Annotated in this window: 45 protein-coding genes and 4 tRNA genes (2 of these 49 cut by a window edge); 32 read left to right on the top strand and 17 right to left on the bottom strand. The window is 65.3% G+C overall.

Features of this window, described 5'->3' with window-relative positions:
• From NFJ07_RS10500 to NFJ07_RS10515, 4 genes are all read left to right on the top strand, one after another.
• On the top strand, positions 1-5 hold the 3' end of the coding sequence (locus tag NFJ07_RS10500; RefSeq protein ID WP_269994168.1) for an IclR family transcriptional regulator. 799 nt of this gene lie to the left of the window's left edge; only the last 5 of its 804 coding nucleotides appear in the window; the start codon falls outside the window, past its left edge; the stop codon is at positions 3-5.
• Positions 6-193: 188 nt separating this feature from the next.
• The gene (locus tag NFJ07_RS10505) at positions 194-1,924 is read left to right on the top strand and encodes a urocanate hydratase (protein ID WP_269994169.1); all 1,731 of its coding nucleotides are present in this window, start codon (positions 194-196) and stop codon (positions 1,922-1,924) included.
• Between the two features lie 93 nt (positions 1,925-2,017).
• Complete coding sequence (hutH, locus tag NFJ07_RS10510; RefSeq protein ID WP_269994170.1) at positions 2,018-3,610, top strand: histidine ammonia-lyase; 1,593 nt, start codon at positions 2,018-2,020, stop codon at positions 3,608-3,610.
• 193 nt (positions 3,611-3,803) lie between these two features.
• The gene (locus tag NFJ07_RS10515) at positions 3,804-4,052 is read left to right on the top strand and encodes a hypothetical protein (protein WP_059388455.1); all 249 of its coding nucleotides are present in this window, start codon (positions 3,804-3,806) and stop codon (positions 4,050-4,052) included.
• Positions 4,053-4,169: 117 nt separating this feature from the next.
• Here NFJ07_RS10515 and NFJ07_RS10520 read toward each other — a convergent pair whose 3' ends face one another.
• From NFJ07_RS10520 to NFJ07_RS10555, 8 genes are all read right to left on the bottom strand, one after another.
• On the bottom strand, positions 4,170-4,391 hold the full coding sequence (locus NFJ07_RS10520) for a hypothetical protein (RefSeq protein WP_269994171.1): 222 nt from the start codon (positions 4,389-4,391) through the stop codon (positions 4,170-4,172).
• 99 nt (positions 4,392-4,490) lie between these two features.
• Complete coding sequence (locus NFJ07_RS10525) at positions 4,491-9,464, bottom strand: NAD-glutamate dehydrogenase (RefSeq protein WP_269994173.1); 4,974 nt, start codon at positions 9,462-9,464, stop codon at positions 4,491-4,493.
• Positions 9,465-9,656: 192 nt separating this feature from the next.
• Complete coding sequence (locus tag NFJ07_RS10530; protein ID WP_269994175.1) at positions 9,657-10,517, bottom strand: phosphogluconate dehydrogenase C-terminal domain-containing protein; 861 nt, start codon at positions 10,515-10,517, stop codon at positions 9,657-9,659.
• Position 10,518: 1 nt separating this feature from the next.
• Entirely contained in the window at positions 10,519-11,319 is an 801-nt protein-coding gene (locus NFJ07_RS10535) for a sugar phosphate isomerase/epimerase family protein (protein ID WP_269994177.1), read from the bottom strand.
• Entirely contained in the window at positions 11,316-12,155 is an 840-nt protein-coding gene (locus tag NFJ07_RS10540) for a triose-phosphate isomerase family protein (RefSeq protein WP_269994179.1), read from the bottom strand. Before NFJ07_RS10540 ends, NFJ07_RS10535 begins: the two co-directional genes overlap by 4 nt.
• Positions 12,139-12,609: a ribose-5-phosphate isomerase gene (locus NFJ07_RS10545; RefSeq protein WP_269994180.1), complete on the bottom strand. Its 471-nt coding sequence runs from the start codon at positions 12,607-12,609 to the stop codon at positions 12,139-12,141. Before NFJ07_RS10545 ends, NFJ07_RS10540 begins: the two co-directional genes overlap by 17 nt.
• Complete coding sequence (locus tag NFJ07_RS10550; protein ID WP_269994181.1) at positions 12,606-14,348, bottom strand: dihydroxyacetone kinase family protein; 1,743 nt, start codon at positions 14,346-14,348, stop codon at positions 12,606-12,608. The genes NFJ07_RS10545 and NFJ07_RS10550 overlap by 4 nt, the downstream gene beginning before the upstream one ends.
• A gap of 128 nt (positions 14,349-14,476) precedes the next feature.
• Entirely contained in the window at positions 14,477-15,844 is a 1,368-nt protein-coding gene (locus NFJ07_RS10555) for an MFS transporter (RefSeq protein WP_269994182.1), read from the bottom strand.
• Positions 15,845-16,092: 248 nt separating this feature from the next.
• Between NFJ07_RS10555 and NFJ07_RS10560 the strand changes: the two genes are divergently transcribed.
• Positions 16,093-16,836, top strand: a complete 744-nt coding sequence (locus NFJ07_RS10560; protein ID WP_269994184.1) for a FadR/GntR family transcriptional regulator — start codon at positions 16,093-16,095, stop codon at positions 16,834-16,836.
• Between the two features lie 38 nt (positions 16,837-16,874).
• Here the strand turns inward: NFJ07_RS10560 and NFJ07_RS10565 are convergent.
• Positions 16,875-16,945, bottom strand: a tRNA-Cys gene (locus NFJ07_RS10565).
• A gap of 212 nt (positions 16,946-17,157) precedes the next feature.
• On the opposite strand from NFJ07_RS10565, the gene NFJ07_RS10570 reads away from it, so the two are divergent.
• Positions 17,158-18,891, top strand: coding sequence for a hypothetical protein (locus NFJ07_RS10570; protein WP_269994186.1), 1,734 nt, complete (start codon positions 17,158-17,160; stop codon positions 18,889-18,891).
• 18 nt (positions 18,892-18,909) lie between these two features.
• Positions 18,910-19,665 (top strand): SDR family NAD(P)-dependent oxidoreductase, encoded by a 756-nt coding sequence (locus NFJ07_RS10575; RefSeq protein WP_269994187.1) that lies wholly within the window; start codon positions 18,910-18,912, stop codon positions 19,663-19,665.
• 89 nt (positions 19,666-19,754) lie between these two features.
• On the opposite strand, the gene NFJ07_RS10580 is transcribed toward NFJ07_RS10575, so the two are convergent.
• Positions 19,755-20,390: a TetR/AcrR family transcriptional regulator gene (locus tag NFJ07_RS10580; protein WP_269994188.1), complete on the bottom strand. Its 636-nt coding sequence runs from the start codon at positions 20,388-20,390 to the stop codon at positions 19,755-19,757.
• 185 nt (positions 20,391-20,575) lie between these two features.
• Between NFJ07_RS10580 and NFJ07_RS10585 the strand changes: the two genes are divergently transcribed.
• From NFJ07_RS10585 to NFJ07_RS10625, 9 genes are all read left to right on the top strand, one after another.
• Complete coding sequence (locus NFJ07_RS10585) at positions 20,576-22,099, top strand: ABC transporter substrate-binding protein (protein WP_269994189.1); 1,524 nt, start codon at positions 20,576-20,578, stop codon at positions 22,097-22,099.
• An 86-nt stretch (positions 22,100-22,185) separates the two neighbouring features.
• The gene (locus tag NFJ07_RS10590; RefSeq protein WP_269994190.1) at positions 22,186-23,127 is read left to right on the top strand and encodes an ABC transporter permease; all 942 of its coding nucleotides are present in this window, start codon (positions 22,186-22,188) and stop codon (positions 23,125-23,127) included.
• Positions 23,124-24,974, top strand: a complete 1,851-nt coding sequence (locus NFJ07_RS10595; protein ID WP_269994192.1) for a dipeptide/oligopeptide/nickel ABC transporter permease/ATP-binding protein — start codon at positions 23,124-23,126, stop codon at positions 24,972-24,974. Before NFJ07_RS10590 ends, NFJ07_RS10595 begins: the two co-directional genes overlap by 4 nt.
• Positions 24,971-25,831, top strand: coding sequence for an ATP-binding cassette domain-containing protein (locus NFJ07_RS10600; RefSeq protein ID WP_269994194.1), 861 nt, complete (start codon positions 24,971-24,973; stop codon positions 25,829-25,831). Before NFJ07_RS10595 ends, NFJ07_RS10600 begins: the two co-directional genes overlap by 4 nt.
• Before the next feature lie 52 nt (positions 25,832-25,883).
• Positions 25,884-27,314, top strand: coding sequence for a GH1 family beta-glucosidase (locus tag NFJ07_RS10605; protein ID WP_269994196.1), 1,431 nt, complete (start codon positions 25,884-25,886; stop codon positions 27,312-27,314).
• A 41-nt stretch (positions 27,315-27,355) separates the two neighbouring features.
• Positions 27,356-29,872 (top strand): beta-glucosidase family protein, encoded by a 2,517-nt coding sequence (locus tag NFJ07_RS10610; protein WP_269994198.1) that lies wholly within the window; start codon positions 27,356-27,358, stop codon positions 29,870-29,872.
• Positions 29,869-31,398 carry a glycoside hydrolase family 43 protein gene (locus NFJ07_RS10615; protein WP_269994200.1) on the top strand — a complete coding sequence of 510 codons (1,530 nt, stop codon included), beginning with the start codon at positions 29,869-29,871 and terminating at the stop codon, positions 31,396-31,398. The genes NFJ07_RS10610 and NFJ07_RS10615 overlap by 4 nt, the downstream gene beginning before the upstream one ends.
• Before the next feature lie 46 nt (positions 31,399-31,444).
• Complete coding sequence (locus NFJ07_RS10620) at positions 31,445-34,390, top strand: alpha-L-rhamnosidase (RefSeq protein WP_269994202.1); 2,946 nt, start codon at positions 31,445-31,447, stop codon at positions 34,388-34,390.
• Between the two features lie 15 nt (positions 34,391-34,405).
• Positions 34,406-36,178, top strand: a complete 1,773-nt coding sequence (locus tag NFJ07_RS10625; protein ID WP_269994203.1) for a DUF5605 domain-containing protein — start codon at positions 34,406-34,408, stop codon at positions 36,176-36,178.
• A 106-nt stretch (positions 36,179-36,284) separates the two neighbouring features.
• On the opposite strand, the gene hutG is transcribed toward NFJ07_RS10625, so the two are convergent.
• Together hutG and NFJ07_RS10635 are read right to left on the bottom strand one after the other, a co-directional pair.
• On the bottom strand, positions 36,285-37,253 hold the full coding sequence (gene hutG, locus NFJ07_RS10630; RefSeq protein ID WP_269994204.1) for a formimidoylglutamase: 969 nt from the start codon (positions 37,251-37,253) through the stop codon (positions 36,285-36,287).
• 74 nt (positions 37,254-37,327) lie between these two features.
• Positions 37,328-38,770 carry an NCS2 family permease gene (locus tag NFJ07_RS10635; protein WP_269994206.1) on the bottom strand — a complete coding sequence of 481 codons (1,443 nt, stop codon included), beginning with the start codon at positions 38,768-38,770 and terminating at the stop codon, positions 37,328-37,330.
• A gap of 113 nt (positions 38,771-38,883) precedes the next feature.
• On the opposite strand from NFJ07_RS10635, the gene NFJ07_RS10640 reads away from it, so the two are divergent.
• On the top strand, positions 38,884-39,576 hold the full coding sequence (locus NFJ07_RS10640) for a copper resistance CopC family protein (protein ID WP_269994207.1): 693 nt from the start codon (positions 38,884-38,886) through the stop codon (positions 39,574-39,576).
• A gap of 119 nt (positions 39,577-39,695) precedes the next feature.
• Here the strand turns inward: NFJ07_RS10640 and NFJ07_RS10645 are convergent, their stop codons facing one another.
• A complete protein-coding gene (locus tag NFJ07_RS10645; protein WP_442865334.1) occupies positions 39,696-40,463 on the bottom strand; it encodes an FAD-dependent monooxygenase in 768 nt (255 codons plus the stop codon).
• Between the two features lie 390 nt (positions 40,464-40,853).
• Between NFJ07_RS10645 and NFJ07_RS10650 the strand changes: the two genes are divergently transcribed.
• Together NFJ07_RS10650 and NFJ07_RS10655 are read left to right on the top strand one after the other, a co-directional pair.
• Positions 40,854-41,906: a universal stress protein gene (locus NFJ07_RS10650; protein WP_269994208.1), complete on the top strand. Its 1,053-nt coding sequence runs from the start codon at positions 40,854-40,856 to the stop codon at positions 41,904-41,906.
• A 39-nt stretch (positions 41,907-41,945) separates the two neighbouring features.
• On the top strand, positions 41,946-44,717 hold the full coding sequence (locus tag NFJ07_RS10655) for a PEP/pyruvate-binding domain-containing protein (RefSeq protein ID WP_269994210.1): 2,772 nt from the start codon (positions 41,946-41,948) through the stop codon (positions 44,715-44,717).
• A gap of 95 nt (positions 44,718-44,812) precedes the next feature.
• Here the strand turns inward: NFJ07_RS10655 and NFJ07_RS10660 are convergent, their stop codons facing one another.
• Positions 44,813-45,733, bottom strand: a complete 921-nt coding sequence (locus tag NFJ07_RS10660) for a cation diffusion facilitator family transporter (protein ID WP_269994212.1) — start codon at positions 45,731-45,733, stop codon at positions 44,813-44,815.
• 10 nt (positions 45,734-45,743) lie between these two features.
• Positions 45,744-46,238: a metallopeptidase family protein gene (locus NFJ07_RS10665; RefSeq protein ID WP_269994214.1), complete on the bottom strand. Its 495-nt coding sequence runs from the start codon at positions 46,236-46,238 to the stop codon at positions 45,744-45,746.
• A gap of 160 nt (positions 46,239-46,398) precedes the next feature.
• Here NFJ07_RS10665 and NFJ07_RS10670 point away from each other — a divergent pair, with 160 nt between their 5' ends.
• Both NFJ07_RS10670 and NFJ07_RS10675 read left to right on the top strand, forming a co-directional pair.
• Positions 46,399-47,451 (top strand): LacI family DNA-binding transcriptional regulator, encoded by a 1,053-nt coding sequence (locus NFJ07_RS10670; RefSeq protein ID WP_269994216.1) that lies wholly within the window; start codon positions 46,399-46,401, stop codon positions 47,449-47,451.
• 28 nt (positions 47,452-47,479) lie between these two features.
• The gene (locus NFJ07_RS10675; RefSeq protein ID WP_269994218.1) at positions 47,480-48,400 is read left to right on the top strand and encodes a carbohydrate kinase family protein; all 921 of its coding nucleotides are present in this window, start codon (positions 47,480-47,482) and stop codon (positions 48,398-48,400) included.
• A gap of 38 nt (positions 48,401-48,438) precedes the next feature.
• On the opposite strand, the gene NFJ07_RS10680 is transcribed toward NFJ07_RS10675, so the two are convergent.
• Complete coding sequence (locus NFJ07_RS10680; protein ID WP_269994220.1) at positions 48,439-49,347, bottom strand: DMT family transporter; 909 nt, start codon at positions 49,345-49,347, stop codon at positions 48,439-48,441.
• 226 nt (positions 49,348-49,573) lie between these two features.
• Here NFJ07_RS10680 and NFJ07_RS10685 point away from each other — a divergent pair.
• The 10 genes from NFJ07_RS10685 (at position 49,574) to NFJ07_RS10730 (ending at position 54,636) form a co-directional block, all read left to right on the top strand.
• Positions 49,574-49,646: transfer RNA gene (locus NFJ07_RS10685), tRNA-Glu, on the top strand.
• Positions 49,647-49,730: 84 nt separating this feature from the next.
• Positions 49,731-49,804 (top strand) — tRNA-Asp (locus NFJ07_RS10690).
• 50 nt (positions 49,805-49,854) lie between these two features.
• Positions 49,855-49,930 (top strand) — tRNA-Phe (locus NFJ07_RS10695).
• 601 nt (positions 49,931-50,531) lie between these two features.
• Positions 50,532-51,410: a hypothetical protein gene (locus NFJ07_RS10700; protein ID WP_269994221.1), complete on the top strand. Its 879-nt coding sequence runs from the start codon at positions 50,532-50,534 to the stop codon at positions 51,408-51,410.
• Positions 51,411-51,758: 348 nt separating this feature from the next.
• Positions 51,759-52,232 carry an Asp23/Gls24 family envelope stress response protein gene (locus NFJ07_RS10705; protein WP_269994222.1) on the top strand — a complete coding sequence of 158 codons (474 nt, stop codon included), beginning with the start codon at positions 51,759-51,761 and terminating at the stop codon, positions 52,230-52,232.
• Positions 52,229-52,420 carry a DUF2273 domain-containing protein gene (locus NFJ07_RS10710; protein WP_059388473.1) on the top strand — a complete coding sequence of 64 codons (192 nt, stop codon included), beginning with the start codon at positions 52,229-52,231 and terminating at the stop codon, positions 52,418-52,420. Before NFJ07_RS10705 ends, NFJ07_RS10710 begins: the two co-directional genes overlap by 4 nt.
• Complete coding sequence (locus tag NFJ07_RS10715) at positions 52,417-52,800, top strand: hypothetical protein (protein WP_269994224.1); 384 nt, start codon at positions 52,417-52,419, stop codon at positions 52,798-52,800. Before NFJ07_RS10710 ends, NFJ07_RS10715 begins: the two co-directional genes overlap by 4 nt.
• A 101-nt stretch (positions 52,801-52,901) precedes the next feature.
• Positions 52,902-53,522, top strand: a complete 621-nt coding sequence (locus NFJ07_RS10720; RefSeq protein WP_269994252.1) for a DUF6286 domain-containing protein — start codon at positions 52,902-52,904, stop codon at positions 53,520-53,522.
• Positions 53,519-54,130 (top strand): hypothetical protein, encoded by a 612-nt coding sequence (locus tag NFJ07_RS10725; protein WP_269994226.1) that lies wholly within the window; start codon positions 53,519-53,521, stop codon positions 54,128-54,130. Before NFJ07_RS10720 ends, NFJ07_RS10725 begins: the two co-directional genes overlap by 4 nt.
• Positions 54,131-54,240: 110 nt before the next feature.
• The gene (locus NFJ07_RS10730) at positions 54,241-54,636 is read left to right on the top strand and encodes a hypothetical protein (RefSeq protein ID WP_269994228.1); all 396 of its coding nucleotides are present in this window, start codon (positions 54,241-54,243) and stop codon (positions 54,634-54,636) included.
• Positions 54,637-54,752: 116 nt separating this feature from the next.
• Here the strand turns inward: NFJ07_RS10730 and NFJ07_RS10735 are convergent, their stop codons facing one another.
• A complete protein-coding gene (locus NFJ07_RS10735; protein WP_269994253.1) occupies positions 54,753-56,501 on the bottom strand; it encodes a glycoside hydrolase family 13 protein in 1,749 nt (582 codons plus the stop codon).
• A 241-nt stretch (positions 56,502-56,742) separates the two neighbouring features.
• Here NFJ07_RS10735 and NFJ07_RS10740 point away from each other — a divergent pair, with 241 nt between their 5' ends.
• On the top strand, positions 56,743-57,671 hold the 5' portion of the coding sequence (locus tag NFJ07_RS10740) for an ABC transporter substrate-binding protein (RefSeq protein ID WP_269994230.1). Its footprint extends 352 nt past the window's final position; 929 of the gene's 1,281 nt are visible here — the first part of the coding sequence; its start codon is at positions 56,743-56,745; its stop codon lies beyond the right edge, outside the window.

Raw genomic sequence — 57,671 nt, forward strand, 5'->3', positions numbered from 1 at the left:
CCTAGCGCGGCTATCCCAACTAGCTCGCAGTAGGTGTCGTTATGGGCGCTCGTAACGACATCTACTGCTAGCTAGTTGAGTCTGGTATTCCGGACAGCACCCTCCATAAAGCCATTCCAAGACGGTTGCGGAGGGGCTCTACTGGATACAGAAGGACTTCCACCTAGCAACCTCCAGAGACGAAGGAGTCATCATGGCACCCGCCGATTTCACCACCGGAGCTCGTCCGGTCAAGGCCGCCCGCGGCACCGAGCTCACCGCCAAGAGCTGGCAGACCGAAGCGCCGCTGCGCATGTTGATGAACAACCTGGACCCGGAGGTCGCCGAACGCCCGGATGACCTGGTCGTGTACGGCGGCACGGGCCGCGCGGTCCGCTCCTGGGCCGCGTTCGACGCGATCACCCGCACCCTGGAAACCATGGAAAAGGACGAAACTCTCCTGGTCCAGTCCGGCAAGCCCGTCGGCGTCTTCCGCACCCACGAATGGGCACCCCGCGTTTTGCTGGCCAACTCCAACCTCGTGGGCGACTGGGCAACGTGGCCCGAGTTCCGCCGCCTCGAGGCCGAGGGCCTGATGATGTACGGGCAGATGACCGCCGGTTCCTGGATCTACATCGGCACCCAGGGCATCCTGCAGGGCACGTACGAGACCTTTGCCGCCGTCGGGAACAAGCTTGCTGCCGAGGGACGCCACCCGTCCCCCGCCGCGGAAGGCTCCACTGAGGGACCGCTCGCCGGGACCTTGACCCTGACCGGTGGTTGCGGTGGCATGGGCGGGGCCCAGCCGTTGGCCGTGACCCTGAACGACGGCGCCTGCCTGATCGTGGACGTCGACGAGACCCGCCTGCGCCGCCGCGCTGGCAAGCGCTACCTGGACGAGGTCGAAACCGACCTGGACGCCGCGATCGCCAAGGTGGTCAAGGCCAAGGAAGAGCGCCGCGGCTGGTCCGTGGGCTACGTCGGCAACGCCGCCGAGGTCTTCCCGGAACTGCTGGCCCGCCACAAGGCAGGCGAGCTGACCATCGACGTCGTCACCGACCAGACGTCCGCCCACGACCCGCTGTCCTACCTGCCCGAAGGCATTTCCGTGGCCGAATGGCACACCGAGGCCGAGGCCGACCCGGAAGGGTTCACCAAGAAGGCCCAGGCCTCCATGGCCAAGCATGTCCAGGCCATGGTGGAATTCCAGGACGCCGGTGCCGAGGTCTTCGACTACGGCAACTCGATCCGCGACGAGGCCCGCAAGGGCGGCTACGACCGGGCGTTCGAGTTCCCCGGCTTCGTGCCGGCTTACATCCGTCCGCTGTTCTGCGAGGGCCTGGGCCCGTTCCGCTGGGTCGCGCTCTCCGGTGACCCCGAAGACATCGCCGTCACCGACAAAGCGATCAAGGAACTCTTCCCCGAGAACACCCACCTGCACAAGTGGCTCGACGCCGCCGCCGAGCGCGTCGAATTCGAAGGCCTGCCGGCCCGCATCTGCTGGCTCGGCTACGGCGAACGCGCCAAGGCCGGCCTGCTGTTCAACCAGCTCGTGAAGGAAGGCAAGGTCAAGGCCCCCATCGTGATCGGCCGCGACCACCTGGACTCCGGCTCCGTCGCCTCCCCGTACCGGGAAACCGAGTCCATGGCCGATGGCTCTGACGCGATTGCCGACTGGCCCTTGCTGAACGCGCTGATCAACACCTCCTCCGGCGCCACCTGGGTCTCCATCCACCACGGCGGCGGCGTGGGCATCGGCCGGTCCCTGCACGCAGGCCAGGTTTCCGTCGCCGACGGCACCGACCTCGCCGCCGAGAAGCTCGAACGCCTCCTCACCAACGACCCCGGCATGGGCGTCATCCGCCACGTCGACGCCGGCTACGAGCGCGCCGTCGAAGTCGCCCACGAACGCGGCGTCCGCATCCCGATGACGGAAACCAACTAAACAGACCGACAACCCCAACTAGCTCGCATTAGATGTCGTTATGGGACCCCAAAACGACATCAACTGCGAGCTAGTTGGGAAGAACGAGGAAAAATGACACTCACAACACACGAACCGCTGACCGTCACCCTCGGCTCCAGCGGAGTCACGCCGGAAGACGTCGTCGCCGTCGCACGCTACGACGCCAAGGTGACCATCTCCCAGGAAGCCCTGGACACGGTTGCCAAGGTCCGCGCCCACATCGATGGCCTCGCCCACAGCGAAGTTCCGGCGTACGGCGTCTCCACGGGCTTCGGTGCCCTGGCCAACCGCCACATCCCCAACGAACTCCGCACCCAGTTGCAGAAGTCGCTCATCCGCAGCCACGCCGCCGGCATGGGCCCGGCAGTGGAGCGCGAAGTGGTCCGCGGCATCATGTTCCTGCGCGCCAAGACCCTGGCCTCGGGCCGCACGGGCGTTCGTCCCGTGGTCCTGCAGACCATGGTGGACGTCCTCAACGCCGGCATCACCCCCGTGGTCCGTGAATTCGGCTCCCTGGGTTGCTCCGGCGACCTCGCCCCGCTGTCCCACTGCGCCCTGGTCCTGATGGGCGAAGGCGAAGCCACCGGGCCCGACGGCGAGCTCTACGGCGCCGCCGGAAAGAAGCCGGTTGCCGAGCTCCTCGCCGCGCACGGCATCGAGCCGGTCGTCCTCGCGGAAAAGGAAGGCCTGGCGCTGGTCAACGGCACTGAGGGTATGCTCGGCATGCTCCTGATGGCCATTGCCGACCTGCACCTGCTGCTCACGACGGCGGACATCACCGCCGCGCTGAGCGTCGAGGCGCTGCTCGGCACGGACCAGGTGTTCCTGCCGGAGCTGCACGCGGCCCTGCGGCCCCACCCGGGCCAGGCTGCAAGCGCGGACAACATGCTGCGCGTGCTTTCCAACTCGCCGATCGTTGCTTCGCACCGCGTCAACGACACCAAGGTCCAGGACGCGTACTCGCTCCGCTGCGCACCCCAGGTGGCCGGCGCGGTCCGCGACACCGTGACGCACGCTGAACTCGTGGCCTCCCGTGAGCTGGCTGCAGCCATCGACAACCCCGTGGTGCTCCCGGACGGCCGCGTGTCCTCCAACGGCAACTTCCACGGCGCTCCCGTGGCCTACGTCCTGGACTTCCTCGCCATTGCCGTGGCGGACCTGTCCTCCATCGCCGAGCGCCGCACGGACCGCATGCTGGACCCGGCCCGCTCGCACGGCCTCCCGGCATTCCTTGCCGACGATCCCGGAGTGGACTCGGGCCTGATGATCGCCCAGTACACCCAGGCCGGTTTGGTCTCGGACAACAAGCGCCTTGCCGTCCCGGCATCGGTGGACTCCATCCCGAGCTCCGCCATGCAGGAAGACCACGTCTCCATGGGTTGGCACGCTGCCCGCAAGCTCCGCAAGGCCATCGAGAACCTGCGCCGTGTCCTGGCCGTGGAACTCGTGACGAGCACCCGTGCCCTCGACATCCGCACCAAACTGTCCGGTGGCGAACTCACTCCGGGGCCTGCTGGCACCGCCGTGATCGAGGTGCTGCGCGGCGTCGTCGACGGTCCCGGAACTGACCGTTTCCTCTCACCTGAGCTGGAAGCGGCGGACCGTCTTGTGGGCGCTGGCGAGGTGCGGGCGGCCGCCGAATCCGCCGTCGGAATTCTCGCCTGACGCCGAACAAAATACTGTTCGAGTGAACAATAGGAAGCGCCCCGGAAATGTTTGGCATTTCGTTCCCCGGGGCGCTTTCTGTGTAGTAGAACTTATGGGGTACGGCATGTCCACGCCGACGATGCCGTGGGCCTGCCGGGGAATATCCGTTCACAACTGAAATAACGAACATCCACAAAGGGGTAGAAGTTCAATGAAGGCACGCGGGACAGTCCTGTCCAGGCGAATCGCACAGTCCGCCGTCGTTTCCAACTGGGGAACGTTGAAGGTGGGGGAGCGGATCGAAGTCGTAAGGCACGCACATGTGGTCGCGGCAGGGGAGGTGCAGGAAGTCTCGGGCAGCGGCAACGTTGTATGGCTTGAACCCGCAGGACCTGGCGCCGACGAAGCCGCCAAACAGCTCTTCATGAAGTCCGACGGCGTGGAGCTGCGCCGGGTGTAGTGACCGTTTAGAAAACCGGGGCTTGTTTCCCATTCCGCGCCATCTTGGCGTGGTCTGGAAAACAAGCCCCGTTTTTGTTGTCTGTACCTATTCCTAGGCGACTTCCTAGGCGACTTCCTAGGCGGCGAGGACCTCGCGGGTCTGGCCGAACGGCACGGACTCGTCCAGGGCCACCGTGTAGCTTCCGGGCTCGTGGCGGGTCACCAGGATCCCGCAAAGGCCGTTGTCGGCTGCGGCTTCGATGAGCGTGCCGACGGCACGATCCAGTCCGGCGTGGACTTCCTCGACGGACGCAAAGGACAAGTGGATCTCGTTGCGTTCTATTGTTGCGGTGTTCATTGGGGGGCTCCTTCTGCAGGGTGCCGCAGGGGGGAGCGGCAATTCCTGCATAAAAAGATAGCAAAGTGTCATGGGATGTCTGTCATTCTGGGATCTGGATCACCGGCGGACCATTGCGCGCAAGAGCTTCACGGCCACGGAAAGTGCCGCGATATCCACCGGACCGGGCTTGATGGCTTCCTTGATGGTGTCCTGGACGCGGGCAAGTTGTTCGATGTTTCCGCGCTCCCAATCCATGATCCTCTCCACCGGGTCGGCGGTCGCCCCGGAGGAGCGGGACGTGTGCCGGACCACGGCCTTGGTCATGTCGGCAAGGACCAGGTACATGTCGTCGCGGAGGGCTGCACGCGCCAAGGCCTCCCAGTGGGTGTCCCGCGGCAACAGCGTGATGTGTTCCAGCAGGGGGATGGCCGAGATCCGTTCGAACACGGCGAAGTACACCTCGGCCACGTCTTCAACGGGCTCCTGCAGTTCCTCGGCAATCGCGGAAATGTCCAAGAGGCCGTAGCTGACCAGGAGTTCGGAGGCTCGAAGTCCCAATTCGTGTGGCAGGCCCACCGAATCGGAGTGGGCGAGGCGCATCAAAGAGTGTTGCAGGTTGATCCCGTGCAGGAATCGGGTGAAGTTCGCCCGCATCAATGACATCGGCCGTTCGAGCCGGGCAAAGGCGTCGGCAATGGGCTTGTCCCGGAAATCGTGGGTGACGTACCAACGGGTGGACCGGTCGAGGAGGCGGCGCATGTCCAGTGCCACGGCGCATCCGTGTTCGCGCGGGATGCTTGCCGGCACTTGGGCCAGGGCCTCAGTGACCGAATCGAAATCCCAAATTCGGCGCATGACCACGAATCCACGCGCCACCGCGGCCGCCGAAACCGTGGTTTCCTCCATGGCGCGGAACGCGAACGCTATGCCACCGAGATTGATCATGTCGTTGGCCACCACCGTGGCTACGATTTGGCGGCGCAAGGGATGCGTGGAGAGGTCATCGCCGAACCGTTCCGAAAGCTGGCGGGGGAAATACTCGCGCAGCGTTTGCGAGAACCATGGATCGTCCGCGAGCCCGCCTTCAGTCAGTTCGCGGGCGAGCTCGATCTTGGCGTAGGCCGCCAGCACAGCTAGTTCGGGCGAGGTCAGTCCAACTCCGGTCCCTACGCGGGCGTGGATATCCTCGGTAGTCGGCAGGCATTCGAGCTGCCGGTCCAGGTCCGTGGCCGAGTCGAGCCAGTCCATGGTCCGTTCGAAGCTCGGGCTCCACTCAAGGACCAGTTGCTTGTCATTGAGGAGGAGGACGTTTTGGTCAACGTTGGTTTTCAGCACGAGCCGCCCCACTTCGTCCTGGAGGGAGTGCAGGAACTTCGTTCTTTCGTTCGGGGACATCTTGCCCGCGGCGATCATCCGGTCCAGGAAGATCTTGATGTTCACCTCGTGGTCCGAGCAGTCCACGCCGGCGGAGTTGTCGATGGCATCGGTGTTCACGAGGATTCCGGCCAGAGCAGCCTCGATCCTGCCGTGTTGGGTGATGCCGAGATTGCCACCCTCAGCGATGATCCGGGTGCGCAGTTGGGCGGCGTCGACCCGGATGGCATCGTTTGACTTGTCTCCGACGTCGGCAAGCGTCTCGGTGGAGGCCTTGATGTAGGTGCCGATTCCGCCGTTGTACAGCAGGTCGACGGGGGCCATGAGGACGGCCCTGAGCAGCTCAGGCGGGCTCATCGCCGTCGTGCCCTCATCCAATCCCAAGGCGAGGCGGACAGGTTCGGTGATGCTGATTGACTTCTCGAGCCGGGAGAACACTCCTCCGCCGGGGCTGAGCTTCGCGGGGTTGTAGTCGGCCCAGGACGAGCGGGGGAGCTTGAAGAGCCGCTTCCGCTCGGCGAAGGAAGTGGCTGGGTCCGGGGTGGGATCCAGGAAGATATGCCGGTGATCAAAGGCCGCCACGAGCTTGATGTGGTTCGAGAGCAGCATGCCGTTGCCGAACACGTCGCCGCTCATGTCGCCAATGCCCACCACCGTGAAATCCTCGGTCCGGGAATCGATGAGCAATTCGCTGAAATGGTGCATCACGGACTCCCAGGCGCCGCGGGCCGTGATGCCCATCTGCTTGTGGTCATAGCCCACTGAACCGCCGGACGCGAACGCATCGCCCAGCCAGAATCCGTACTCTGCGGCCAGGGTGTTGGCGATGTCGGAGAACGTGGCCGTGCCTTTGTCCGCGGCCACCACGAGGTAGTAGTCGTCGCCGTCGTGCCGTACGACGCGGGCCGGCGGAACAATGTGCTGCGGCGGGACAGCGCGGGCCGGCGGAACGACGCGACCGTTCGAGCCGCTACCGGGTTCGGCAACCAGGTTGTCCGTGATGTCCAGCAGTCCACGAATGAAGGTCCGGTAGCTTTCCTGGCCCTCGGCCAGCCAGGCCGCCCGGTCTTCGGCGGGGTCCGGGAGATGCTTGGGGTAGAAACCGCCCTTGGCTCCGGTGGGAACGATGACGGCGTTTTTGACCGTCTGCGCTTTCACGAGCCCCAGGACCTCCGTGCGGAAGTCCTCACGGCGGTCGGACCAGCGCAAGCCGCCGCGGGCAATGGCGCCGAACCGCAAGTGGACGCCTTCCACCCGCGGCGAGTAGACCCAGATTTCGAACTGTGGCCGGGGCGCCGGTGCGGCAGGGATGGAGGAAGGGTTGAGCTTGAAACTCAAATACGGCTTGTCCAGGTAGAAGTTGGTGCGCAGGGTGGCCTCCACGAGGCTCGCCAGCGAACGTAACAGGCGGTCGGCGTCGAGGACCGGTACGGCGTCGATCGCTTCCGCCAGTTCCTTGCGGGCCGCGTTCGTGGCTCGTGTCCGCGAGCTGTACCTGCTGCGGTCCGTTTCGAACAGATCGCTTCCAGCCGCCATCTGCTCAGTCGACGTCGCCCCAGAAGGCACCGGCCCAGAAGGCGTCGGCGCGCGCAGTTCAGGATCGAACAGATCGGGTTCGAACCGGTCCGGATCGAACTTCGCCTCGAAGAGCGAAAGCAAAGCGTGGGTTGCACGCACATTCTCACGGAGGGTATCGGCAATGAACCCGTAGGAATTCGTGCTCCCCAGCTGTCGAAGGTACTTCGCATATGCGCGCAGGATGGCTGTCCGCCGCCAGTCGATTCCCTCCCGGATGACCAGGGCATCGAAGGCGTCGGACTCCGCATCTCCCCGCATCGCGGCACAGAACGAGCCGGCCAGGAGCTCGCCGGTTCCCACGGGATCAACACCGCGTGGATAGACGAGCCCGAGGTCGTAAAGGAAGAAGGACCGCCCGTCGGCACGCTGCACATCGAAGGGCCGCTGGTCCAGGACGCGCAAGCCCAGGTTGTGGAAGAACGGCAGAATCTGGCTCAGGCTCTGCGGGCGGGTCAAATAGAGCCGAATCCGCGCATCCTCGGCGAGGACGGCAGTTCCCGGGCGCCTGTAGACGGTCAGCAACGGGTCTGCGGCGTCGCCGTCTGCCGTGTCTCCATCCCGGGGCGCGAAACTCTCGAACCGGACGATGTCCTGAACCGCGTCTTCCACCTCGTAGTCCGCTTTGTAGCTGGCCGGAAAGGCGGCGGCCCATTGGAGGGACAGCCGGGCGGCCTCGTCCGCGGGGAACCTAGCCCGCAGGGCTTCGTCCAGGCCTTCGGCCCAGGACCTTGTCGCGGCGATGATCCGCTGCTCCAGTACCCCAGGGTCGACGACGGCGGGCGCCTCCTCGGGTGGCAACAGAACCCGGAAGAACACCCGGGCCATGGCGGATTCGCCCAGGCGAAGCTCGAACTCGATGGCCTCGGAGCCGAAGGCCTCGCGAAGTTCGCGTTCAATGTTGAGCCGGACTGCGGTGCTGAAGCGTTGCCGCGGCAGGAAGACCAGTGCCGTCATGAAACGGTTGTGTGAGTCTGGACGAAGGAACAACCGTGTGCTGTGCCGTTCTTGAAGACGCAGGATGTCCCGCGCGTGCTCGGCCAGCTGCCGCGCGTCGATATGGAAGAGTTCGTCGCGCGGATAGGCCTCCACCACCGCCAGGAGTTCCTTGCCTCGGTGTGATGCGGGCGGGTAGCCGAACGTCCGCATCACCTCGTCCACGGTGTCCCGGATGACGGGAATCTGGAGTGCCGGGCGGGACGCCGAGCTGGGAGCGAAAAGGCCAACGAAGGTGCGCTCGCCGATCTTGTCAGCCCCGGCCAGGCTGATTTCATCGAGGTAGGCCCGCCGGAGGACAGTCGAGCGGAGGGTGGACTTGGTGAGCGTGAGGACGTGTGCGGTGGGCGGCCTTGCGGACGGCTCGGCCTCGGACGGCTCGCCTTCGGACGCAGTGACCGCCACGTTCCGGAGCAGCCCGAGGCCCGTCCGGCCGCGGTAGCCGAGGAACACGAAATTCCCGTCGTCCAGCCAGCGCAGTAACTCCTGGACCTCCCGCGCTGCGGGGACGGCCTGCGAGAGCTCGTCCAAGCCCCTGATCTCGTTGGCAAGTTCCTGGTGGATGGCCGCCGCGTCTTCCGCGGCGGCCCGGACGTCGCCAAGGACGGTCTGCAGCCGTTCAACGAGGTGTTCGGCACTCGTTTCGTCTGGAAGCCGGGAAATCTCGACGGCGATCCAAGCCTCCGTGAGCGGCCAGCCGTCGTCGTGGTCCACAGGGGTGACCGGGGCGGAAGGCTCGATGCCGGACGGAAGGCCGGTCCGCAGGGGTCCGCGGCGGACATCGGTGAGGCGGTGGGTGGCTGGATCCCGGGTGACCGTAAAAGTGGGGTGGACCAGGAGCCGGATGGAGGCGTTGTCCCTGGCGATTTCCGCGGTGACCGACGGGACCAGGTAGGGCATGTCCTCGGTGACAATCGCTACGAGGCTGGCGTCGGCCTCGTTCAGGACGCCGATCACAGCTTGCCCGGGAGCCCGCCGTTCCGCCAATGAGCGGTGGTACCGCGCACGCTCCAGGAGTGTGTCCGTGGTGTAGTTGCGGACATCATCATCGGCCACGTGCTCGTAGTAGTCGGTCAGGAATCGGTCCGGGGCGCCGGGGGCAGTGCCTCCCAAGGCGTGGTCCGCGGGCTCGATCCTGGGTGACATGTCGCTGCGCCTCCGCCGCGCAAGGAGCGGCCGTGCTGTAGCGGTCGGCGAAGTCCTGCGCCTGATTTCATGATGGCTGGCGCGGGGCAGGCAGTAAAGGCTTGGGACGCGCCGCGAGATGGCACTTCGCGGCAGTCATGCTGTTGTGGAGCATTGCCGTGAAGTGCCATCTCGCGAGTGGTGAGGAATCGCCTAGCGCTTGACGGTGTCGAGCTTGAGCATTTTGGCAATGACACCGTCGAGCTCGGAGTCGTCGAAGATCTTCTTCCAGTCGTCCTTGATGATGGTGTCCTTGCCGTACTGGATGGCGATTTCGCAGGCCTCGGAGAAGGGGTTGGAGCCGCGCAGGGCGTTGGTCAGGGCGATCTGCACGTGGCCGAACAGCATGGCCTTGGCTGCCTCTTCCGGGACGCCGGCGGTGTGCACGGTCTCGTGCAGGGCTTCGTTGAGGAGTGTGCCGATCATGCAGGCCACGGTCTCCACGAGGGTGGGTTCCAGGATGGCGAGCTGCTTCACGGTGACCCAGTGGACGTCGATGACGGGGGCGTAGATGGTGCGGATGGTTGCTTCGGCTGCGTCGCGGGTCGCGGCGGGTGCGTCCTCGTCGATCGCCGCCACGACGTTCTGCGGGGCGCCCTGGCCGCCGAAGGTATCGGCCCATTCTTCCTTGGTGGTGCGCTCGAGGAACACGGACGGGTGGCACGGGTGCGCGACGGCCTGGACGACGTCGTCGCGCTTGGCCAGCAGTCCGGCGTAGGCGGCGGCCGGGTCCAGGGTGAGGAGGATCGAGCCGGGCTTCATCTGCGGGACGACGCCTTCGGAGACGACGCCGAGGACGGTATCCGGCACGGCGAGGATCACGACGTCGGCGCCCTTGACGGCGTCGTCGGTGGCGGTGATCTCGCGGCCCTCGGCGCGGACGCGGTCCTGGCCGGCGGGGGAGTTCTCGCTGTAGGTGACGGAGTGGTTGCTCTTCTGGAGGTTGGCGGAAACGCGCATCCCCATCTTGCCACCGGCTCCGACAACGGCGACGGTCAATTGTTCTGCTGACATTTCACTTGCTCCTTAGGAATTCGAGGCTTTGTTGGGTCCACTGGTTTTCGAGGCGGATGGTTTCCGTCTCGGTGTCCTGCCAGGGCAGCCAGTGTTCGACGATCTGGTTGATGTTTCTTTGCGTGGGCTGGATTTTTGCGGCCATGTAGTCGTAGTCCAGGAGGCCTTCGCCGAGCGGTGCGCCGGAGTACGTGAACCCGACCCACCCCTCCTTGCGGCTGAACGCAAAGTCTTTGATGTGCATGTTCAGGACGTAGGGCGCGACAGCGTCAATCACCTCGCGGGGCATCTCCAGCGCCGCGACGGTGTTGGCGGGGTCGCTGCAGATCCCGAGGTACGGGTTGTTGACCCGGCGGATCACGTCGACGATCCGTGCGGTAGGGACCTGTTCGTAGGTTTCGACGGCGATCCGCACGCCTGCCGCTTCGAAGGCCGGCAGGATCTCGGTGAAGATCGCGGTGGCTTCGTCGGCGTCGGGCGCGTGGCCGGGGACGTTGAACATGGTCCTTAGCAGTTTGGCATCAAGGACCACGGCGATGTGCAGGAACTTGTGCAGGTGTGCCGGGCGGATGCCCTTCGTGCCGACTTCCAGCGTGATGCCCAGGGTGTCCGCGGTGGTGCGGAGGGCGGCGAGTTCGTCGTCGGACATGTGCTCCAGGGGAGCGTAGTCGCAGATCTGGAACAGCTCCACGCCCATGCCTGCGGTGCGCGCCAGCGCGTCGTGGATGCTCAGCGGTTCGCTGACGGCGTCCGAGAGCTGCCAGAAGAAGGCGTAGCTGCTCAGGCCGATGGTTGAGCTCATACCGTCACTCCGTCCGCCGAGACTCCGGCGACAGCCGCGAGGCGAGTCGCAGCCTCGTCAAGGATGGTCTTGAGGGCTTTCGGGTCGTGCGCGAAGCGGCCCAGGAACAAGCCAGTGACGGACATGTCCAACTGGCTGATCAGTCCGGGGCCGGCGCTTCCGCCGTAGATGACCCTGCTCTCGGCCTGTCCCGGCTGGTTCCGGAGGTGTTCGTCCAGGCCGCGGACCACGGCGCTGATGTAGTCCGGCGTCGCTGGTTCCGGTGCGCCGATGGCCCATTGTGGTTCGTAGGCCACGATCGTCCGGCCTGCGGGACCGAGCGATTGCGCCCGCTTGAGGGCGGCGTCGATTTCGGCGGTGCAGTGGGCGATGGCTTCTTCCGGGGACCCGGCGTTCAGTTCGCCGACGCACAGAACCGGGGTGAGGCCGTTGCGGTAGGCTGCCGCGGTCTTGAGCCCGATGACCCGGTCGTCCTCGCCGAAGATCCGGCGGCGTTCGGCGTGGCCGACTTCGACGTAGCGTCCGCCGATCTCGGCCACCATCTTTCCGCTGACTTCGCCGGTGTACGCGCCTTCGTCTTCCCAGAAGATGTCCTGGGCCCCCGTGCCCACGCCGGCCGTTTCCAGAAGGCGGCCGGCTTCGGCCAGCACCGGGAAGGCCGGCAGGACGAACAACTCGACCTCGCCGCCTTGGACCGCGGGATGAGCGGCCGCGATGGACGCCACTTCCCGGCACCATTCAAGCGTGCGCTCGTAGCCGAAGTACATCTTCAGGCTGACGCCGATGATGGCCTTCGCATTCGTCCCGCCAGCGGCGGCTCTAGCAGGAAGTGACACCCTCGTAGTCCTTAATGAGCGTGACCTTCTCGGCGGAGGCAGAGGACTCGTCGAAGGTGTACGTGAGCCACTCCTTGGCAAGGCGGCGGGCCAGTTCCAGGCCAACGACACGCTGGCCGAAGGTGAGGACTTGGGCGTTGTTGCTCAGGACGGCCCGTTCCACGGAGAAGGAATCGTGGGCGGTGACGGCGCGGATGCCCGGGACCTTGTTGGCAGCGATGGCCACCCCCAGTCCGGTGCCGCACACCAGCAGGGCGCGGTCGGCCTTGCCCGCGGCGATCAGCTCGGCGGCGGCGATGGCAACGGACGGGTACGGGGTGTGGCTGATGGCATCCACTCCGACGTCGGTCACGGATTCGACCAGTTCACTGGCCTCGAGGTCGGCCTTCAGGGCTTCCTTGTACTCGAATCCGGCGTCGTCCGATCCGATGACCAGGCGCAGTTTGGTGCTCATGCTGTCTCCTTGATGGTATTTTCTACGAGCGTGTTGTGGATCGCCCGGACGATCAGGGCCATGGAGACGGCTCCGGCGTCTGGCGTTCCGAGGCTCTTCTCGGCGTGCGGGCGGGCGCGGCCCATGAGCGGCAGCAAGTTCGCGGTTGCTTCAGCGGACTCTTCGGCGATGATGGCCGCGGCGCCCCACGCGTTCTTGAGGGAGTCCCCGGCCTGGACGGCTTCGGTGAGCGTGTCGCTGAACGGCGCCAGGACATCCACCAAGGTCTTGTCGCCCACCTTGGCCTTGCCGAAGTCCATGATGGAACGCTTCGCTTCAGCCACACCCGCGGCAACCGCTGCTGCGGTCGGGCGGCTGCTGTCGCCGACGGACTGCCCGACGGCGCGCAGCGCCATGCCCCACAGCGCACCGGAGGTTCCGCCGGCCTTATCGGCCCAGGCATCACCGGCCAGGTTCAGGACCGTGCCCGCACCGGCGCCGCGTACGACGGCGTCTGCCGCGGCTTCCACGGCAGCGCGGACTCCGCGTTCCATGCCGATGCCGTGGTCGCCGTCTCCGGCGATGGCATCGATGCGGCCCAGTTCGGCCACGTTCGCGTCGATCACGGCCTTCGCTGCATCCAGGGCGGCGAGGACACGGACAGCCCCTTCGCGCGACTCAACCGTTGCGTCCGGGATCGCGGTTTCCTGCTCCGCGCCCTGCGTGAGTTCATCGGCGTCGAGCGCTTGGGCTGTGACGGCACCGCGGCGGAAGGCCGGGGCGTCGGCCGGAGCGAGCCACAGCTGTTCGAGTTCTTCGTCCAGCCAGAAGAGGGTCAGGGAGGTGCCTGCCATGTCGAAGCTGGTCACCAGCTCGCCCACCTGGGGATCCACAGCCTCAAGCCCTGCTTCCGCGAGGAGCTGCGCCACGCGGCGGTAGAGCACGAACAGTTCTTCGTACTTCACGCTGCCCAGACCGTTGAGGATGGGGACGACGCGGGCACCGCTGATCTCGATGCCTTCGGGAACCTCGGCCAGGAGCTTGGCGACCATGAGCTCGGCGAGCTCATCCGCCGTCGGGATGTCTGTTTCGCCGATGCCCGGTTCGCCGTGGATTCCCATGCCGACGGCCATCCGGCCCTCGGGGACGGTGAAGAGCGGCTGCTCGGCGCCGGGCAGCGTGCATCCGGTGAAGGCGACGCCGAAGGAGCGGGTGTGGTGGTTGGCGCGTTCGGCGATCTGTACGACGTCGTGCATGGTGTAGCCGGCTTCGGATGCGGCGGCCGCGACCTTGAAGACGGTCAGGTCCCCGGCGATACCGCGGCGCTTGGCGCGTTCCGACGGCGGAGCGGAGGAGATATCGTCCGTCACGGCGATGCTGCGGCAGTCGATTCCCTCCTTGCGAAGGCGTTCCTGCGCCTGGGTGAAGTGCAGGACATCGCCGGCGTAGTTGCCGTAGCCCAGGAGCACACCGCTGCCATTGTCCGACGCCTTGGCCACGTTGTAGACCTGCTGCGCGGACGGCGAGGCGAAGAGGTTGCCCATCGCCGCGCCGTGCGCCAGGCCCTGGCCGACGAGCCCCCCGAAAGCGGGGTAGTGGCCCGAGACGCCGCCGATCACCAGCGCTACCGTGCCGGGAGTGCTCCGGATGCTGCGGGCGACGCCGCCGGAGACACGCCGTACCCAGCGGCCGTGCGATGCGACGAAACCTTCGATCATTTCGTCAGCGAAGGCTGCGGGTTCATTGAACAAGCGGGTCATGCGGAACTCCTGGACCTGTCGGTGGAAATCATGTGTGGGGCTGGTGATTGCTAGGGGCGACCCAACTGACTGGCAGTTGTTGTCGTTTTCAGCGCTCAAAACGACAACAACTGCGAGTTAGTTGGGAATTAGGGCTCTGCGTGCTGGCTGGCTCGTGCGGGGTCAAGGGCTTCGGCGGGGACGGCTTCGCTGGCTTTTCCCCGACGGCTGAGGACAACCATGAGGATCGAGGACAGGAGCATGAACCCACCCACCACGAACATCGGCACCGCGTAGCTTCCGGTCCAGTCCTTGAGCCAGCCTGTGATGTAGCCAGCGCTGAAGCCGGCCAAGTTGCCTACCGTGTTGATCAGCGCGATGCCTGCTGCGGCCGCGGCGCCCGTGAGGAACTGGGTGGGCACCGTCCAGAAGTTCGGCAGTGCCGCGAAAATGGACATGGCGGTGATCGTGATGACGGCGATCGTAGCGGCCGGGGAGCCAGCGAACAGCGCCAACGGGATGCTGACGGCGCCGGTCAAAGCGGGCAGGGCGATGTGCCACGTCTTGACGCCGCGCTTGGTGGCGTCCCTGGACCAGAAGTACAGCGCGACGGCGGCCGGCAGGTATGGGATGGCCGTGATGAGGCCTTGCTGGAAGACGTCGAACTTCGTGCCGAACTGGGTCTCGAAACCCTTGATGATGGTCGGCAGGAAGAAGCCGAGCGCGTACAGGCCGTAGATGAAGCCGAAGTAGATCAGGGAGAGCATCCAGACGCGGCCGTTGCCGAACACTGTGCGGACGCTGACGTGCTTGTTGCTGGCGGAGGTCGCTGCCTTTTCCTTTTCGAGAGCGCCGGTCAGCCAGGTCTTTTCCTCGGACGTCAGCCACTTGGCCTTGGCGGGGGAGTCGGCAAGGTAGAACCAGGAGATGACGCCGATGGCGATCGCCGGAATGGCAACGCCGAAGAACATGAAGCGCCAGCCTTCGAGGCCGAAGAACACGCCGTGCTGCTGGATCAACGCACCGGCCAGCGGAGCGCCGATCACCGTGGTCAGTGGCTGTGCCAAGTAAAAGAGCGCCAGGATCTTGCTGCGGTGTTTTGCGGGGACCCAGAGGCTCAGGAAAAGAATGGCGCCGGGGAAGAATCCGGCCTCGGCCACACCCAGGATGAAGCGCAGGATGTAGAGCTGGTCCACGTTGCCCACCCAGGTGAACACGAGGGACACGATGCCCCAGCTGACCATGATGCGGGCGAGCCAGCGGCGTGCACCGAACTTATGGAGGGCCAGGTTGCTGGGGACCTCCAGCAGGATGTAGCCGATGAAGAAGACTCCGGAGGCGAAGCCGAACTGTGCAGCGGAGAGCGCCAGGTCAGTGTTCATGCCGTTGGGGCCGGCGAATGAAATAGCCGTCCGGTCCAGGTAATTGATGAAGAACATCAAGGCGACGAACGGCACCAGCCGGATCGCGACCTTCTTGATGGCCGATCTTTCGACCACCGATTGTGTGGTGTCCACATTGACTCCTAGAGGTTGCCGGAGCGCGTTGTCCTTCCGTGGACCAGGCGGCTCGGGTTTTCTTAGTGCCGATCCGTGGACTGCGATGCCTCAGGACCGAGCTAAGCGTGTGATAAAAACCATACGCCCCTGAAAGCAAATTGGTCAACCGGTTGACTGATCCTAATTTTCGATCGCACCCACGGGCAGTCGATGGGGCGCGCCTGGGTGGCGGCGGAAATTGGTCATCCGGTTGCTACGCTGTGAAGATGTCAGCGAATTCCGCCGCAGCAGCGGCCCACATGACGGCAGCCCTTGCCCCCATGGAACACGGCTCCGTCGTCTCCGAGGTTGCCGAGAGGCTGCTCGCGTACTTCACCAGCGGCGACATCGCGGCCGGGACGCGCCTCCCGGCGGAGCGGCAGCTGGCGGCTTCGCTCGGCGTCGGGCGTTCGGCGGTTCGCGAGGCGTTGGCCGCGCTGGAGATCCTCGGCATTGTCATCGTCCGCCCAGGGTCCGGAACATACTTGCGCGACGGCGCCTCCGAGTTGCTGCCCCGGACCCTCAGTTGGGGCCTCATGCTGGGCGAGCCGCGCACGCGCGAACTCGTCGAGCTCCGGAGCGGCTTGGAGGTCCAGGCGGTTCAGTTGGCCGCGGCCCGCATTAGCGACGAGGCTTTGGAGCGCATGCGAGCCAATCTTGATTCGATGGAGGCCGGGCTGGATAGCCTCGCGGTCTTCGTCGAGGCCGATGCCGCATTCCATAAGGAAATCGCTTCCGCTTCCGGGAATCAGGTCCTGCAGGAACTCCTGCAGAGCATTAGGTCGCTCTTGCGAATCTGGGTGGACCGGGCGCTGACCGATGAAGGCCACGCCGCCGCCGCGCTCGCCGAGCATCGCGCGATCTTCAAGGCCCTCGAGTCCCGGGACGCCACCCTGGTGACGGAGGCCATGGTCTCGCACATGGGCACGGCGTCTCGCCGCCTGCTGGCAGGCTACGACGCAGCCCAATAGCGTCGGCGCCTGGCCGCTTTCGCCGGGCCGCACCTGAGACGTGGTGGCAGGATTCGAACCCGCGTGCGCTGCTTTGCAGGCAGCTCCCTGGCCTCTCGGGTACACCACGTGCATCGAGGTTAGGCAGGCTGCGGGGCGCGATCCAACAATGGTTTCGAAGCCTTTCGCCGGGTTTCGCGGCGTTGCTTCAGGTGACCTCCCGCTACGCGGACCACACCGCGCGCGTTCTCGAATATTGGTCAACCGGTTGACTCGTCGCATGGCGAGCATCACAATTGATTCCGATTATGCTTACTCCCGTCCTCGCTGCAAAGGCTTGTTGTGATCAATGACGAAAACCACGCCAGGCTGTTCGCCCCATCGGAAACGGTGGAATCGGCAGCTTGGCGGGCCGAGCTCCGCAACGATGAACTCTCGGACATCACGTTCAACGGCATACCAGTACTCCGGGCTATTCGCGCAGTGGTTCGCGACCAGGACTGGCGAACCCTCGTGCCCACTGTCGGCCGGGTCGCGCACCACGCCGACGGCGCCACTACGCTCCTGCTCGACGTCGACTTCGCCGGTTTTGGCTCCAGCTACACGGGCGAGCTCGCCATCCACTTCACGAAGGACAGCGTCAAAGTGACGTTCGACGGCGTCGCTCCCGCTGCCTTCCGCAGCAACAGGATCGGACTCGTAGTCCTGCACCGCCCCGACGACGCCGGCCGCGCGGTGACCATCGGCAGCCCAGGCGGCGCTGGCACGCCGTCGTTCTTCCCCATGGACATCAGCCCGCACCAACCCTTCTTGGACGTTTCTTCCATGGAATGGGAGTGCGACGGAACGCGATTCAGGCTCGACTTCCACGGCGACGTGTTCGAGACCGAGGACCAGCGGAACTGGACGGACGCCTCGTTCAAGACGTACAGCACGCCGCTTTCCAAGCCCTTCCCGGTGGGTGTTTCCGCCGGCGATCGCGTCCACCAGTCGGTGCTGCTGACGGCGACGCCTTTGACGACGGCGCCGACCCCACGGCAGCCGGAGCGCGTGCTGACAGTGCTCGACGGCGGCGCGGCCCGGGTGCCGGCGCTTTCGGTTTCGGCTACCTCGGCTTCGGCGACGGCATCCAAGATCCAATGTGAACCCATCCCCGGCCTGGACGCGCTGCTTCTGGAGCTGGCGCCCGGACCGGACACTGCGCGCAAGGTCCGGCGTGCCGCGGAAGAGGCCGCGGATCTGGACGTTCCGCTGGATGTGCGCCTGTCGGTCGATTCGCCGGATCGCATCGGGGAACTCCTCGAGCTCCTGCCGTTGGACAATGTGATGCGGCTCGCGGTGTTCGACGCCTTCAGCCATGTCACTGAGCCAGCGCTGTGGGCAGTACTCAAGAACGAGGCCAGGCAGCGCGGATTTACCGGCGCACTGCTTGCCGGCGCGCGGTCGCACTTCACGGAGCTGAACCGTAATGCGGACCGGCTCCCCTCGGACGCGGACGCTGTCACCTTCAGCATCACGCCGCAAATGCACGCCACCGAGGTGCCGCACGTCGTCGAAACCCTGCCCATGCAGCGGCTCGTCGCGCTCAATGCGCTCCGGATCGGCTCTGGACGGCCGTTGCATCTCGGGCCGGTGACCCTCAAAGCGCGGTTCAACGCCGTCGCCACCGAAGGCGACGACGCGGCAGCCGAGGCGATGGCCACCGACCCGCTGCAGCCCGAGACTTTCACGGCCGCCTGGCTGTTGGGCAGCATCGCGGCCCTCAGCGTTCCCGGCGTCGAATCCGTCAGCTATTTCGAGGCAACTGGACCGCGCGGTATCCGCGGAAGCGGCGGCCTCACGCCCGCGGGCGAGATGCTGGCCGCCGTCGCCGCCCTGCGGGGCTGCGAGGTTCTTGACGTGGCTGGCGAGGTGCCCGGCGTCGTGCTGTATCCCGTGCGCGACGGCGGCACGACGGTCCTGTTTGCCGCTAACCTCACTGCCAAACCGCTGAGCGTCGTCGTCCGGCTGCCGGGTGGCGACAGTACCAATCTTGGACTTGAGCCGTGGGCTGCTGTTGTCCGCGGCGTCGACTGAACTGAAAGAGGAACCACAATGAGTAAACGGCTAGACGGCAAGACCGCCCTTGTCACGGGGGCAGGCTCCGGCATCGGACTGGCCGTGGCCCAGCGTTTCGTTGCCGAAGGCGCCCGCGTGTACTTCGCCGACATTAACCTGGATGCCGCGGAGAAGGCTGCCGCTGTCACGGGATCGGCCCTGGCCCGGGCTGTGCGCATGGACATCTCGGACGAAGCCAGCGTGACTGCGGCATACGCCGCCGTGGCGGAACGCGGGACGCTCGACGTCGTGGTGGCCAATGCCGGGGTGCAGCTGTTCGGGCAAGACGCCCGCGTGGGGGACCTGGATCTGGAGGTCTGGGAAAAGACCGTGTCCATCAACCAGCGCGGCGCCTTCCTGACGCTCAAGTACGCAGTCCGTGCCATGGAAGGTCGCGGAGGATCCATTATTTGCACCGGCAGTCCCACCGCGGTGGTGGCTTGTGGGCAGACCTTCACTGCTTATACGAGTTCCAAAGCGGGGGTGCATGGCTTGGCCAGGGTCGTCGCCGCGGACTACGCTGCCGCTGGAATCCGGGTCAACACCGTGGTGCCTGGCTACACCGAGACCCCCTTGGTGCAGACCATCGCGGACGATCCCGTGAGTCGCGCAGGCTTGGTGGACTCCACGATGCTGGGCCGGCCCGGAACCGCGGCCGACGTCGAGGGCATCATGGTGTTCCTCGCCAGTGACGATTCCGCGTACGCCACGGGTGGGCTGTTCACCGTGGACGGCGGCCTGACGGCGCTCTGACGCCCGGGCGCCCGGCTCACCCAACTGACTCGCAGTAAGTGTCGTTTTGAGGGCCCATAACGACAACTACTGCGAGTCAGTTGGGTGGGCTAGAAGCTCTCGGTTGTGACGGCGTTCAGGTAGGCCGCGATTTCGGACGGCATGTCCACGGAATCGTTGTCGAGAAGCCACTGGACCTGCAGCCCGTCCATGAGTGCGATCAGTTGGCGTGCGGCTGCGGTAGGCGCGACGCCGGGCCGTAGCTTGCCCTCGTCCGCCATGTGCGAGAAGCCCTCGGTCATCAAGCGGCGCACCCGCTCGTACCGTTCAAGAAAGTACTTGTGGGCCGGGTGTTCGGGGTCGGTGGCTTCCGCGGACAGCACGCAGTACAGCGCCACGAGGCCTGGGATGGTGGTGTTGTACCGGGTCAGATCCACCATGGCGTGCAGCAAGTCCGCACCCTCGGCATCCACGGCCCCGCTGTAGATTGCGGACTCGTCGTCGCGGAAGGTCAAGAGCGCCTCAAGCAAGGCTTCCTTGCTGGGAAAGTGGTGCAGGAGCCCGGCTTGCGTCAGGCCCACTTTGTCCGCCACGTCCTTCAGCGAGCCTGAGCGGTAGCCCGAGGATGAAAAGACGTCGAAGGCGGCCTTCAGGATTTCCTGTCGCCGTGCCTCCGTCTTCGCATAGCTGCCGCGGCGCCCTCGACGCACCGTCTCGGGCTGGATGCCGCCCCCAGTCTCTTTCATGGATCAACCCTAACAACGTCGATTTTGAATAAGTCCATCAATTGGTCAACCGCTGTGCGCATCGTCACATTTCATAACGATTCAAAATATTCTCCTAAAACCTAGTAGTCGCTAGGTTTTTGATGTTACGGTCTTTCCCAATGGCCGTCCATGGTGGACGCCACTGATCGTGAAAGGGACCAAAGATGTTCCGATCCAAGCGAATGGCCGCAGTCATTGCGGCTGTTGCCCTGGGGCTCACTGCTTGTGGTGGTGGCGGTGCCGCTGCCCCCCAGGACCAGTCCTCCCAAACCCTGACCCTGGGCGCGCTGCTGGCGCCCAAGACCTTCGCTGCAAACCAGTCCGAGTTCGCCAACCTGTCGCCGTTCTACCAGGCCGTGTACGACACTTTGATCCGGATGAAGCCGGATGGCTCGCTCGTGCCCATGCTGGCCAAAGACTGGAAGTACAACGCGGACAAGACCGTCCTGACGCTCACGCTGCGCGACGACGTCAAGTTCACCGACGGCACCCCCTTCAACGCCGACGCTGCGAAGCAAAACCTTGAACGCTTCAAGGCCGGCACGTCGCCGGATGCACAATTCATGGCAGCCCTGAAGACTGCCAAGGCCGTGGACGCAACCACCCTGGAACTGACCCTGTCCGCCCCGGACCCGGCGTTCCTGAACTACCTGTCCAAGGACGCTTCCTTCATGCAGAGCCCGGCGTCCTTCGGCAACGCGGACATCGCCACCAAGCCCGTCGGCTCCGGCCCCTATGTGCTGGATACCGCAGCTACCGTGACCGGCACGTCCTACAGCTATCACCGCAACCCGAATTACTGGGACAAGAGCCTGGTGCACTATGACAACCTGGTCCTGAACGTCTACGGCGACCAGACCTCCCTGCTGAACGCCATCAAGTCCGGGCAGCTCAACGCGGCCAACACCGCTGACAACAACACGCTCACGGAGATCCAGGCTGCTGGCTACAAGGTCAATCCACTCCAGCTGAACTGGGCAGGCCTCATCCTGTTTGACCGGGCCGGTACCACCAACCCCGCGCTCAAGGACGTCCGCGTCCGCCAGGCACTCAACTACGCCTTCGACACCAAGGCGATGCTGCAGTCAATCGGCCAGGGCTATGGCGAGCTGACCACCCAGGTGTTCCCGCCGTCGTCGGCTGCTTATGACAAGTCCCTGGACTCCCGCTATGCCTTCAATCCCGCCAAGGCCAAGGAATTGCTCGCCCAGGCCGGCTACGCCAGCGGGTTGACCCTGAAGCTGCCGTCCTCCGCACTCATGGGCAACACCCTCCCTGCGCTGATCACCCAGCAGCTCAAGGACGTCGGCATCACGGCGGAGTTCACGGACACCGGCAACAACTTCATCGCCGACCTCCTGGCACCGAAGTACGGCGTGAGCTACATGATCCTGGAGCAGCAGTCCGACTGGCAGCTGATCAACATGAAGATCGCGCCCAAAGCCCCCTGGAACCCGTATAAGTACGAGGACCCGAAGGTGGACGAGCTGATCAACAAGATCCACGTCGGTTCCACGGATGAGCAGACGGCCGCTGCCAAGGAACTGAACAAGTACATCGTGGAGCAGGCCTGGTTCGCTCCGTGGTACCGCCCGCAGTCCAGCTTCGTCACCGACGCCAAGACCAAGGTTGAGGTCCAGACGGGTAACGCCTACCCGTTCATCTGGTCCTTCTCTCCCGCCTCCTAGCGGACAGCCGCCGGGACCGGGCCACTCGCTGACCAAGCGGTGGCCCGGTCCCGGTGGCCCCAGGAACCTTCCCCTAAGGAACTTCGATGTACCGTTTCGTGCTGCGGCGCCTGCTCTCGGGCGTCCTCCTGCTGTTCGTCATTACAACGGTCGCCTACTTGCTGCTGTACGCGGGCGGCGGCGACATCGCCCGCCGCATTGTGGGCCCAACAGCCAGCCAGGCCCAGGTGACACTGAAAGCCTCCCAGCTAGGCCTGGACCGCCCGCTCGTGGTCCAGTACTGGGATTGGCTCACCCACGCCCTCACCGGTGACCTCGGACGCTCGTGGTTCAACGGCCAGCTGGTCACCACCGGCGTCACGAGCCGGGTGTCCGTGACCCTCTCCCTGGTGTTGGGCGCCACCATCATCGCCGCGGTGATCTCGGTGGTCATAGCTGTCCTGGCCGCAGTGCGCCGGGGCTGGGTGGACCGCGTGGTCCAGTTCGTGGGCGTTCTGGGCTTCGCGATTCCCGGCTTCCTTATCGCCTTGGGGCTCGTGTCCTTGTTCGCTTTGAACCTCAAGTGGTTCAAGGCCACCGGTTATGTACCGATCACGACGTCGTTCAGCGGCTGGGCGGCCACCGTTACCTTGCCGATCATCGCCCTTTCGATCGGCTGCATCGCCTCGGTGGTCCAGCAGGTTCGCGGTTCCCTGATCGATGCCCTCCGCCAGGATTATGTCCGCACGCTCCGGGCCCGCGGCCTCTCCTTCAACCGGGTGGTGTACAGGCACGTGCTGCGCAACGCCGGCGGTCCCGCCCTGGCAGTCCTCGCGGTCCAGTTCATCGGCCTGCTCGGCGGTGCCGTGATCGTTGAACAGATCTTCGCCCTGCCCGGCCTCGGGCAGATTGCCGTTGCCGCCACCAGCCAGGGGGACATCCCGGTGGTGATGGGCGTCGTCGTCGCCACCGCTGCCATCGTGGTGATCGTCAACCTCATCATCGACCTCGCCCAAGGCTGGCTCAACCCGAAAGTTCGGCTGTCATGATCGACACTTCCATCGCACTGCCCACCCAGGCAGCCAAAGTCTCCTTGTTCCGCAAGCTCCTCACGAACCCCACCGGCGCCGCATCCATGCTGATCCTCGCGCTCGTGGCGTTGGCCGCCGTGCTGGCACCTGTGCTCGCAACGCATGATCCGAGCCTGGCCAGCCTGCAGTCGGTCCTGGCCAAGTCCGGCCCGGACCACGTGCTCGGTGCGGACAGCGCCGGGCGCGATGTCTTCAGCCGGCTGCTCTTCGCGGGACAGTTCAGCCTGGCCGGGGCACTGTTGGCGCTCGTGGTCGCGGTCGCGATCGGTGTGACCGGGGGCTTGGTTGCCGGGTACTACGGCGGCTGGTTCGATTCGGTCTCCTCCTGGCTCACCGGCCTGCTCATGGCAATGCCGGGCATCGTCATCCTGCTGGCCGCACGGGCCGTCGTCGGACCATCGATGTGGTTGTCCATGATGATCTTCGGCGTCCTGCTTTCCCCGGCCTACTTCCGGCTGGTCTACGCCTGCGTGACGGCGGTGCGCAACGAACTGTACGTGGACGCGGCACGGGTCTCCGGGCTCAGCGATTTCCGGATCATCGGCCGCCACATTCTCACCGTGGTGCGCGCGCCCGTCATCATTCAGTCCGCCATGGTCCTTGGCATCGCCATCGCCATCCAGGCCGGCCTGGAATTCCTTGGCCTGGGCGACCTGAACATCCCCACATGGGGGAGCATGCTCAACGACGGCTTCATCAACCTCTACAAGGCACCCACCCTCGTGCTGTGGCCAAGCCTCGTCCTCGGCGTCGTCTGCATTGCGCTCACGCTACTGGCCAACGCGATGCGCGACGAACTCGAGCGCAGCCGCGGGCCGGTCAAGCGCCGCCGCAAGGGGGCCGCGCTCGTCGACGCCGCAGAAGCCGCCGCCAAGCGTGGCGAGCCTGCCGTGGTGCATCCCGAGGCGCCCGCCGATGAACACAGTGGCAGCGCTGGTGAGATCCTCCTGGAGGTCACCGACCTGGGCGTCGGCTACGACCAGCCCGACGGTTCCACCACCCATGTGGTCAACCACGTGGGCCTCACGGTCCGCCGCGGTGAAGTCCACGGACTGGTGGGCGAGTCCGGCTCGGGCAAGACCCAGACCGCTTTCTCCATCCTCCGGCTCCTGCCGCAGGGCGGACGAGTCACCGGCGGCTCCATCGTGTTTGACGGCACGGACCTGGCCCGACTCTCCGAGAAGGAAATGACGAAGGTCCGCGGCCAGCGCATCGCCTACATTCCCCAGGAACCCATGAGCAACCTGGACGCCGCGTTCACCATCGGCAGCCAGCTCATGGAGCCCATGCGCGTATGCCTGGGCATCTCGAAGGCGGAAGCCCGGAAACGCGCACTGGCACTGCTGGCCAAAGTGGGGATTCCGAACCCCGAGCGGACCTTCAACGCCTACCCGCATGAAATCTCCGGAGGCATGGCCCAGCGGGTGCTGATCGCCGGCGCGGTCTCCTGCGAACCGGACCTGCTCATCGCGGACGAGCCCACCACGGCACTGGACGTCACGGTGCAGGCCGAAGTGCTCGACCTGCTGCGCGAACTCCAGGACGAGCTGAAAATGGGCGTCATCCTGGTAACCCACAACTTCGGTGTCGTCGCCGACCTGTGCGACCGGGTGACCGTGATGCAGACGGGCCGCGTCGTGGAAACCGGACCCGTCCGGAGCATCTTCAATGACGCCCGCCACCCCTATACCCAGCAGCTGCTCGAAGCGATCCTCGAGGACGCGGCACCACGCGGCCCCTTCACGAACAGTGGCCCCCTCACAAGCAGTGCAACCCTCACCAGCCTGACAGGAGTGAAGCCATGACCGAAACACTGCTCGACGTCCGGGACGTCGTCGTCGAATATCCCCTCAAGGGCTTCCGGAAGGAACCGTTCAAGGCCCTCAAGGGCGTCTCCCTGGACATCCGCCCCGGCGAGACCGTGGGCCTGGTGGGGGAGTCGGGCTCCGGCAAGACCACTCTGGGCCGCGCCGTGCTCGGGCTCGCCCCGGTCACCGGGGGAAGCATCAAATACCGGGGCCAGGAAATCTCCAAAGCCACCCGCGCCCAGCGCAAGGAGCTCAGCCACGAGATCCAGGTGGTGTTCCAGGACCCGTACACTTCGCTGAACCCGTCCATGACCATCGAGCAGATCCTCACCGAGCCGCTCACCGTCCGGAAAGTGGAACGCCAGGCCGCCAACAAGCGGGTCGCCGAGCTGCTGGACCAGGTCAGGTTGCCGCACGGCGCCGCCCACCGGCTGCCGCGCGAGTTCTCCGGCGGGCAACGCCAACGCATCGCCATCGCCCGGGCCCTGGCCCTGGACCCGAAGCTGATCGTGTGCGACGAACCCGTCTCGGCCCTGGACCTCTCCACCCAGGCCACGGTGCTGGACCTTTTCATCGAGATCCAGGAACGCACCGGCGTCGCCTACCTCTTTGTCTCCCACGACCTCGCCGTAGTCCGCCACCTCAGCCACCGCGTGGCAGTGATGTATCACGGCGAAATCGTGGAATGGGGCGACGGCGAGCAAGTCACCGGAGAACCGGAGCATCCCTACACCCAGCGACTCTTCATGGCCGCCCCGGTCCCGGACCCGGACCGGCAAGCCCAACGCCGGGCCGACCGCCTGCGCCTGCTGGACATCCAGCACCAGCAGAACGTCCAAGCCGGCGTGGCCTGACGCAACGCAAGCCCCACCTTCAGACCAACACAGACACACGAAAGGCGAGCCCATGACGCAGCCGCCACTGTCCGCGAGCCCGGAACTCTCCCCAGCTGCCACTTTCCCCGCCGACTTCGCCTGGGGCGTGGCCACCGCCGCGTACCAGATCGAAGGTGCCGTCAACGAGGGCGGCCGCGGCCAGAGCATCTGGGACACTTTCTCCCACCAGCCGGGCACCACCATCCACGGTGACAACGGGGACATCGCCTGCGACCACTTCCATCGCTGGGAAGCCGATCTTGACCTCATGGCTGAGCTGGGCATTCCGTCCTACCGGCTGTCCTTGTCCTGGTCCCGCCTGCAGCCCACAGGCGTCGGTCCGCTCAACCCTGAAGGCGTGCGCTTCTACCGGGACCTGCTGGCGGGCTGCGCCGCCCGCGGTATCACTCCGTACGTAACGCTCTACCACTGGGACCTGCCGCAAGCACTGCAGGACGACGGCGGCTGGCCGGCGCGACATACTGCCTACCGGTTCGGGGAGTACTCCGGACTCGTGGCCGAGGCCCTGGGCGACCTCGCCGAGCACTGGATCACCATCAACGAGCCGATGTGCGCGGCCTTCCTTGGCCACTCCTGGGGCATGCAGGCCCCGGGCTTCAAGGACGACCGTCTTGCCGTGCGCGCAGCCCATCACTTGCTCCTGGCCCACGGCCTGGCGCTGGCCGAATTCCGTGCCCGCCGCCCTGAAGCCAAGGTGGGCATCACCAACATCATCGGCAACCTCAACCCGGCCAGCGACTCCGAAGCCGACCGCAAGGCTACGGAATACTGGGACGCCGTCAGCAACCGGATCTTCCTAAACCCCGTCTACCGAGGCCGTTACGCCGAATCCACCATCGCTGTCTATGGCCAGTACGGACTGACGGCCACCGGCGAGGGGGCCTCGGCAGAAGACCTGGTCCAGCCCGGGGACTTGGCCATCATCTCGGCACCTGGCGACTTTGCCGGGATCAACCACTACACCAACATGCTGGTTTCCGCGGACGAAGCAGCCCCGGGAGGGGCAAGCTGGACGCACGTGCTGCCGGCGCCGTCGTCGTTCGGTTGGTCCAATACGCCCAGGGCACTCAAGGCAGTACTCAAGCGGGTCGCCGCCGAGTACACCTCCCTTCCGCTGTACGTCACGGAAAACGGCGCGACGTTCCACGACTACGTGGACCCGAACGGCGAGGTCCGCGACCCCGAACGCATCGACTACCTGCACGGCTACATTTCGGCGGTGGGCGAGGCCATCGCCGACGGCGTGGACGTCCGCGGCTACTTCGCATGGTCCTTCATGGACAACTTCGAATGGGCCGAAGGCTACGACAAGCGCTTCGGCCTGGTCTACGTGGACTATGGCACCCAGGCCCGCATCCCCAAGTGGAGCGCGTACTGGTACCGGGACATCATTGCCGCCCAACGCTCAGTAGCCGCAGTCACCACGGGTGCCACCGCATGAGCATCGACACTTCATCTCTTAAGACAGACAAGAAAGCCACCATGGAACTCCTCACCGACCAGACCATCGACCAGCGCCTCGAGTCCCTCCTGGCCCAGCTGAGCCTGGAGGAGAAGGTGCGGTTGCTGACGGGCCGGGATTTCTGGACGACGTGGCCGGTGGAGAAGATCGGGCTGCGGCGGATGTTGTTCTCGGACGGGCCTACGGGGGTGCGTGGTGAGGTGTGGGATGAGCGGCAGCCGTCGATGAATTTCCCGTCGGCGACGGCGATCAGTTCGTCCTGGGATCCAGCGATGGCGGACCGTCTGGGCGCCGCGTCGGCGGTGGAGGCCCGCCGGAAGGGTGTCGACGTCGTGCTGGGCCCGACGATCAACCTGCACCGTTCCCCGCTGGGCGGCCGGCATTTCGAGGCGTTCAGCGAGGACCCGGTCCTGACCGCTGAGCTCGCAGCTGCGTATGTGGCCGGGGTGCAGCGCAACGGCGTGGGAGCGACCCCGAAGCATTACGTGGCCAATGATTCGGAAACGGATCGGTTCACCGTGGATGTGAAGGTGGGGGACCGGCCCTTGCGGGAGCTGTACCTACTGGCGTTCGAGAAGGCCATCGTGGACTCGAAGGCATGGCTCGTGATGAGCGCGTACAACTCGGTCAACGGCGCCACGGCCACGGAAAACGAGCTGCTCGAAACGCCGCTGAACACTGAGTGGGGTTTCGACGGCGTGGTGATCAGCGACTGGACCGCGGTGCGCAGCGTGGAGAGCGCGAAGCATTCCCAGGACCTGGTGATGCCGGGTCCGGACGGACCGTGGGGTCCGGCGCTCGTGCTGGCCGTGAAGTGCGGCACGGTTCCGGAGGCCGCGGTTGACCGGAAGGTGTTGCGGATCCTGCAGCTCGCCGCCCGGGTAGGCGCTTTGGAGGGTTTCGAACCCGTGGCCGCGGAACCGGCGGAGCAGGAAGAGCCGCTCGCGTTCGCCCGTGAGGCGTCGGTGGCCGGGACGGTTTTGGTGAAGAACGACGGCGTGCTGCCGCTGGCTCCTGCCTCCGTCAGCAGCGTGGCGGTGATCGGGCACAATGCCCGCCATGCCAGGACCCAGGGCGGCGGGTCCGCGACCGTGGTCCCGGAAAAGATCGTCACCCCGCTGGACGGAATCCGTGCCGCGTTCGGCCCCGAAAACGTCAGCTACAACGTGGGCGCGGTGGTGCAGGAAGGCATCGCCGAACTACCCCTGGAACAGCTCAGGAACCCGGTCACCGGCGGGCCGGGGCTGCGAGTGCGCTTCTTTGCCTCCACCGGCAAGGAGCTCTTCGCGGAGGACCGCCGCTCCACCGCGCTGGTCTGGTTCGGCGGGGACGCCCCGATCGCGGAGTCCTCCATGGTGCAATTCCACACGATCTACACGCCGGAGGAGAGCGGCACCATCCGGCTGGGCTTCTCCACCGTAGGGCACGGGCGGATCTTCGTGGACGGGGTCCTGGCGCACGAGGCGTCCATCGAGGCAACGGGCACGGACCTGGGCGCTGCGTTCCTGGCCCCGCCCTCGGCCTCCGTCCCGGTCGCGGCGAGGGCGGGTGTTCCGCTGGAGCTCACGGTGGAACTGGATCTCGCCGGGCGCACCGGCGCCCTGTCCAACGCCCTGGCCGTGACCATCGGGACCGAGGCGGATAACGCGGACCCCGAGGCACTCATCGCCGAAGCAGTCGCCGCAGCGAAAGCGGCGGAGATCGCCGTCGTCGTGGTCGGCACGAACTCCCGCGTGGAATCCGAAGGCTACGACCGCACCACCCTGGAACTTCCAGGCCTGCAGGACCGCCTGGTCCACGCCGTCGCCGCGGCCAACCCGCGCACCGTGGTGGTGGTGAACTCCGGGTCCCCGGTGCTGCTGCCCTGGCGCAACGAGGTGGCCGCGACCCTGATCGGGTACTTCGGCGGGCAGGAATTCGGCACCGCCCTCGCCGACATCCTCACCGGCGCCGCCGAACCCGGCGGCCGGCTCCCCACCACCTGGCCCGCAACCCAGGAGGACGTGCCGGTCATCAACACCACCCCGGACGCCGACGGAAGGCTGGAATACGACGAAGGCATCCACATCGGCTACCGGGCCTGGCTGAAGGCGGGAGTGGCTCCGGCGTACGAATTCGGGCACGGACTCGGCTACACCCACTGGACCCTCGACGCAGTCGAGACCCCCGGAGTCGAGGCCCCCGGAACTGAGGCTCCAGGCACCGTGGTGCCCGGCGCCGTCGTGCCCCTCACGGTGACGCTAAGCAACACCGGCAACCGCCCGGGCAAGCAGGTGGTGCAGGTCTACGCCGAACGGCCCGGCTCCGCCGTGGACCGTCCCGTGCGCTGGCTCGTCGCCTCCGCCCCCGTGTGGGCCGAACCCGGCGAGACCCTCACCGTGGTCATCAACGTGCCCACCCGCCTGCTGGCCTACTGGGACAACGGCTGGACCTACGAACCCGGGAACTACCGCCTGCGCATCGGCACCTCAGTCACCGAGCTTCCGCTCGAAACCGTTCTCACCCTGACCGACTCAAACGAGGACGGCGCCGCATGAACTTCCCTAACCCACTGATTCCGGGCTTCAACCCCGATCCCAGCATCGTCAAGGTCGGCGAGGACTACTACCTGGCGACCTCCACGTTCGAATACCTCCCCGGCATTCCGGTCTACCACAGCACCGACCTGGTCAACTGGGACCGGATCGGCCACGTGGTGGACCGGGAAGGGCAGCTCGACTCAAGGGACGTGCCCACCCTTGGCGGCGCTTGGGCGCCCACCATCCGTTTCCACGACGGCCTGTTCTACGTAGCCGTCACCGATGCCATGGCACGGGGAACACTGGTGTTCACGGCCAAGGATCCCGCCGGCCCGTGGAGCGACGGACTCGTCATCGAGGGCGCCATTGGGATCGACCAGGATCTTGCCTGGGACGAGGACGGCACCGCCTACATGACGTACTCGGGACTCGACACGGTCACCGGGAACATCGGCGAGCACGGCGGCATCCTCCAGGTCCGCGTGGATTTGGAAGCGGGCAAGGCCCTCGAGGAACCCCGCAGCGTGTGGTCCGGTACGGGACTGATGTTCCCTGAAGCACCGCACCTGTACCGGCATGGCGACTACTGGTACCTCATGATCGCCGAGGGCGGCACCGAGCGCGGACACAGCGTCAGCATTGCCCGCGGAACGTCGCCGGCCGGTCCTTTCGACGGCAACCCGGCCAACCCCATTTTGAGCGCCCGCAGCACCGAGCGTCCCATCCAAAACACCGGCCATGGCGACCTCGTGCAGACGCCCGACGGCGGCTGGGCCATGGTGCTGCTGGGCATGCGGCCCAAGGGCATGACCCGGGCCTTCTCCGCCCTGGGCAGGGAAACCTTCATCACCCCGGTCACGTGGGAGGACGGCTGGCCGATCGTCGAACCGGTCATCCTCAACCCCCGCCCCGGCGGCGGCGAGTTCGAGGACAACTTCGCGGACGCCGAGCTCGACGGCGGCTGGATCGCCGTCCGACGCCTCCCAGGCACGTTCGCCTCCACTGAGAAGAACCCCGGGCGCCTCACCCTGGTCAGCGAAGGCACCGGCCTGGACGATTCCCGGCCTTCCTTCCTGGGCCGCCGCCAGCGCTACCAGGTGGAGACCATCTCCGCACTGGTGGACACCGGATCTCCCGAGGAACTGGATCCCGTTGCGGGGAAGGGGAACGCCGGGGGACTCGCCGTCCGTTACGACGAGGCCCACCACTACTCCATCGAACTGAACGGGACCAGCCTCACGGCCAGGGCACGGATCTCCTCCATCGAGCAGAGCTGGACCCGCCAGGTTCCCGCCGGGCCGCTGGAACTTCGCATCGAAACCCGCCAGCCGGACTCGGGTGTGGGCTTCGGGCATTTGAGCTCGGACACCATCGCCCTCCAGGCCGTCGTCGACGGCGAACTGGTCACCTTGGCCGAACTGGACGGCCGCTACCTTTCGGCGGAAACCGCTGCCTCCTTCACGGGACGGGTTGCCGGCGTCTTCGCGAGCAGCGGCACGGTCACGTTCGACTGGTTCCGCAGCGAAGGACGCGAACCACAGTAGGAACTCCAGCGCCCACCCACCCACCGTTTTCCGAAAGGCCCCCTCCGTGACATCAACCTCCCTGGCACCGCAGCCAGCAGGTCTCCGCCAGACTTCTGTCAGCCGGTTCAGCGCTGAGTACCGGACTGATACCGCCTTCGTGGCCGATTCGCGGCCGCGGCTCAGCTGGGTCGTCGCCACGGACAGCACGGATTGGCGGCAGACTCGTGCCGAACTGCGGTTGACCCGTGGCGGAACCGCTGAGTCTACAGTGCACGAGGGCCCTGAATCGGTGCTGGTGGAGTGGCCTTTTGCGGCCATCGCCGCGGGGGAACAGGTGGCAGTCGAGGTGCGCGTCTCGGGGAACGACGGCGGCACCACCGCTTGGAGCGAACGCTTGACCTTGGTGGGCGGTTACCTTGAAGGGCCATGGCAAGCCGAGGCCATCGGCCTGCCCGCCACCACTGGGGTGGAAATCCCGCTCGGACAGCCCGGCCAGTTGCGGCACGAATTCACGGTAGGCCCGGGCTTGGCCAAGGCCACCTTGTTTGCCACCGCGCACGGTGTCTACCAGACCGAAATCAACGGCTCAGAAGTGGATGACCAGGTTCTCAAACCGGGCTGGACGGCCTACGCGGACCGCCTCAACCACGAAACCACCGACGTCACCGCGCTCCTCCAACCGGGGGCCAACGCCATTGGTGTGTGGCTCGCGGGAGGCTGGTACACCGAAAAGTACGGCTTCCACGGCTTCGCCAAACCGTTCTACGGCGAGCAGCCAGCCGTCAAGGTTGAACTGCATCTCGACTACGCAGACGGAACCCGGCAAACGGTGGCCAGCAGCCAGGAGTGGCGCGTCACCACGGCAGGCCCACTCGTTTCCAGCGGCATCTACGCGGGGGAAGCCTTCGACGCACGGCGCATGGAGACTGGCTGGTCATCGCCGGGCTTCGACGATTCGCGCTGGGTTCCTGCTGCCGTGGACTCCGGAGCAGCGGATTCCAGGGCTGCGGACTCCAAGCCGTGGGCGGAAGCAACTCCCGCCGTGGCGCCTCCGGTCCGTCGGATCGAAGCGCTGCCTGTCAGGGAAGTCCTGACCACGCCTTCCGGCGCCACCGTCCTGGACTTCGGCCAGAACCTGGTGGGACGCCTGCGGATCCGCGTGAGCGGGGACTCCGGGCACCGGATCACCCTCCGCCATGCGGAAGTCCTGGAGGAGGGTGAACTGTCCCTCCGTCCGCTTCGCCTGGCCGCCGCAACAGACAGCTACACGCTCGCAGGCGGCGGTGAAAACGGTGCCGGGGAAGATTCCGCGGAAGAGGAATGGGAGCCTCGCTTCACCTTCCATGGGTTCCGCTATGCCCAAGTAGACAACTGGCCAGGCGAGCTGGACCCGGCGGCGATCACCGCCGTCGTCCTCCACAACGACATGCGCCGCACCGGCTGGTTCGAGTGTTCGGACCCGATGTTGAACCGGCTGCACGAAAACGCCTTGTGGGGAATGCGAGGCAACTTCCTGGCGCTGCCCACGGACTGCCCGCAGCGGGACGAGCGCCTTGGCTGGACCGGGGACATCCAGGTGTTCAGCCCCACGGCCAGCTATCTCTACGACTCCTTGGGTTTCCTCAGTTCCTGGCTGCAGGATCTTGCCATCGAGCAAAGCCACCGCAGTGGCGTGGTGCCCGTCGTCGTTCCCGCGGTGCTCGGCATGCTGGAATCGCCGGTGGCCGCCTGGGGTGACGCTGCCACGGTGGTTCCGTGGGTGCTCTATGAACGCTTCGGTGACCGCGGACTGCTGCGAAGGCAGTACCAAAGCATGTGCGATTGGGCCGAGGCGTTGCTCCGCGTCCGGGACAGTTCGGGATTGTGGCAGGGCCAGATGCAGTTGGGCGACTGGCTGGACCCGGCCGCGCCGCCGGACAAGCCCGGCGCCGCCCGCACGCACGGTGACATCGTCGCCAGCGCCTACCTTTTCCGTTCCCTCGACCTCACGGCAAAGGCCGCGGCCGTATTGGGCGCCGACGACGACCACGACAAGTACGCGGCACTTGCCGAAGAAGTGCGCAGGGCGTTCCTGGCCGAATACGTCACGCCTTCCGGCCGCATGGTCTCCGATGCGCAGACGGCCTATTCGCTGGCACTCGTGTTCGGGATCTGCACGGACCCCGTCCAGCGCCAGGCACTTGGTGACCGGCTCGCGGAACTCGCCCGGCTGGGCGGCTACAGGATCGCCACCGGCTTCGTCGGGACGCCGCTCATCGCGGACGCCCTGACCGTCACCGGGCACATGGATGCTGCTGAGCGCTTGCTCACCCAGACCGAATGCCCGTCCTGGCTCTACCCGGTCACCCAGGGCGCCACCACCATCTGGGAACGCTGGGACTCCATCCTGGAGGACGGCAGCGTCAACCCCGGTGAAATGACCTCCTTCAACCACTACGCGCTCGGCGCCATTGCGGACTGGATGCACCGGACCGTTGCGGGCCTGGCTCCTGCAGCACCCGGCTACCGGAAACAGCACATCGCCCCGCGTCCGCTCCGCAGCCTCCAGCACGCCAGCACCTCACACGAGACGCCTTACGGGCTGGCCAGCGTGGCCTGGAAGCGTTCCGGCGAGCGGATCCTCGTGGAAGCAGTCGTGCCTCCGGGGACCACCGCCGTCGTTTCCTTGCCGGACGGATCCGAAGAGTTCGAGGTGGGATCCGGTCGGTACGCCTGGACCGTGCCCGACGCCGGGCGCGCCGCGGCGCCCGGTGCCGTGTCCCTGGACTCTCCGCTGTCCGCGATCATGGATGATCCCGAGGCTTATGCGGCGGCCTGGCAGGCCATCGACGCGCACGATCCCGCCGCGGCCGCCCAATTCCGCAAGGACACCGTCTGGTATCGCCAGACATCACTGAACCAGGGGCTGATCTTCACTCCAACGCCCATCAAGGAAGACATCGGCTCCGCATTGTTGGCACTGAGCGGCACACGCGCTGCCGTCCCGGTCCTTTCACCTCGAGAACTCTGAACTGAGAAGGCAAAGATGACCACTTTCACCGCTGAAAGCCCCCTGTACTTCGTGATGCGGCACGCCGAAGGAAACCGCGTCCTGAGCGAACGCGTCCCGACGCTTGTTAACAGCCCGGCGCTGCACACGCTCTACTTCCACGAGGTGGGCACCATCCTGGGAACCGAAGGCGCCCTGCAGGGGAAACCCGAGGAGACCGCGGAAATCCTGCGCCTCCTCGGCGAGCTGGAACCCGAGGATCTTGTAGCCCAGCGCGCCGCTGAGGCGGCGGCTGATCTTCCCGCCCCGGCGGGGGACTATGAGCAGGGCTCCGTGGTGCGCGGCAGTGCGGCTGCCGAATACCCGACGACGGCGGCCGCCCGGGAGCGCTTCGAGCTCACCCTCGCCGGTCCCTCGCACGGGAACCCGTTCACCGACGTCGAACTCCGGGCCGAGTTCACTTCTCCGTCCGGCGACACGCTCAGCGTGCCCGGCTTTTACGACGGCGACGGGAGCTACAAGGTTCGGCTCCTGATTCCGGGCCCGGGGGAGTGGACGTTCACCACCACCAGCAATGCGCGCTCGCTGGACGGCGTCGCCGGCGCGTTCACGGCCGGCGAGGCGGTTGCCGGAGCGAAGGGCGTGGTCCGGGTGGCCAAGACCTTCCACTTCGCCTACGAAAGCGGCACCCCGTACCTGCCCATCGGCACCACCTCCTACGCCTGGACCCATCAGGGCGACGCACTGGAGAAGCAGACCCTTGACACGCTCGCCGCCGGGCCGTTCAACAAGATGCGGATGTGCGTTTTCCCGAAGTCCTACCTGTTCAATGAGAACGAACCGGAGCATTACCCCTTCGAAGGATCCCTCGCTGCCGGGTTCGACTTCGAGCGGCCCAACCCGGAGTACTACCGGCACCTGGAGCGCAGGATCGGGCAGCTGGAGGAGCTCGGCATCGAGGCCGACCTGATCCTCTTCCATGCTTATGACCGCTGGGGATTCTCCACCATGAGCCCGGGCCAGGATGACCGCTACCTGAAATACGTCGTGGCCCGGCTGGCCTCGCACCGGAACATCTGGTGGTCCCTGGCCAACGAGTACGATCTGCTGTTCCGCAAGAGCACCGAGGACTGGGAACGCTTCGCCGGCATCGTCCAGGCCGACGATCCGAACGGGCACCTGCTCTCGATCCACAATTGCCATGCGTTCTACGACTATTCCCGGCCGTGGGTTACGCACAGCAGCATCCAGCGCCAGGACGTCCACAAGACGGCCGAATTCACCGGGGAATGGCGGGACCGCTGGCAGAAACCGGTGGTCATCGACGAATGCGCCTACGAGGGCAACATCGACCAGGGCTGGGGAAACATCACCGGAGAGGAAATGACCCGGCGGTTCTGGGAAGGGGCCGTCCGGGGCGGCTACGTGGGGCATGGCGAGACGTACATGCACGCGGCGGACGTGCTGTGGTGGGCCAAGGGCGGAGAATTCCATGGCAGCAGCCCGGACCGGATCGCCTTCCTGCGCCGCATCCTCGAGGACACTCCCGGCGGGTTCCTCGAACCGCTGCCCAGCGCCTGGGACGTCCCCACCGCCGGCATCCGGCACGAGTACGAGCTCAGCTACTTCGGTTTCAACCAGCCCACGTACCGGAACTTCGTGATGCCCGCCGGCCGTCGCTACGAGGTGGACATCATCGACACCTGGAATATGACCATTGACACCCTGCCGGAGGTCGTTGAAGGACGCTTCCGCCTGGAGCTCCCCGGCCGTCAGTTCATCGCCGTGCGACTCCGCGCGGTCGGCTAAGCCCCCGGTGCCCCCACCCAACTAACTCGCACTTAATGTCGTTTTCAGGCCTCATAACGACACCTACTGCGAGCTAGTTGGGTGGGGCGGGCGCTACGGGAGAGCCCTACGCCAGCAGCGTGTTCACCAAGCGCGCGGCCACCTTGGCGGTCCGCGAGTCGACATCGAACTCGGGGTTGAGCTCGGCGACGTCCAAGTGCAGGAGTTTCCCGCTCGCGGCAAGCTGCTTGCACACCGCGCTGATAATGGGCAGCGGCACGCCATACGCCGCGGGAGCGCTCACTCCGGGAGCAACCGACGCCGGCAGCACGTCCAGGTCAATCGTCAGGTAGAGCACGTCGACGGTGTCCAGGAACCGCGCCACGAACTCCCGCACGGCCTCCGCGGAGCAGTCCTCATCCAGCAGGTATTTCACGCCGAGGCGATCCGCCGTATTGAAGAGGGTGCGCGTGTTGTTGGGCTCGGAAATTCCGACGACGGCGTAGTTCAGTTCGCGGCCCGCTGCGGCTTCCGCATGCGCCATCTGCAGGAACGGCGTACCCGAGCTCGGCACCGGCTCGTCACGCAGGTCGAAGTGCGCGTCCAGGTTCAGGACGCCGAGGCGCTTGCCGCTTGCCACAGCCTCCGAGCCAGCCACGCCCAGGTAGCTGGCGAAGGCAGTTTCGTGCCCGCCACCGAGCAGCACCGTGAGCTTGCCGGCGTCGAGCAATTCCGAAATCACACGGCCCGCGCGCTCTTGGCCCGCCTCCAGCGAGCCATCCTCCACAACGACGTCGCCGGCGTCGAACACGTCCCGGTCCAGATGGAAAGCCAGCGGACCCAAGGCTTGGCGGATAGCCTCCGGCGCGGCCGCCGCGCCAATACGGCCCTTGTTGCGCCGTACGCCTTCGTCACTGCGGAAGCCCACGACGACGGCGGGCCGGGAGCCTGCTCCTGTCGCGCCGGAGCCGGCGGCTACAGAAGGGGTGTGCGGCGCCACGGCCTGCCACCAGCGGCGGTGCTCATCGCCGTCGCCGTCGAAGCGGCCGGTCCACGGCGTCGGGCGGACATCGGCAACAGCGGGGGAAATCTCCATGATTCAAGCTCAGCGCATGACGGCACCGAAAAACATCGCTTGCAGGCGGAGGGTGTCCGGTATTCCGGAAAGGCCTACTTGACGCCCAGGATTTCCTCGACGGGACCGATCCCGAAGAACAGCAGGAATGCCGCGGCCACAGCCCACATGAGCGGGTGGACTTCGCGGGCCCGGCCCTGGAAGGTGCGGATCAGCGCGAAGGAGATGAATCCGGCACCCAGGCCGTTTGCGATCGAATACGTGAACGGCATGAGGGACATGGTCAGGAATGCGGGAATGCCAAGACCCCAGTCCTGCCAGTGGATCTTTCCCACTTGGGACACCATCATGAAACCCACCACCACTAGGGCCGGTGCGACGGCCTCGAACGGGACCAAGTTGATGAGGGGGGTGAAGAACATGGCCACCAGGAACAGCAGGCCGGTCACCACCGAAGCCAGGCCGGTCCGGGCGCCTTCGCCGATGCCTGCACCGGATTCCACGAAGATCTGGTTGGAGGACACGGACGAGCCGCCACCGATGATCGCGCCGAGCGCGTCTACTTGCAGGACACGGTCCACGTTGGGGATGTTTCCGTGCTTGTCGATGTTTCCGGCTTCCCTGGCCAGGCCCACCATGGTGCCCATGGCGTCGAAGAAGATGCTGAGCAGGATCACGAACGCCAGCAGCGTGGCAGCGATGACGCCAAGGTGCTGGAACGCGCCGAGGGGGTTCGCCTTGCCGATGAGGGACAAGTCCGGAGCGGCCCACTCGGTGAATTTGGGCGCAACCAGGGACCAGCCGCGCGGGTTGTAGGTCTTGCCGTCGAAACTCGGACCGATGTGGAGGGTGAATTCCAGGATCGCAGCGAGGGCCGTGGAGACGATGATGCCGATCAGGATGGCGCCACGTACCTTCCGGACCACCAAGGCGATGGTCAGGACGAGGCCCACGACGAACACCAGGGTGGGCCAGCCAAGCAGCTTCCCGTCGACGCCCAGGCCCAGCGGGACCGTGGTGCCGGCGGCGTCCGGGATGCGGCGCACGAAACCGGCATTGACCAGGCCGATCAGGGCGATGAAGAGGCCAATGCCCACCACGATCGACGTTTTCAGGGCCTCAGGTACGGCCTTGAAGACCGCGGTCCGGAAACCGGTGAGCACCAGGATCAGCATCGTCAGGCCCGAGAGCATCACCAGGCCCATCATGTCCGGCCAGGTCAGGCCGGGGTGTGAGGCAATCGTGACTGCCACGAAGGCGTTGACGCCCAGCCCTGTAGCCACGGCGAAGGGGTGCTTGGCCCAGGCGCCCATGAGGATGGTCAGGATGCCGGCTACGAAGGCCGTGGTGGCGGCGACGGCGGCGAAGCCAAGGGAAGTGCCACTCGAATCCGTCCCGGAGAGGATCAAAGGATTGAGGACCACGATGTAGCTCATGGCAAAGAAGGTTGCGAAGCCGCCTCGGATTTCTCGCGAGTAGTTGGATCCGCGTTCCGAAATCTTGAAGTAGCGGTCGATGGCTGAGCCCTGTTTGAGCATGGAGGTCTCCGGGATCGGGGAAGTGTGCTCTCAAATCCTATGCCCGCGGCTTCGGCCCTTCCACGAATTCGCCTAGTCTGTAAGGAATCCAACACCAAGGGAGTCATTCGCTCATGCGCCCTATCCGCCAGCTGCTGGCCGTCGTCGTCGCTTTCACAGCGGTTCTTTTCTCTGCCGCCCTGTTCTCGGCGGCACCGGCCTTCGCGCACGACGTCGCCGAGTCAATGTCACCGGCCAACGGCTCAACGGTTGCCAGCGTCCCGGACTCCGTGTCCATCACGTTCAACAACCGGCCGCTCCTGCTCGGCTCGCAGATCCAGGTGAACGACGCCTCAGGCCAGAACTGGGCAGATGGTTCCGTCGAGATCGTGGACACCGTGGTGTCGCAGAAGCTGCGGCCTGGCGCGCCTGCCGGGGCATTCACCGTCATCTGGCGAGTTGTCAGCTCGGATTCGCACCCCATCGAAGGCACGTTTACTTTCACCGCCAAAACAGGAAGTACGACGGCGGGCAGCGGCTCTGCTAGCACCGCACCTTCGGTTGAGGTGCCCACAGCCGGCACTGCCGCACCGGGTTCGACGGCGACGCCGGAGAAGGTGCCCGATGCCTCCCAGCCTTTCCCTTGGAGCATTGTGGTCTTCGCGGTAGTGGCCGCGGGCCTGCTGGTGTTCCTGGGCGTTACCGCACGGCGCCGGCTGGCAGGCGGGGATTCCGGCGACTCTGATGATTCCGAGGACGAGCCCGGAGACTCCGGGGACTCTGATGGTTCCGGCGACGAGCCCGGGGACTCCGAGAAGAAATCCTAGGCACACCCGAAGTTTGGGCCACCCGGAACCTCCGGCCCAATAAAACCGGCGCTTGTTTTCCAGACCCGTCCTTGAAGGGCGGAACGGAAAGCAAGCGCCGGTTTTTGTGTGGACTTTTTCTAGGCCAGGGCAGGAATTGCCGCAAAGGTACCCGTGAGGGCCCCGTGGACGCTGTCCGGGTAGACCTTGGCGGAAATCGCCTGGCCCACCACCTTGGCTTGGCGCAGGACTTCCTTTGGTGTGGGTGTGGCAAGTTCGCCGACGCCAACCAAGTACATTCCAATCGCGCGCATGGCCGCGACGAGGTTCTGCCCGATGGCGATGCCGAGCTCGGCAAGCATTCGCCGCAACTGGCTCTGTCCACAGCGGGTGACAACGACGTGGTCGGCCAAAAGCACGCCGTTGGCGGTGTGGACGGCCCATTGGTACGAGGCCACACCCGAGGAGGCCACGCCCGATGAGGCCACCGGCGAGGCCAATCCCGGTGCCAGATCCGGTCCGGCAGGATTGGAAAGCCCAGATCCGGAAACCACCGAGCCGGAAACTACCGATCCGGAAATCACGGTCCCCGCGGCGGCTTCGTCCAATCGGTCCAGGCGGACAGCCCGCGTGGTGCTCCGCACGTCGAGGCCGTGGCTGGCTGCGTAAATGCGCAAGTGCCTCAGGATTTCGGTGCGTTCCTGGAGGCACGCGTCGGCGGCGGCGTCGCAACGCTGCAGGATGCCGGTGTTGAGCGGATGTGAGGCTCCGGACGCGTGCAATCCGTCCACCACGATGGCGTCCACGCCGTAGCGGCTGAGCTCGCTGGCCACCGCCAAGCCGGACATGCCGGCACCGATGACCACGGTGGTGGTGCGTTCCGTACTCGCAGCAGGCATGGTTGACACAGCTTGGCTCCTCTTTGAAGGTGCGTTGCCGAAGGCAACACCGGGGTGGCGTCCGAGTCCCCAAAGCGGTCGCGAATGATGGCCGTTGATGTGTTGAAAAACACGATCCCCGGTCACCAGTGCCTCGAACATTACAGAAGAAATCGCGTGGTGGATAGCCCCGGCATCGGCATGTCCGCCGACGCGTTTTTCACGCCACGATTGGGCAGATTTCCACGCCCTCCGGCGGGTTTCCACATACGCATCTTCCAGCTTGATTCGGCCCTTGCAAACGAGAATAGTGAGCATTGGAGACCGCAACTCACGGCAGTCAAGCGAGAAACACGTTGTGGGCGCGGCCTCTGGCAGAATAGCCGCAACATCAGCCAGCAGTGCGAGGAGGCAGGCCCCATGGACCAGCACGGCAAACACTCTGAGAGCCATGAAGCAGAGACCGAAGGCAACGGAGAGGAACCATCCATTGCCCCCGGCGGGATTGTGGTGGGCGTTGACGGCAGCGAACACGGCCAATGCGCCCTCATTTGGGCAGCCCGCGAGGCCGAACGCAGGCAGCTTCCCCTGCATGTAGTCACGGCCTACTCCGTGCCTATCTTCGCGGCTTCCGGCCTGGACGGAGGCTATGCAACAGTGGATGACTCTGTTATCCGGGACGGCGCCGAGGCAATCGTCAAGCAGGCCCTTGAGAAGGTTTCCGGTTACGCCATTGACGTCGATGGCTCGGTGGAGAACGGAGATGCCTCCGGCGTGCTGCTTGATCTGTCCGAAACGGCCGAACTCTTGGTCTTCGGCACCCGGGGACGCGGCGGATTCGTGGGCAGGCTCCTCGGCTCCGTGAGCAGTGCCCTGCCAGCGCACTCCAAGTGCCCCACCGTGACAGTCCCGCTCTTCTGCGCGGACCGATTGGGTGAAACCACAGAGGACAAGCACATCAAAGCCGAGCGCGCGAAGGCCGGCCCCCACGTGATCGAGAATGTGGTGGCAGTGGGTGTGGACGGCTCGGAACAGGCCCGTGTTGCCGTCTTGGAAGCCGCAGAGCAGGCCCAACGCATGGGCGCGAAGCTGCGCGTCATCTGCGCCGTCCCTGAGTACAGCGGCTCCTTGGCGTGGGTTCCGGCGCCCCTGGACAGGGAGGCACTCTTCAAGGACATCAGGGTTCAGCTGGACGCAGGCTTGGCGTGGCTCAAGAGCCACTTCCCCAAGCTTCCAGCGGAAACGCAACTGCTCGATGGTTCGCCCGTGGAAGTTCTCGTGGAAATGAGCCGCGGCGTCGAACTCGTAGTGCTAGGCACGCGCGGGCGGGGAGGCTTCGCAGGGATGCTCCTTGGTTCGACTTCGGATGGAGTCCTGCACCACGCCAAAGGGCCCGTGCTGGTTGTTCCCGACCGTGAGGATCCCAGGCTCGCGGATCGAGTCAACTTCGGTCCCATGCTCGGCGCCGTGTAACCGGCAAACATAAGGACCGGTGGACGCAGGCGGACGGAAATGGTGGAGCACGCACAGCCCGGGGATGCATCGCGCTTAATCGTGGAGCTGCGCCGGATCCGGGCCACCATGCTTCCAGAAGTCGGCGGCAAGGCGGCCAACCTAGGCGAACTGATCTGGGCGGGACTTCCGGTCCCGCCCGGATTTTGCCTGACCACTGAGGCTTACCGGAGCGCACTTCAGCCCGGTGGAAGCCTTGAGTCAGACTTCCCGGACATTCTCCGCGGCCTTGAGGCCGTGGAACCTGGCGACCTTGAGGGGCTCGCTTCCCTCGCGGCCCGTGCCCGGGAAGCAGTGCTCGACGCCGGGATCCCCGCCGACGTCGAAGACGCCGTTCGTTCGGCCTACTCCGCGCTGGGCCCGGAAGCCCCGGTGGCCGTCAGGTCCTCTGCCACCGCTGAGGACCTGCCCTTTGCGAGTTTCGCCGGACAGCAGGACACCTACCTGAACGTCGTCGGGGCCGGCGCCGTGCTGCAGGCAGTCCGGAAGTGCTGGGCCTCCCTGTGGACGGACCGGGCGGTCAGCTACCGCGCAGGCAACGGGATCGACCACGCCACGGTGACGCTCGCCGTCGTCGTTCAACGGATGGTGGACGCTGAGGCTGCAGGAGTGTTGTTCACCGCCAATCCGGTGACCGGGCGGCGCCGCGAGGCGGTCATCGACGCCAATCCCGGGCTGGGTGAGGCCGTGGTCTCGGGCGCCGTGAATCCGGACCACTTTGTGGTGGATTCGCTCACGGGCAGGATCACGGAACGAAGCATCGGGGACCGGAAGCTGGTGATTCGCTCCATTCCTGGCGGCGGTACCGAAAAGCTCGACGCGTCGGCGCAGGCCGAAGGTGGAACCGCCGGGGATGCCTGCCTGGTCGACTCCCAGATCAGGGCGCTCGCTGTACTCGGCCAGCGCGTCGAGGAGCACTACGGGGCGCCGCAGGACACTGAATGGGCCATCGACGGCGAGGGCAAACTGTGGCTCACCCAAGCCCGCCCCATCACCACGCTCTACCCGCAAATGACCCGCCAGCCCGCAGTCCCCGGTCCCCACGCGTACCTTTGCTTCAGCCTCGCCCAAGGCCTCACCCGTCCCCTGACTCCCATGGGCCTCGCGGGCATCAGACTCATGGGGTCCTCGGTAGCCGGCGCGGCGGGATTCCGGGTTCCGGAACCGCGGGACGGGCCTCCGCCCTATTACGAGGCGGGGCAACGGATCTATTTCGACCTCACTTCGGCGTTCCGGAGCAAGGCTGGCCGGGCCATCGTGCCCAGGATTTTCGACGTCATGGAAGCACGTTCGGCGGCCATCATGCGCGCCCTGTTCGAGGACCCGCGTTTCGCGGTCACCAACAAGACGCCCTTCAAAGTGCTCAGGCACGTTGCCCCGATCGTGCTCCGCTTCCGCCTTCCGGAGATCCTCCTGCGCGCACTTTTTCGGCCGGACGTTGCCCTCCGCAAGGTGGAAGGGCTGGGCGAGAAGCTGAAGGCCGCGCATCAAGTCCCCGCCGATGCCACCCCTCGCGAAAAGCTGGATCACGCAGAGCGGATACTGCGCGAGGAATTGTTCCCCATACTGCCCAATATCCTGCCTCCGGTAGCCCTCGGGTTCGCGATGATGGGATTGGTCCGGAAACTGCTTGGCGAACAGGCGTCCTGGGGTGAGCTCCAAACCATCATCCGTGGCCTGCCCAACAACGTCACCACTGAAATGGACCTTGCGCTGTGGCGGCTTTCGACCAGCATCCGTGACGATCCCGCTTCCGCGGAGGCCTTTACCGGCGGAGAGGCCGCTGCCCTCGCGGAGAGCTACCGCGACGGCGGGCTACCCGCGGTCGCGCAATCGGGATTGGCCTTGTTCCTTCGCGACTACGGGCACCGGGCCATCGCGGAAATCGACGTGGGCATGCCCCGCTGGTCCGACGACCCCACCCACATCATCGGAGTCCTGGTCAATTACCTTCGCCTGGACGATCCCCGCCTTGCGCCGGACAAACAGTTCGAAAAAGCAGCCCACGACGCCGAGGAGCAGCTCGTCGTTCTGGTGGCACGTGCGCGGTCCAAGAGTCCGCTCCACGCCAGGATCGTGAAAATGGCACTTGAACGGACACGCATGTTCGCGGGACTCCGTGAGCTTCCCAAGTTCAACCTTGTGCTTGGTTTCGCCGTAGTCCGCGCCCAGCTCTCGGAAGTCGGGGAGACCCTGGCGGAAACGGGAGTCATCGATGACGCAGCCGACGTCTTCTTCCTGGATTTCAACGACGCCCACCGCGGCCTGGATGGCGAGGATCTTCACGAGCTGGTGGCCCAGCGGCGCGAGGCCTACGAGCTTGAACTCAGGCGCCGGCACGTGCCACGCGTGTTGCTCTCCGATGGCACCGAGCCGGAAGCCCTGCCCGCCGGTTTCCTGAGCAGAGAGACGGGGGCACAAGCGTCTGGGGCTGCAGCGTCGGGTGGCGCGCTGTCGGACGGCATGCTGCGGGGAACCCCGGCTTCGGCGGGAACCGTGACGGCAGTGGCCAGGGTGATCATGGATCCGGTGGGCGCGCATCTCGAGCCCGGAGAAATCCTGGTGGCGCCCTCCACGGATCCCGGCTGGACGCCCCTGTTCCTGACTGCCGGGGGACTCGTGATGGAGATGGGTGGGCCCAACTCACATGGCGCCGTCGTGGCCCGTGAGTACGGGATTCCCGCGGTCGTGGGCGTCCCGGATGCCACCTCCCGGATCAGCTCAGGCCAGATGATCACGGTGGACGGTGCCACGGGGACTGTCGTCATTTAGCCGAGACCGCGGGTGCGGGCCCGGTACTGCGTTCCGGAACACGGCCTTGGGCCCGCACCCGCGGTCTCGATGCCGGGCTGTCCGCCCAGAAGGCTCTACGCGTGCTGGTGGGTTTCGTGCGCCGAGTGGCCGGCCGGTTCCAGCTGGAAGGTGCAGTGCTCGGTGTCGAAATGCGAGCCGAGGCAGGAACCGAGTTGGTCCAGGAGCCGGTCGGCGCCGGTGGCGTCCAGGATCCGGTCCTCAACCACCACGTGGGCCGAAAAGACTGGAACGCCCGAGGTAATGGTCCAGATGTGGATGTCGTGAACGGCCACGACGCCCTCGACAGAGAGGATGTGCTCGCGGATCATTTTGACTTCGACACCCTTGGGCGTGGCTTCCAGCAGGACATCAACCACGTCGCGCAGCAGATGCCAGGCCCGGGGCAGGATCATGAGCGAGATCAGGATGGAGGCGATGGGGTCTGCCGCCCGGAAATCGCTGACCATGATGACAATCGCAGCGACGATGACGGCAAACGAACCCAAAAGATCGCCAAGGACTTCGAGGTAGGCGCCGCGGACGTTCAGGCTCTCCTTCTGCGCTCCACGCAGGATGAGGAGCGAGACCAGGTTGGCCACGGCACCCAGAACGGCGGCAAAGAGCATGACGTCGGTGCGGATTTCCGGTGTCTCCCCGAAACGGCGGAGTGCCTCGATGAAGATCACCACTGAGATCACGATCAGGATGAGGGCGTTGGCCAGCGCGGCCAGGACCTCGGCACGCTGGTACCCGTAGGTGCGTTGATCACTCGCCGGCCGGGTGGCTATCCAGGCGGCAAGCAACGCGATGAAGACGCCCGCGGCGTCGGAGAGCATGTGGCCTGCGTCAGCCAGCAGCGCCAGGGAACCGGAGACGACGGCGCCCGCCACCTGGACGAGGACCACGCCGAGGGTGATGGCCAGGACAGCGATCAGCCGCTTCCGATGCTTACCGGTTGCGGTAATGCCGTGCGAGTGGTCGTGATCGTGCCCCATGCCTACAAGGCTATCCCCAGCCGAGCTCGTGCAAGCGGTCGTCACCGATTCCGAAGTGGTGGGCGATCTCATGGATCACGGTAATCGCCACCTCGTCGATCACTTCCTGGCGGGATTCGCAGATATCCAGGATCGGCTGCCGGAAAATGGTGATCCGGTCCGGGAGGGAACCGGCATCCCACCAAGAGTCCCGCTCCGTCAACGGCACCCCCTCGTACAGGCCCAGAAGTACGGTGCCCGGTGCGTCTCCAGGTTGCGGGGTGTAGTCGTCCTCGATGAAGATGGCCACGTTGTCCATGGCCCGGGCCGCCTTGTCCGGGATGAGGAGCAAGGCATCGCTGACGGCCGCCTCGAAGTCTTCAGGCGACATCTCGAATGGACCGGTATTGAACTGCCCCGCCCCAACCGACGCCCCGGTACCAGGGAGCGGGGAGGAAATGCGCTCGCCGCCAGGGGCATCGCCGTCGGGAACGATAGGCAGGCCGGGAGGTAAATTCGCGGGCATGTACTGACTCTAGTCCGCGGCCCGGTCATTGACGCCGGATGTGATGGCAGCTACAGTTTTCCGGGTTGGTAATTCGTATAACCCAGCCCCAGGTTAAGCCCAGCCAGTCGTGCGGATCCTGTGACAAGCACGCCACAGCTCCCAAGAGACAGGCCAGCCTATGAACCGCCCCGGCAGCCGCTCCGGCACGACGATGAACGACGTCGCGGCCGCTGCCGGTGTTTCCCAGGCCACGGTTTCCCTGGTGCTCAACGACGCCGCGGGAACCAGGTTCTCCGAGGAAACCCGGCGCAGGGTCAATGCTGCCGCCCACGAACTGGGGTACCGGACCAACGCCCACGCCAAAGTACTCCGCGACGGCGTGGCGGGCATGATCGGCTTCGTCGGCGACTTCGTGGCCACAGCGCCATTCGCCGGCAAGATCATCGAGGGCGCCCAGGCCCGGGCTTGGGAGGCCGGACTGCTGCTCCTGACCGTCAACACGGGCGGTGACAAGGCCCTCGAAGCCGCTTCACTGGAGACCATGCTGTCCTACAAGGTCGCTGGAGTGGTCTACGCCGCCATGTACCACCGGGTCCTTGACGTGCCGGACGTCCTGGCGGAGGTGCCCGCAGTGGTGCTCAATTCACGCGACCGTTCCGGACGCTTTCCGAGCATCGCCCCCCAAGAGGAACTGGGCGGCTACACGGCCACCAAACGCCTGCTCGACGCCGGCCACAAGCGCATCGCAATGATCAACATCGGCGCGGTGGACGGTGAGCTTCCCGCCGCCGTCGGGCGCTATGCGGGGTATCTCCGGGCCCTCAAGGAGGCTGGCCTCCACCCCGACCCAGGGCTCCACCGGATCGGCGACGGGCATGAATCCGGCGGTTTCGACAATGCGCTGGCACTCATGACGGGTCCGCAGCCACCCACTGCCATCTTCTGCGCCAACGACCGCACAGCCTGGGGTACCTACCAAGCGTTGGCCCAGCTCGGATTGTCCATCCCGCACGATGTGTCGCTGGTGGGATTCGACAACCAGGAAACGCTCGCCCCGCACTTGCGGCCCGGGCTGACCACCCTTGAGCTGCCCTTCCTTGAGATGGGCCGGCGCGCCATTGAACTGCTGCTAGCCGGCGCGGAACGTGACGGCAGTACCGAATACTTTGAATGTCCCCTCGTCGAACGCCATTCCGTGACGGCGCCACTGAGATTCACTCATAGCCACTGAAACTCCCCAACCAAGGAACAGGAAACGCATGAACCACTCGCCCCTTGCGTCCGAGCCGCTCGACGTCGTCGTGGTCGGCGAAGCGCTCATTGACATCGTCAACTCGCCCGAAGGGCAGGTCGAATACCCCGGCGGCTCGCCTGCGAACGTCGCCTATGGCCTCGGGCGGCTCGACGTGAAAGCCGGGCTGCTGACCGCCGTCGGGCGCGATTCCCGGGGCGGGTCCATTGCTGCGCACCTGGCAAGCGCCGGTGTAGTTGTCCTGCCGGGTTCGCAATCGCTTGCGAAGACTGCGACGGCGACGGCGGAGATCGCAGCGGACGGCTCGGCCGAGTACACCTTCGACATCGAGTGGAAGCTGGCTCCCGCTGCCCTCCCTTACGCCCCGAAGGTGCTCCACACGGGCTCGATTGCTACGTTCCTTGAGCCCGGCGCCGCCGTCGTCAGGACCCTGCTGGAGCAGGCCCAGGGCGGATGCATCGTCACGTACGACCCCAACATCCGCACCGACCTCCTGGGCAGCCACGGCGAGGCACTCCGCATTTTCGAGGAGCTCGTGCCGTTGACCAGCGTGGTGAAGCTCAGCGACGACGACGCGTTCTGGCTCTATCCCAGCAAGTCATTGGAAGAGACTGCCAAGCACATCCTGAGCCTCGGGGCAGGGTTGGCGGTCGTCACCCGAGGCGCCCAGGGCTCCTTGATGGCGACGCCGCACACCCAGCTGACGGTTCCCGCGGTGACCTCGGTGGTGGCGGACACCATCGGCGCCGGCGATTCCTACATGTCGGCACTGATCCTGGGGCTGCTGTTGCGCGGTAGCCAAGGGCTTGCGCCCACGGTTCTCGAACGCATCGGGCAGACCGCATCCATGGCCGCAGCCATTACCGTGGGGCGCCCGGGAGCCAACCCGCCCACGCACCGCGAGCTTCTCGCCGGGATGGCAAGGTAGCGGCGGCCGAGGTTTTGACGGCGGCGCGGGGCACTTTGCTAGCGGGACCTGCGCCGCGTCAGCCCGACGCCTACGAGGCAAATGACGCCGCCCACGAGGCCCCAGATGGTGGGGATTTCCTTGAGAACCGCCCAGGAAATCAGAATCGTGGTGCCCGGAACCAGGTACGTCGTCGCGGCGAGTTTCCCGGCCTCGATGAGGGACAGCGCATAGGCCCACGTGGTGAAGGCGATGGCCGTCGGGAAGATCCCGAGGTACACCAAGCCGAGAGTGGCCGGAAGCGGCGCGGCCTGCACTTCGGCCACCAGTTGGCCGGCCCACGGCAGGCAGCATACGGCGCCCACCAAGATGCCAAACCAGGTGGCCTGTGCCGCGGAGAACTTGCGCAGCACAGGCTTCTGGACAATCACGCTCACCGCGGCGAGCACAGCGGCAAGAAGGCACAACAGCACTCCGGCGACGTCCGCCGTCGAGCGCTGTCCGGAACCGAGCGCGATCAACGCAACGCCGCCGAATGCTACGAGGCTGCCGATGATCAGCCAGCGCGGAAAGCCTTCTTTCAGGATGACGCCGGCGAGGACGGCGATCAGGATCGGCGAGACGTTGATGAGCATGGCGCTGGTCCCGGCGTCGAGCATGTGTTCGGCAGCGTTCAGTGCAAGGTTGTAACCCGCGAACCACATGACGCCGTAGGCAAGGATGGGCAGCCATTCGCGGCCTTTGGGCCAGCGCTTGAGCCTGGGCAGGGCGACAATGCCGAGCGCGACGGCGGCAACCACCAGCCGTCCAAGCGTCAAAGAACCGGGAGAGAAACTAGGCCCCACGGCGCGGATGCCTACGAAGGCGGACGCCCAAAGGACAACGGTGACGACGACTGCGGCGATGCCGAGCTTACTGATGGTCCGGGAGTTGGTGGTCGCCGGAGAGGTTGGGGTGCTTGTGGCCATGATGCCAATCTAGCCCGCGCGGGGCTGCGCGGACTGGCGGAATTCGGACGTCTTTCAACAAGAAACCGCCAACTCTGACGCACTGGTTTTGAAGCCGGTTTGCGTTCCGCGGGGCGCGATTTGGGAATATCCCTGACTATGCTCTAAAGTTTTAGAGTCCAGTTCGGACGAGCGAGAAGCGGGACGCATAGCGTTACCGCACGTCGCGAAATTCGAATTGTTCCAGGCCCCCATCGTCTAGCGGCCTAGGACACCGCCCTTTCACGGCGGCGGCACGGGTTCGAATCCCGTTGGGGGTACGCAAGGAACTGGTCGGGCCGGATTGAAAAGTCTGGTAAGCTGGAAGCCTTGAAAAAAGCGGTAGAGATACTGCAAACAAGCAAGGCCCTGTAGCGCAGTTGGTTAGCGCGCCGCCCTGTCACGGCGGAGGTCGCGGGTTCAAGTCCCGTCAGGGTCGCTCTGATTGCCGGAAGAAATTCCGGCAATCATGGTGACATTGTCACCTAAGGCTCTGTAGCTCAGTTGGTAGAGCGTTCGACTGAAAATCGAAAGGTCACCGGATCGACGCCGGTCGGAGCCACCACTGGGAAGCGTCAGTTCTTCGGAACTGGCGCTTTTCTTCTTTTAACCTGCAGGGGCAAAACCGGGGTTATTCGGTTTGTGCCTAAAAGGCGAAAATTTCCGTGCGTGCGCGTCATATCCCTGCGTACGCGTCGGATTCTGCTCAATCATTCGAACAGACAAACCACGTACCCCTGGAATCACGCGGCTGGCAACTTAGGGCACGGGGAACGGTCCAGCAGAATCCGGCGTGCGGCGTGCGGCGTGCGGTGATCGGATTTGCTGAGTGCTTGCGGTGCGCTTGCTCCAGTGTTTTTCGGGTCCCAGGCGAGTCTGGTCGGACTCGTTGAGCCCCGCCATGAGCAACCAGCGCTCACATCGAGGAAGACTGCAGCCCTGGAAATCCGAAAATGGGAACGCATGCGGCCCGCTATGTTCCCCGAGCTCCGGTCCCGCAGGGCCTGAGCTCAGCGCGGCCGGATGGTTTGGCCCAGTTGTGATCATTGACTCCGAAAATAGAAAAATACCGGTCGACCGGATTGTTATTGAGTTAGGCCTCCGGTATCGTCGGGCCCACCTGGTAATCCAGGCTGTCCAATGCAGTCAATTGATCATGGGGAATCATGAAACGAAGTCTCGTCGGCATCGGCCTAGCAGTAGCAATAGGTATCACTTCGGCATTGCTCGCAGCACCACCGTCCCAGGCAGCAGATATGTTTGACCCGCTGAAAGTTGTGCAGGAACGCGGCGGCCTCCTCGACTCTCAACGTGAGGCGAAGAAGGTGGCTCCTTCGCCTCAGGTGAGCGCAGCACGGAAGTCGACCATCCGCTCCGTTGACATTTCGCCCATATCACCAGGGGCGTCCAAACGAGTTACGGCGGACTCCGTTCGTGTAGAAGTCGCAAAGTCGGCGTCGCATGGATTCGTCACAGGAACCCGAGACAATCGGAACGTTAGCTACATCGTCATCAAGGACACATCTGCACCGTCTGACTACCAGTTCGCGATTGGCTCACCTAGTGAAGAACTGAAGCTGATCCCGGACAACCGTGGCGGCGTGACGGTTTCAGATTCGACGGGGAACCTTGTAAATACGATCCTCGCGCCCTGGGCAAAGGATGCCAACGGCAAGAATTTGCCGACGAACTACACGGTTTCAGGGAATGTGGTGACTCAGCACGTCGACACGCGGGGCGCTACCTTCCCGGTGGTGGCAGACCCGCAATACGGTTGCGGGGTCGGCTGGTGTTCAGTCTATTTCGACAAGCGAGAAACGCATGACGTTGCCACTGGCGGTATCGCCGCACTCGGCGGCGCGACCGCCGCATGCGGCGTAGGCGGGGCTGTTGGTGTTGCCGCCTGCGGACTGGCCTCGGGCGCGCTGGCGTGGACCGCAGTCACGGCGGACAACCACGGCAACTGCCTCGGGTTGTCATTTTGGGGAGTCTATCCCTTTATCGGATGGAATCCGTTTGAATACACTGGTGTGCAGTGCAGATAGCGGCCAAGCTGAGGAGCACTTATGTCTAGGGACAGGGTTATCTATTTGGTCGGGGTCGCGGTTATTGTTGCCGTAACGTGGTTCGTTTTGGTCCCGATTACGAGAACGACATACGAAGGTCTGCTCTACGCCTTCCTTGCCGTCGGTGCAGGTGCGCTGCTTCGTATGTGGTACGTGGCAGCCGTTCGCCGAAGGAAAGCGCGCAGCGAGTAGTTCCTCGAGCGGGTCCGGCCCAAGGCCACCTGCAATCCCGCCCCTGAACTGCCCTCTTCCTCTTTGTAGTTCCTTTTGTCTCCGCCTTGTCTTAGCCAAGCGCTAGGGTGGTACTCAAGAGAAGGGGAGGGCTAGATGGACCAGCAGGAAAGCTACACCGCGCCTGAACCGGAAGCCGTTGGGGCTCCGGTATCCGAGGACCGGCAAACGGTGGCAGGAAGTGGCCGCACAGTGATCTCGGATTCCGCTGTCGCCAAGGTTGCTGGCATTGCCGCCAGGGCTGTTCCGGGTGTCTATTCCCTCGGATCGGCTCCTTCGCGCGCCCTCGGAGCCATCCGCGATGCCGTCGGCAGCCAGGACCATGCGGCGGGTGTCCGGGCGGAGGTCGGAGAAACCCAAGTGGCCGTGGACATCAATCTCGTGGCCGTCTATGGATACCCTTTGCATGATGTCGCCAACCAGGTCCGCGCGGCCGTCTATCAGGCGGTCGAATCGTTGGTGGGGCTGGAAGTCATTGAGGTCAACGTGGAGATCAACGACGTCTACGTTGCGCCGCCCATCAAACCCGGAACAAAAGGCGCACTATCGGAAAGGGAGCCACTCCAGTGAACTTGACCGTTGTCGGAATCGGGATTGGCGCCTTCGTGGCGTTCATGGCCTTCCAGTTCGGGCTGTGGGGTTTTATCATCGCCCTTCTCTTCATGGGCATCGGTGCACTTCTGGGGCGCGCCGCGGACGGAAAGCTTGACCTGCGCAGCGTGCTGGATGCCCTCACCGGCCGCCGCTCATCGTCATGAGTTCCACGGCTGAGGCTGTGCAGCCCGCCGTCTCCCTGGCTGGCCACAACCGAATCAGCACCCAGGCCCTCACTACATTGGCCCAGGCGGCCGCTGCGGAAGCGCTCGGCGTCTCGGCGCAGGATGTTCGCGCCGAATGGTCGGACGACGACGGCCTCCTGGCACTCTCGGTTGCCGCCCCGATCCGTGTGCCCTCGCTGACGGAAGTCCTCAGGGATCCCCTGCGGGTAGGGGGATACGGTGGGACGGTTTGGGATCGGGCCGTAGCTGCCAAGACGGCCATTCTTGAGCGTGTCACCCAGCTCAGCGGTTCCACGTTGAGCCGCGTGGATATCCGGATCAGTGGCGCACGCATCAGTGAAGGAGCTCGCGTCCAATGAGCCACGCCCAGACCCCGCACGCCGGGCGCAGCCACCCGGACACTACGCACGCGCAGACGCCCGACGGCCAGGCCCCAGGCAGCGAGACCCCAGGCATCCAGATGCCAGACGTCCAGGCACCAGGGACCTCCGGCGTCGGCGACCGGATCGACGTCGGACTCCAGCGCATCCTCAGGCGCGAGACCCGCTCCTCCCGTGCGGGAATCGCCGGGCTGGCCGCGGCCCTTGTGATCGCGGCCTGTATCTATGCCCTTCTCGAATCCGCTTTGCGCGCCATTGGCCAACCACCGTGGCTCATCGATCCGCAAACGGCTGCCGAACGGCTCACGGCCCTGCCCGGAGGTATTTCGCCGTTGCTGCTCGGTGCACTCGGCGGTGTCGTGGCCATGGTGGGCCTGATTTTCTTCTTGAACGCGGTCCTGCCCGGCCGGAAGTCCCGTCACTTGCTTGAAGATCCCCGGGCCGGAGTGGTGGTGGATGACGAGGTCATCGCTTCGGCACTGGCCCGGGCTGCCCGGGCGGCGGCGAATGTCACCCAGGAGCAGGTCATGGTGGTGGTTTCGCAACGGCTGGTTGTGGTCAACGTCCGGCCCACCTCGGGCGTGCCCTTGCACGAGGAACGGATCCTTGCCGGCGTCGAGGATGAACTTCAAAGGATGGCCCCTTCGCCCATGCCTTCAGTCCGTGTCAATGTCGCTACGTCCGGGGTGATCGGGGCATGAACGGCACTCCGCACGTCCTCAACCGCATCCTGATCGGCATCCTTGGCCTGATTCTGTTGGCGATCGGCTTTCTCCTGATGCTGCTCGCCACTGTTCCCGCCGTGGGAAGTTGGTGGCAAAGCTGGTCCACCGGCCTCTGGGAACACGCCAAGTACCTCTCTGAGCAGACCCGCATTCCAGGACGTCAGGAAAGCTGGCTCTGGGTTGCCGCAGCTGCGGTGCTTGTTGTGCTGATCGTGCTCATGGTGTCTTGGGTCTCGCAGCAGGGCAAAGGCCGCGCCAACCTCATCGTGTCGGAGTACGACGACGCCCGGACCCCTGGTGATGTCAACATCGGCGGGAACCTTGCCGAGCAGGCGCTCAAGGCGGCCCTCGCGGAACGGACGGATCTCGCGGGCGTAATGGTGGCAACCTACGAGGTCAACGGTCGTCCCGGGCTCCGGATCAGGGTCCAGCCCCGTCAAGGCGTTTCTCCGCACACGCTGGCCGCTGATGTTTCCCGTTTGGTGGAGGCACTGGACATAGTGGTGGGACGCAAGACTCCCGTGTTGATTCATATCGGGGCCGGCGCGAGGACCAGGTTCAGCAAGGCCGAGCGCGTTCGTTGAACTGACACGCAGCCGTTGTTAATCGGATAGCCATGTTCCTTTCCCGGGCGTTTTGCGTTGCAGAGGTGTCCGTGGGGCCATAGTTTGAAGGGTAGGGGGAACTCTTCCCTTTGGTTGGGCTTGCCCGGCCGGCACCGGACCCTGGGTCCGAGTCAAGCCGATGGACCAAAACACTTTGGACCAGGAACAAGGAGAAAACCAGGAGCGAAGAAGTCAACAACATCAAGCAAACCGCCGAAGCCGCAGCTGAACAGGCCAAGCACGTCGCAGGCGATGCCGCGGAGCACGTCAAGGAATTTGCCGGCGAGGCGGTCGGAAACGCAAAGGAATTCGCGGGCGATGCCGCTGAGCACGTCAAGGAGTTCCTCTCGGGCGACGTGGCTGAGAAAGCCAAAGACCTCGCAGGGGATGTTGCCGGGAACGCCAAGGAAATCGCGGGGGATGTGGCCGAGAATGCCAAGGGCCTCGGCGCCAAGATCGCCGGTTTCTTCAAGGGCGGCAAGTAAGCTCCACGCTAGTGGCGCCTTCCTGACCCTCTTTGGTTACAGAACGGGGCCGACACGCAGCAAGTTGTGCGTGTCGGCCCCGTTTTCGCGCCAAAGAAGGTCGGGAAGGGAAGCCCCTACCGCGCCACGAGGTACACCCCGCTATTCGGGACAATCGAAGCCCCGCCCGAGCCGCCATCGCTGGAGAGTTCCACTCGTAGCCCGACCGGCACGGGGAGAGCCGCAGTACCCATGTTGACCACTACCAGCACGTCCCGGTTGTGGAAGGCCAGGACTCCGTTGGCGGGATCGTGCTCCTCAGCCCACTGGAACGTGCCCGAGCCAAGGCGGCGTGACCTGCGGAAAGTCAGGACGGAGCGGTACAGCTCGAGGGTGGAGCCCTCGACGCCGGACTGGACGTCCGCAGCCAGCTCGCCGAACGCTTCGGGCTGGGGCAGCCAGGGCGCTGCGGGCGCTCCGCCAGCAGCACCGGCGCGGCTCGTACCGGACGATACCCCTTCCGAGAATCCGAAGCCGGGCTCGGCGGATTTCCAGGGCAGCGGCACGCGGCACCCATCGCGGCCGCGCTCCACGCCCTTGGTACGGAAGAATGACGGATCCTGGCGCGCTTTGGCCGGCAGGGACGTGTGCTCCGGCAGGCCGAGTTCCTCACCTTGGTACAAATAGGCCGAGCCCGGGAGTGCGAAAGACACCATGGAGGCGGCCCGTGCCCGCGCCAGGCCCAGGCCGGCGTCGGGCTGTTCGTCTTCCGCCGCGATTCCCTTCGGGAAGGTGGTGGGATCGGCCAGCCCAAAACGGCTGGGGTGCCGGACGGTGTCGTGGTTGCTCAGGACCCAGGTGGAGGGAGCCTCGACGGATCCCGCCGCGTCCAGCGAAGTTTCGATTGCCTCCGCCATGCGCTCCGCATCCCAGCCAGCCAAGAGGAAATCGAAGTTGAAGGCCTGCTGCATTTCATCCTTGCGGACGTACCGGGCCAACCGCTCCGCAGGCTCGACCCAGGCCTCGGCAACCAGCATGCGGTCGCCGTCGTACTCGGCGAGGACTCTGTGCCATTCGCGGTAGATCTCGTGGACGCCGTCCTGGTCGAAGAAGGGCGACGGCGGGTCCAGCGGCGGCTTGACCTTGTGCTCGACGGCGGTCGCGACGGCCCCGTCGGCGTTGTCGGCTGCGGGGACAATGTGAAGCTTGGCCGTGTGCGGTTCGACAGCTTCGCTGTGGGCGCCCGGTGCGGATAAACCACCTTCGACCATGGCGGCAACGCCTTCCCAATCCGGCAAGCCGGCTTCTTTGACCAGGCCGTGGGCAACATCCACCCGGAAGCCGTCAACTCCGCGGTCCAGCCAGAAGCGCAGTACCGAACGCATCTCTTCGTGAACCTCGGGGTTCTCCCAGTTGAGGTCGGGCTGCCTCGTATCGAAAAGGTGCAGGTACCACTCGCCGGGAGTGCCGTCGTCGTTCGTTAGGCGCGTCCACGCGGGGCCGCCGAAGATGGATTTCCAATTGTTCGGGGCCAGGGCCCCGTCCCCGGAACCCGGTTTCGAGTCTTTGCCCGGGTGGAACATGTAGCGCTCGCGTTCGGGGGAGCCTGGGGCTGCGGCGAGGGCTTCGCGGAACCAGGCGTGCTCGTCCGAGGTGTGGTTGGGCACGAGGTCGACGATCACCTTGATGCCCAGGCTGTGTGCCTTCTCCAGCATGGCGTCGAAGTCATCCAAGGTGCCGAAGAGGGGATCCACGGCCCGATAGTCGGCTACGTCGTATCCGGCATCAGCCTGCGGCGACTTGAAGAACGGGGAGAGCCACACGGCATCCACGCCCAACTTTTGCAGATAGGGCAATTTCGCGGTGACCCCCGCAAGGTCGCCCATTCCGTCGCCGTTGGCATCGGCGAAAGAGCGGGGATAAATCTGGTAGACGACGGCGCTTGCCCACCACGCGGAATTGCTGGAACCGGGGGTTGGGATCGGGGAGTGCGGCACTGGATTCCTCTCGATGACATATTTTTGTGTAAACGCTTGCATTCCTACCCGGAAGCTTACTAATGTGAGGCTCACCACATCAACCGCACTGCGGAAAAAGACCTGGTCCACTCACTGAGGAGTCCCCAGCATGAACACACGCAAGTACCTTTTGCCGGCTGCTGTTGCCGGCGTGCTAGCAATGTCCCTGTCCGCCTGTGGTGGCGGCGGTGGCGGCAGCACAGCCTCAAGCGGCGGAGATGCCGCAGCAAACGTCGACGGACGCGGTCCCATCACCTACGTCCAAGGCAAAGACAACAGCAACGTTGTCCGCCCGCTCGTCGATAAGTGGAATGCGGCGCACCCGGACCAGAAGGTCACCTTCAAGGAGCAGTCCGACCAGGCGGACCAGCAGCACGACGATTTGGTCCAGAACTTCCAGGCCAAAAACGCAAATTACGACGTCGTTGACGTGGACGTTATCTGGACCGCTGAATTTGCCGCCAAGGGTTGGCTGCAGCCGCTCACGGACAAGATGAGCATCGATACCTCCAAGATGCTGCCTGCCACGGTCAAGACGGCAACGTACAACAACACGCTTTTCGCAGCACCCCAGACCTCGGACGGCGGCATCCTCTTCTACCGCAAGGACTTGGTGCCCACACCGCCCAAGACCTGGGACGAGATGATGAGCATGTGCTCCGTGGCGAAGGCCCACAATATCGACTGCTACGCGGGACAATTCGCCAAGTATGAAGGCCTCACCGTGAACGCGGCTGAAGCCATCAACTCCGCCGGCGGCACGATCGTTGGAGACGACGGCAAATCGACCGTGACCTCTGCGGCGGCCAAGGCAGGCCTCAACAACCTGGTCACGGCGTACAAGAACGGGAACATCCCGACGCAGGCCGTCACTTATCAGGAAGAACAGGGCCGGCAGTCCTTCGAAGACGGCAAGCTCCTCTTCCTGCGCAACTGGCCCTACGTGTACAACCTCGCCAAGACGGACGGCTCATCCAAGGTGAAGGACACTTTCGGCATGGCTCCGCTCCCGGGCATGACCGGCCCCGGCGCCTCGTC

This window comes from Arthrobacter sp. B2a2-09 (genome assembly GCF_027587375.1).
Taxonomy (GTDB): Bacteria; Actinomycetota; Actinomycetes; order Actinomycetales; family Micrococcaceae; genus Arthrobacter.

Coding starts and splice junctions, on each gene's coding strand:
- NFJ07_RS10505 (WP_269994169.1), top strand. CDS start 194: ATGGCACCCGCCGATTTCACCACCGGAGCTCGTCCGGTCAAGGCCGCC.
- hutH (WP_269994170.1), top strand. CDS start 2,018: ATGACACTCACAACACACGAACCGCTGACCGTCACCCTCGGCTCCAGC.
- NFJ07_RS10515 (WP_059388455.1), top strand. CDS start 3,804: ATGAAGGCACGCGGGACAGTCCTGTCCAGGCGAATCGCACAGTCCGCC.
- NFJ07_RS10520 (WP_269994171.1), bottom strand. CDS start 4,391: ATGAACACCGCAACAATAGAACGCAACGAGATCCACTTGTCCTTTGCG.
- NFJ07_RS10525 (WP_269994173.1), bottom strand. CDS start 9,464: ATGTCACCCAGGATCGAGCCCGCGGACCACGCCTTGGGAGGCACTGCC.
- NFJ07_RS10530 (WP_269994175.1), bottom strand. CDS start 10,517: ATGTCAGCAGAACAATTGACCGTCGCCGTTGTCGGAGCCGGTGGCAAG.
- NFJ07_RS10535 (WP_269994177.1), bottom strand. CDS start 11,319: ATGAGCTCAACCATCGGCCTGAGCAGCTACGCCTTCTTCTGGCAGCTC.
- NFJ07_RS10545 (WP_269994180.1), bottom strand. CDS start 12,609: ATGAGCACCAAACTGCGCCTGGTCATCGGATCGGACGACGCCGGATTC.
- NFJ07_RS10550 (WP_269994181.1), bottom strand. CDS start 14,348: ATGACCCGCTTGTTCAATGAACCCGCAGCCTTCGCTGACGAAATGATC.
- NFJ07_RS10560 (WP_269994184.1), top strand. CDS start 16,093: ATGTCAGCGAATTCCGCCGCAGCAGCGGCCCACATGACGGCAGCCCTT.
- NFJ07_RS10575 (WP_269994187.1), top strand. CDS start 18,910: ATGAGTAAACGGCTAGACGGCAAGACCGCCCTTGTCACGGGGGCAGGC.
- NFJ07_RS10580 (WP_269994188.1), bottom strand. CDS start 20,390: ATGAAAGAGACTGGGGGCGGCATCCAGCCCGAGACGGTGCGTCGAGGG.
- NFJ07_RS10585 (WP_269994189.1), top strand. CDS start 20,576: ATGTTCCGATCCAAGCGAATGGCCGCAGTCATTGCGGCTGTTGCCCTG.
- NFJ07_RS10590 (WP_269994190.1), top strand. CDS start 22,186: ATGTACCGTTTCGTGCTGCGGCGCCTGCTCTCGGGCGTCCTCCTGCTG.
- NFJ07_RS10595 (WP_269994192.1), top strand. CDS start 23,124: ATGATCGACACTTCCATCGCACTGCCCACCCAGGCAGCCAAAGTCTCC.
- NFJ07_RS10600 (WP_269994194.1), top strand. CDS start 24,971: ATGACCGAAACACTGCTCGACGTCCGGGACGTCGTCGTCGAATATCCC.
- NFJ07_RS10605 (WP_269994196.1), top strand. CDS start 25,884: ATGACGCAGCCGCCACTGTCCGCGAGCCCGGAACTCTCCCCAGCTGCC.
- NFJ07_RS10610 (WP_269994198.1), top strand. CDS start 27,356: ATGGAACTCCTCACCGACCAGACCATCGACCAGCGCCTCGAGTCCCTC.
- NFJ07_RS10615 (WP_269994200.1), top strand. CDS start 29,869: ATGAACTTCCCTAACCCACTGATTCCGGGCTTCAACCCCGATCCCAGC.
- NFJ07_RS10625 (WP_269994203.1), top strand. CDS start 34,406: ATGACCACTTTCACCGCTGAAAGCCCCCTGTACTTCGTGATGCGGCAC.
- hutG (WP_269994204.1), bottom strand. CDS start 37,253: ATGGAGATTTCCCCCGCTGTTGCCGATGTCCGCCCGACGCCGTGGACC.
- NFJ07_RS10635 (WP_269994206.1), bottom strand. CDS start 38,770: ATGCTCAAACAGGGCTCAGCCATCGACCGCTACTTCAAGATTTCGGAA.
- NFJ07_RS10640 (WP_269994207.1), top strand. CDS start 38,884: ATGCGCCCTATCCGCCAGCTGCTGGCCGTCGTCGTCGCTTTCACAGCG.
- NFJ07_RS10650 (WP_269994208.1), top strand. CDS start 40,854: ATGGACCAGCACGGCAAACACTCTGAGAGCCATGAAGCAGAGACCGAA.
- NFJ07_RS10655 (WP_269994210.1), top strand. CDS start 41,946: ATGGTGGAGCACGCACAGCCCGGGGATGCATCGCGCTTAATCGTGGAG.
- NFJ07_RS10660 (WP_269994212.1), bottom strand. CDS start 45,733: ATGGGGCACGATCACGACCACTCGCACGGCATTACCGCAACCGGTAAG.
- NFJ07_RS10665 (WP_269994214.1), bottom strand. CDS start 46,238: ATGCCCGCGAATTTACCTCCCGGCCTGCCTATCGTTCCCGACGGCGAT.
- NFJ07_RS10670 (WP_269994216.1), top strand. CDS start 46,399: ATGAACCGCCCCGGCAGCCGCTCCGGCACGACGATGAACGACGTCGCG.
- NFJ07_RS10675 (WP_269994218.1), top strand. CDS start 47,480: ATGAACCACTCGCCCCTTGCGTCCGAGCCGCTCGACGTCGTCGTGGTC.
- NFJ07_RS10680 (WP_269994220.1), bottom strand. CDS start 49,347: ATGGCCACAAGCACCCCAACCTCTCCGGCGACCACCAACTCCCGGACC.
- NFJ07_RS10700 (WP_269994221.1), top strand. CDS start 50,532: ATGAAACGAAGTCTCGTCGGCATCGGCCTAGCAGTAGCAATAGGTATC.
- NFJ07_RS10705 (WP_269994222.1), top strand. CDS start 51,759: ATGGACCAGCAGGAAAGCTACACCGCGCCTGAACCGGAAGCCGTTGGG.
- NFJ07_RS10715 (WP_269994224.1), top strand. CDS start 52,417: ATGAGTTCCACGGCTGAGGCTGTGCAGCCCGCCGTCTCCCTGGCTGGC.
- NFJ07_RS10720 (WP_269994252.1), top strand. CDS start 52,902: ATGCCAGACGTCCAGGCACCAGGGACCTCCGGCGTCGGCGACCGGATC.
- NFJ07_RS10725 (WP_269994226.1), top strand. CDS start 53,519: ATGAACGGCACTCCGCACGTCCTCAACCGCATCCTGATCGGCATCCTT.
- NFJ07_RS10735 (WP_269994253.1), bottom strand. CDS start 56,501: ATGGGCGACCTTGCGGGGGTCACCGCGAAATTGCCCTATCTGCAAAAG.